This is a genomic window from Legionella parisiensis, from assembly GCF_001467945.1.
Taxonomy (GTDB): Bacteria; Pseudomonadota; Gammaproteobacteria; order Legionellales; family Legionellaceae; genus Legionella; species Legionella parisiensis.
The window spans coordinates 681628-733358 of the sequence record NZ_LNYQ01000012.1 but is presented as its reverse complement, the minus strand read 5'-3'; the positions used below and the strand labels follow the sequence as shown (position 1 = coordinate 733358).

The window sequence follows — 51731 nt, the reverse complement described above, 5'->3', positions numbered from 1 at the left end:
CCCTGCCCTGACTTGCTCCTGAGCCCCCCCCCCACAAAATTTAAACAAGAGTTCTACCGACTGTAGTGATGTCAAAAAACAGAGCATGGAGACAGAGCATTCATTTCTCAGGTTGCACGGATTCAAGTAACAAACAAATTCTTCCGGTTTCCATAGATTAGCGATTCGCACATCAAATAGGATATTGATATATCATCGTTTATTTTTTATAAGGTCATTTTTTACAAATAAAAAACTGTACAATTTAAAATCACATGCAAATATCTTCTATAATAAAAAAAAGCGTCCTTCGCTTTAAGAGGTTTCACGCTATCGAATGATGGAAAGAAGATAAATGATTTCTATATCCGGATATGCATTACGCGAAAAAATGCGCCGTAACCATAATATTGATACCTATTATGCCTTGCGATTAAAAGATAGGTGTAGAGTCCTGCTAAAAACCCCCAATAAATTACATCCGAGTTCTGAAAACTTAGCCATTTTACAACATGAGTTTCATTTACTGAAGATGATTGAAACGCCTAAGATCATTAAAGCTTATGATTTTCTGCAAAATACCTATACACCTGTTTTAATCCTCGAGGATGTAAAAGGGCAGTTGCTTACCTCCTATCTTTTAATGCATCAATTAGGTATTGATGGTTTTTTTAACTTAGCATTGCAACTCGTTGATATTGTGGGGGAATTGCATCAACGACAAATTATTCATAAAGAAATTAATCCATCCAATATAGTTATTGATCCTGAAAATATGGTTCTTAAATTAGTTGACTTAAGCGTTTCAACAAAGCTTGCCGAAGAAACCTTTGATTATCTCAAGCTCAGCGAATTTGAAGAAGGCTTAGCTTATATTTCACCGGAACAAACAGGAAGGATAAACCGGCCTGTTGACTATCGTACTGATTTTTATTCGCTTGGTATTACTTTTTTTGAAATGCTGGCAAATCAATTGCCATTTCAAGCTGTTGATGCACTTGAACTAGTACACTGCCATATTGCGAAAAAACCACCGACCGTATTACACGCTAGGCCAGATACACCCAAAATGCTCGCAGAAATTATCGATAAGTTATTAGGTAAAATGCCGGAAGAACGCTATTCAAGCATTATTGGATTGAAGTCCGATCTTCAGGAGTGTTTCAGACAATGGCAACTTAAAGGATCAATTAGTGAATTTTCACTAGGGGCACATGATATTCGCGATCACTTAATCATTTCTCACAATTTATATGGCCGAGAAAAACAAGTTAATCAGCTAACCAAAGCATTTAACCGCGTTTGTCAAGGCACTAAAGAAATGATCTTTGTTGCGGGCTATTCTGGTATCGGCAAAACTTCTTTAGTTAAAGAGGTCCATAAACCCATTATTCAGTATAAAGGCTATTATATCCAAGGTAAATTTGACCAGTTACAGCGAAGTATTCCTTATAGTGCGATTGTTACTGCCTTTAAAAATCTGGTAAAACAAGTACTTTCCGAAAGTGAAGAGCGTTTAGAAAAAATAAAAAAACTTCTTATTTATTCATTAGGTAATGTAGGACAGGTTGTTATCGATGTTATTCCAGACATTGAGTTAATTATAGGAAAGCAAGCTTCGGTATGCCCCTTAAATCCTGCTAAGGCCCGAATTCGCTTTGATCTCGTATTTCAAAATTTTGTTCGCGTATTTGCACAATTGGAGCATCCACTCGTTCTGTTTTTGGATGATTTACAATGGGCAGATAATTCCTCGCTTCATTTTATAGAAAATTTATTACAAGATCGGGAAACAAATTATTTACTCATTATCGGAGCTTATCGAAATAATGAAATTAATGAGAATCATCCATTGCAATTAAGCATAAATAATTTAAAAGAAAATAAGGTAAATCTCAGTACTCTCACTCTAAAACCCTTGCGATTAAATAACATCCAAGAGCTTATTCACGACACATTATCCGGCTCACAAAGAAAAATCCAAGGACTTGTTCAATGTATTTATGATAAAACACAGGGAAATCCTTTTTTTATTAACGCATTTCTTCGAAACATTTATGAGCAAAAAATACTCAATTTTTCTTATAAACGAGGTGCATGGGAATGGGATTTAGCCAAAGCCCAACAACAAAGCGCTACAGATAATGTAATTGATTTGTTAACTGCCAGAATTCATTTACTTCCCAATACTACCCAGGAAATTTTAAAACTTGGTTCATGCTTCGGTCATCAATTTGATTTTAATACCTTAAAAGTCATTAGTCGTGAATCTACAAGTCAAATTGCAGAACAGCTGTGTCAGGCGATTAAAGCAAATCTTATTTATCCGCTTGAAGAGAGCTATAAAACATTAGGCCTAATGGGACTTGATGAACATGTTGCCACCCTCGATACGAACTCCCTGCATTATAATTTTTCTCATGACCGCATTCAGCAAGCGGCTTACGAACTTATTAATATACAAGCCAGACCAGGTATCCATTTAAAAATTGGCCGCTTATTATTAAAAAACAAACCACTAATAGAAAATGATGAGCGATTATTTGATGTACTCGAGCACTTTAATCAAAGTATTGCTTTAATCCGTAGCTCCAAAGAAAGACTAAAACTGGCTCAATACAATTTATGGGCAGGTCAAAAAGCAAAACTCGCATCTGCTTATTATGCGGCTAATGAATATTTATCAGTAGGCATTGAATTATTAAAACCTAATCATTGGGAAAAAAATTATAATTTGACATTCCAGCTTCACAAGGAATTAGCTGTTTGCAGATATTTAATTAGTGATTTCGAAACTGCAGATAAATATTTTTCTGAACTATTAAAACACGCAAAAAACCCACTTGATGAAATTGAAATTTATCGTTTAAAAATAGAGATTCTATCCACCTTGGGGAAACATTCCGAAGCATTAGAAATGGGATTGAATACATTGCGAAATTTTGGCATTAAACTGCCTAGAAAGCCTAAGTTAGTGCATGTATTAATTGCCATTTATAAAGTCAAATTCCAACTAAAAAATACTGAGGTAGAATCTATAAATTTACCGTTAATGAACGATGCAAAACAAATTGCGCTTGTGGATTTAATTACGCAATTATTCAATAGTGCATTTATCACGAATCAACAGCTGTTTGTTATTCTCACCTGCAAAAATATTAGTTTAAGTTTAAAGTATGGTTATACCGAAAGCACCTCAATGTCTATTCCTGTTTATGCATTTATAATAATGCACTCATTAAATCTTTATCATGAAGCCCTTTCATTTGTAACACTTTATAACAACCTAAAGCAAAAATACGGGGCATCAAGTTTCGAAGGTAAAAACCAATTTGTATTAGGCTCTTTTATCGAACCCTATCAAACGTCGATACATCTATGTAATGCCACTGTTACTAAAGCATTTAGAATGTGTAGTGAGATCGGAGATTTAGTATACAGTAATTACAGTAACTTACTTTTGGTTCTTCATTCGCTTTCAGCAGGAAAAAAACTCGATGAGGTAAAAAAGAATGTACAGACCACACTGTCCTTTATGTCACGCGTTAAAATTTCTGATTTTATTGAAGTGGCAAAGTTTTGGGACTATTTATGCCAATGTTTGGAAAAACCAGGCTCCACAAAGATGAAACAAATATCTTTATTTGAAGAAAATATTATTAAAGGAAGAAATAAAACCGAATTAAGCTTCTTCTATAGCTCTCTGACATTATTACATTTTCTACTGGGAAATTTTTCTGAAGCAATTAAAGCGGGAAAGAATCATGAGCTTCACTCTGAATACGATAAAGGTTTAATAAGTCATTTAGATGGTAAGTTCTTCTTTGCTTTAGCTCTATTTTGTCAATTGCCTTATTTATCAAAATCTATGTACCGTCTTTCTTTAAAAAAACTAAAACAACTGGATCTTTTTATTAAAAAATATGCCTCCTGGTGTCCTGAAAACTTTAAAGTCTACACCATGCTTCTTGCGGCTGAATTCTCCCGTTTAAACGGACAGCATGAGAAAGCTCTTGCACTTTATGAACAAACGATAGAAACAGCATTGGCAGGAGGGATCATTTTAATTGCGGCCATTGCAAATGAACGAGCGGCATATTATTGTCTTAATCTTAACTTAAATCAAATTGCAAAAATTTATTTGCATAATGCGCATTGTTATTTTAAAGATTGGGGGGCAAATACAAAAGTGAGGCTGTTAGAGCCAATGAATCACAACGCAGCAGATGCTTCCCTTGCTTCGCTTATGCTTCCACCAACTCAAGCTAAAGCAAAAAATCAGACGATTGATATGCTGACCATTTTAAAATTTACTCAACTTATCTCCAGTGAAATTCGTTTAGATAAATTACTGCAGAACCTTTTAGTCATTGTATTAGAACATGCCGGAGCACAGCGAAGTATAATTTTAACTAAGAATAGTGAGAATTGGGTTGTCGAAGCAGAAGGTGATTTAGAACAACAAAGTATTCATCTTATTGGGTCCGAAAATATAGAAAGGGAAATAAAATATCCGCTTTCTATTTTAAATTATGTTCAGCGAACTCAAAAACCCATCATTTTAAATAATGCCAGACAGTCAGAATTAACGTTTCAAGACGTATATGTTCAGGGAGAAAATCCACGCTCGCTTTTAATGATGCCGCTGTTTTATAAAGGAAATTTGTGTCGAATGTTGTATTTAGAGAACAATAGTACAAGTCATACATTTACAGCAAACCATTTGGACAGCCTTCAATTACTTGCCTCGCAAGCAATGATTTCGCTTGAAAATGCCAAACTCTATTATCAGGCAACTCACGATCCTTTAACCGGATTAGCCAATCGAAATATGCTTTATGAATTTTTTCAACAAATGACCAAACAAATAAAGCATTTTCATGAGAAAGTCGCCTTATTATTCTTAGATATCGATTATTTCAAAGTAATAAATGATACTTTGGGGCATGATAATGGCGATAAGTTATTGATTCATATTGCAAAAACAATTAATTCATGCTTGCGTGAATGTGATTTTGCCGCACGCCTAGGCGGAGATGAATTTACAATCATATTATCCAATATTAATTCTAAAGAACAAATCACTATGATTGTAAAAAAATTATTAAGTGAAATTTCGAAACCAGTTCCAATTGATGCGCATTTAATTCAAATTGCATCCAGTATGGGAATCAGTATCTTCCCTAATGATGGCCAAGATATTGAAACGCTTCTTAAGTTAGCTGATACCGCTCTTTATCAAGCAAAAGAAAAGGGCAGGAATCAATTTCATTATTACTCAACAGAGTTGTATGAGGAATATCAGCAAACCCATGGTTTGGGTAAAGAGTTACAACAGGCTTATGACAAGGAAGAATTCTTCTTAATGTATCAACCATTTTACACCACTGATGGACACATCATAGGGCTTGAATCCTTATTGCGGTGGAATCACCCTGAAAAAGGAATTATAGAAGCTTCAAAATTCATTCGTAGCTTAGAAAAAAGCTCATTAATGATTCCTGTTAGCGAATGGATTATTAAAAAGACCTGTCATCAAGCAAAAATATGGCAGGATCAAAAAATACTTCCAGGCCCCATTGCAATCAACATCTCAGCAATACAATTTATTCGCCATTCACTGAGCAAAATTGTCGGTGAGGCTTTGGCTGAAAATCGGTTGAATGGATCGTGCATTGAATTAGAAATTACGGAATCCGTTTTCATTGAATACAATGATGCGCTGTATAAAGAAATTGAGACATTAAAAGGAATGGGTGTTCATTTAGTGATTGATGATTTTGGAACAGGTTACTCAAGTTTGTCGTACTTAAAAAACTTACCTATTCAGAAAATTAAAATAGATAAAGCCTTTATTAATAATTGCCATAAGGATTATTTAGATCAAACGATTATTAAAGCAATTGCCACGATTGCTCATAAATTAAATATTAATGTTGTGGCCGAGGGTGTTGAAAATAAATCACAACTTCAATTCTTACGCAAACATAGTATTGATTGCATCCAGGGATATTATTATTCTCACCCGCTAACGGTTCAAGCGTGTGAAACTCTTTTAAAAAACATGCCATTAAAAAAGCATAGGTAGAACCTCTTTTTACGAAAAGGCCAAAAGCCTTTTTTCAAATTGAATTCTTTTTCTGCTAATGATAAATTCTTTCTCTTAATTTATTAGAGATAAAATATAATGACAAGGACGCTTTTTACTCTATCACTCATTCTATTCAGTTTCATTGCTTCTGCCCAAGATAAGGTGATTCAACATTTTTTTAAAGATGTAGATCCAGCGGAAATTTCTTCTACGATAAAAAATAACATCCAGGCAAGTCATTTTCGCCTTATTGAGATTGACCTGAGCCAACTGTATGCTGAGCTGGAGAATGCTCCCCATCGAGATGAATTGAAATCAGGGGAATCAATACAAATTGAGCTTCCTCTGCCAGATAAAACGACGAACCTATATCAGGTTACAGAAAATAGTACGCTGCACCCGGAACTCAGCGCAAAATTTCCTGAAATTAAAACCTATGATGCTTATGGAGTCACTGAACCAGGCGAACTTGTCAAACTGGATCTCACCCCACAGGGTTTCCATGCAATGATTTTCAGACCAGGACAAAGTGACGTTTTTATTGATCCTTTAAAAAAAGGGGATACTCAATATTACATTGTTTATTATAAAAAAGATTTCATTACCTCAAAACGCTTAAAATGTGGGGTGCACAGTCAAAGTCCATTAGCAACCTCTCCTGTAAGCTCAAAGCATTTTGCTAATTTTAATCCGTGCCGACTCAAAAAATACCGCTTGGCTATGGCGGCAACAGCTCAATACACACAATACTTTGGTGGAACAGTAGCCGCAGCATTGGCTGCTGAAGCAACCACAATCAACAGAGTGAATGGTATTTATGAAATCGATATGGCGATAACCATGCAGATTATTGCCAATAACAATCTCATTATCTATACCAATCCGAATAATCAACCGTATACACATGGCGATCCTGATAGGATGATCAATCAAAATCAAAGGAATATTAACCAAGTAATTGGCCCTCTCAATTATGACATTGGCCATGTTGTTGATTCGGCTGGAAGCGGTCTTGCAACATTAGCCAGTGTTTGTAACAACAATGTAAAAGCCCGCGGGGTTACTGGTCAAAAAAATCCTCTAGGAGATCCTTTTGATATTGATTATGTAGCCCATGAAATGGGCCACCAATTTGGAGCGAATCACGTACAAAACAATAATTGCAACAGACATGGGCCAACCGCTGTAGAACCTGGAAGCGGTAGTACAATTATGGGCTATGCAGGGATTTGTTCCCCTAATGTGCAAAATAATTCAAATGCTTATTTTAATGGTATCAGCCTTCAGGAAATGGGAAATTTTGTCTCCAGCCCTTCGCATACCTGCCCCGTAACCACACCCATTGCCAGTGCGCCTGTAATTAATAGCGTCAACGGAGGATTTATTCCTGCTCAAACTCCTTTTGCTTTGATTGCATCAGCAACTAAAAGTGGAGGTGGAGTATTAACTTATACATGGGAACAGATGGACAATGAAATCTCTCCCCAGCCGCCAGTAAGTACCGCAACTGGTGGTCCGAATTTTAGGAGTTTTTCGCCTCAAACTGTGGGTACGCGTTTTCTCCCTAATCTCAATGCTCTGAACAATGGAGGCCCTTTTACCTGGGAAGTGTTATCGTCCGTTTCTCGCATTATGAAATTTAGAGTTTCCGTGCGGAGAAATACCCCGGGAGGCTCCTGTAATGCATATACCGATACTGGGATAACCATTCTAAGCAGTGCCGGCCCCTTTATAGTAACATCCCCCACAACCTCAGGTATCGTTTGGACAGGTCTGTCACCACAAACAGTCACTTGGGATGTTGCTAATACCAATATTTATCCAATTAATGCTTTTTCTGTAAGCGTTTTTTTATCGATTGATGGAGGAAAAACATTTCCCTATCCTCTCATGCTAAATTCACCAAATAATGGATACGGACAAATTTGTGTTCCTAATCTAAACTCAACTACAGCTCGAATTATGGTACAGGCAAATAATGGAAGCTTTTTTAATGTTTCAAAAAATAATTTTTCGATCGTTGCGGTTCCGCCCAGAGCACCTGTATTGACGACAGCCGAACGCAATCCAATGAATACTAATGAAGCATTTGTCTTATATGCGGGTTGTGCCCCCCTATCCGGTGAAGTCTATACAGTGAATGGCTTGCCTGGGGCAACTGTAACATTGGACAACAAAAACCGCCGTTTCGTCATAGGAAACATTGTGACACCGACGAGAGTACATAATGTCACAATTACTGCAACTGGCGGAAATAAGACTCGTGTAACCTCAAACCCAATTACTATTCCCAGTATTTTATAGACAAGGCTTAATTATGTATAAACATTACATAGCAACAATTATCATGTATATGCTGTCATTTAGTGCCTATACAGGTGTTTACTCGGGTATTAATTTAGGTATTAATACAGTCACTGTACATAAAGACCTGCGCTACCCGCTTGAGGAAGTAATCCCCACATCTTCCAGTTTTAACAATGCATATACTAATTTTCATGGCCAATTGCTCGCCGGATATGAATATCCCTTTAGTGCAAAATTTACCACTGCCATAGAGGGAGATGCGGATTTATTCACTGGCAAGTCACACTATAAAGTCAACGAATGGTTTTTTAATGAAAATGTGAACGCCCAAGAGAAGTTAGAATATGGATTCTCTCTTTTTTTACTGCCTGCATATCAATGCAATGAATCAGTTCGTTTCTTTGCAGGACCAGGAATTTCATGGGGTCGTTTTGTGGTTAAAATGGACAACACGGCAGGCGATGTGGGAATCAGCACGGACTTTAAACAATGGCTAACCGGCGGAGGATTAAAGGCAGGAGCAATCACTAAACTAAACAACAACCTGGACCTACTATTAACGTATCAGTTCACCCAATATAACAGCACGGGACGGACTCAAATTGAACCCATATCAGGGGATACATTGCAAGGAGATTATAAACCAAATATAAATACGGTATTAATTGGACTTCGGGTCAATATGCCGCAGAATCCCTATCTCAACCATAACAAAATGAAATACCAAAAAATGGTTATCTCTTGATTTTGGTGTTAACAATGCCAGGAACAATGCACTCAGTCCGAGTAGTGTCGATTTATTCTACCTAAAAACTTTAGTGACTTGCCGCTCATTATATATTCTTCAATTAATGCGCTAGTGACTTTTGCCTACACTGTACTGATAGAATATATACTAAAGCAAAATTCACAGGTTATGCTAGAACTAATTAAATCGGATGTCCGAACAGAGACTTGCACTTCAGCAAAACATTCAATATAGTGAAATATCAAGTTGGTATGTAGTTCCACATTTAGACTATGGATTTAGCTTTATAAGGAATTTTACATGACAAGACTAGAAGAACTACTTTATTCTTTGACTGCTGTAGTAATTCGCTATCACGACAGTCAGCCAAAAGTGAAAAAATTGGTTGTTGCAACGGATGAGAATCTCCTCAGAGAAAAATCACTATCATGTGCTAAAGAAATAATTCAGAATCAAGACATCCATTTTAAAATACGTTTGAATGATCTCATTAAACAGTGCTCAGATAGCGGTCGCAGGCCTTTGTTATATTATATCTTGCATGAAATAATCTCCCTAAAAGCTCTATGCGACCAAAAAATTTCATTTGAACCCGAAAAATTAGAAGAGTTCAAAAAGCAAATTACTCAATTATTAATCGATCTTAAACTCCTTTTAGATACCCCCAAACATAAAACTTATAGAATTACTTACAGCCAAACCGAAGACACCAAAAAGACAGCCCTTGATTTATCAGGTTTAAAAAATGATGGCTATATTGGAGGTGATCTCTGTAACTCTGGGGAAATTTTAAACGATGAAGTATTAAGACGATTTAATATATACAGCTACACGTCTAATGAGCGGATTAGAGATATTGCCGAACAAATTTGCATGGAATATCAACATGTGCTTTTAGTGCCTGAACTCATGGCACAAAACGAAGTGCAAAAAAAGATAAATTCAGAGCAAAAGCAGGAACTGAATTCATTAACAAGCAAACAGGAAGAAAATCAAAAGAAATCACAAACTACCTCTTCTAAACACTATGCTGCTCTTTATATGTTTTACATTCTCTTTAAAAGGCTGCAAACGAAAGAGCACAAGCAAAAAACACTCATTGAGGAACAAGAACTGACCATTGGTGAGCTGAGACAAAAAATCAGTGAGTTAACCCATGCAGTGGAGGCAAAACCGGCGAGTTATAGGTTTTATCCTTCTTATTAAGGGGCTTTTTACAATAGAACTCTAATCTCAGTTAGCACAACAAGATCAGGGTAAGGATAATGGATAGCGATTCTCTCTGGAATCGCGTAATCATCTACTTATACTACTTATTACGGCTCACTCCTTGAAGAGGGGCTTATTTTTCTTAGTCCTTAATTGAATCAACATATAGCCACCAACGACGGCAATAATTAATAAGCTAATAGAAAAGAGCGGTCTTGTCGCAAACCAGGCAATTGCAGTGACAATGAGCCACACACAAAAACCCAAGAGAAATGCTATAAATCCAGTGCCAAATCCTACAATAGATCCTAAAAAGGGTACTACATCAGCTAAAATAACCAATGGTTTCATGATTAGAGAGAATCCACCAATCAATATTAGCAAAGAAAATAAACGCAAAACCCATGCGAGCAGAGTATTTTCCGATTGCGCGTGTGCAATCATTTCATCAGATGAATGTTGCCCTGTTGATAAGAGCATAATACTTTGCCCCGCAGGAGCAAAATAAGGCTGAAAGGTTTCTCCTGTTTGTTGTCCGATAATACTCACTGTTTGTGGCTTAATAACTGTTAGATTAATACGCAGATCACCCAGCTGGGGATTTTGAGAATCTTCCCCCAAGTATAATTCATTATTGATTAGAGTGACTGGCTTATTCAATTTGCTCTTTAGAGTTTCTTTATTAACCTGGGCTAAACTGACTGGTTCGCTGATATCAATTTGTTTAATTAAAGCATTGGGTAGCAAAAAATCACCTACGGTTACTGTTTTCGCATACTCTGTTTGTGACTGAACAGGCATCGCTGGATTTTGATGTCCGACAGGACTTTTAAAATTAGAGCTGTCGATTGCACTTTCCGACCAGACTTTATCATAGGTGTAGGTTGTTACGTGTTTTTCCGAACCGCCTAATTGTGATTCGGTTCTCGTTTCAGTTTTTTGTTTCCATTGATACATTTCAACTTTGCGCTCGAGATTGATAGCATTTACTGTTACTCCTAACAAGGAGTCGGTTATATTATCTTTAGTCGTCGCAAAGCCGCTAATATAGACCACTTTAAGATTATTTTGCTTATTTACAGGAGCATTTGGCACAGAAATTAGAACGCTCCTGGTTTGCTCCAAAGATTGAGCCATATGCAAACTGTGGCCTTCATTCCAAAACACAAGAACAATAGCACCAATAACCAAGGCAATTCCAATAAAAATACCAAGAAAAGCATCTTTTAATCGAGAAAACCATGAAGTTGTTGTAATTTCTTCGTCTGCCATGCTTAGTGTACTCCCTCGATTACTAATTACTTATTACTTATAATAATAGTATTGATGAGTAAAATTGACAGAAATGAATTATCTGGGAGATTCTTGGTTTTATATTGCTGTAATTTTTATTGCGTAATCCTAATTTTTCACATGGGTCAGCTGACAACGGGCACATAGGCCTTTAATTTCTACAGTACAATTTATAATTGAAAATTGAATCGAATTCGCAAATTCGGTTATGGAGGAGAAATCCACAACGCATTCTAATTCTTTGACAAAACCACATTGACTGCAAATGAGGAATTGGGCCTGCCCCATATGATGTCCATGCAAACAAGCAACATAGGATTTAAGGCTATCGATACAATGAATAAATCCTTCTTGATGCCAAAACTGAATGGCACGATAAACTGTAGGCGGCTTGGGATTCTCAGTTTGTTCTGATAATTTTTGTAAGATTTCATAAGCCCCAAGCGGCTTTCTCTCTTCCACTAAAATTTTGAGGACACGCTCTCTCGGTTCCGTAAATCGATACCCATGGTTTATGCAATGCTTATAAGCCTTGTCCAACAAATTGTATTTCATCAATCATTTTAAGTTTAATAGATCAAATACTATTGTATCACAGTCATTATTTTACCGAAAAATAATTAAACAAATGACGCAAAATACTTAACGGAAACCCTATTGGCATAAAAATTACTAAATGTGGCTTGTTCTTTGGCAATAGAATGTTACAATGTAACACTTTCGAAAGGTTGGTTTGCAATACAATTAATTTTCACTTCCTATCGGTTTTTAAGGACAGGAAAATCTTTTTTGCTTACTGGATCTTATCTAATTTTAAGGTTTAAAGAGTTGCTGTAATTGTTAATGACTTATCTGAAATTAATATTGATGAACAACTGATAAAGTCAGGAAAGTCCCCCCTTTAAAGTGGACTTTTGCAAAAAGCGAGCACTTATGTCCTTTAAATGGAGGAAACCAATGTATTTTTATAACTATAGATTCCGCCTTCCAGATGACATCCAGTTTTACGACCCTGAGCAAACTTCAAGGCGAATTGAGGCGAAGTTAACTACCTTAAGTAACTTGGGACTAGTACGTATAGCAATGAATTTGACTAGTCCCAATAAAAGTATCAGTTTGTTATGTAAATCCAAAAATGCTCATGCCATAGAATCAGCAGTAAGCCAAATTTTGTTGACCGAAGAAATTACGTTGTGCAGCGAAATGGAGGAAGAAGCACTGTGGTTTGAAGAGGAAAGACCGCATAACGGCCAGGTATTTCAAATGGAGTCTATACCTACCGATGGCATTAAAAAGAAAAGAAAAAGAATACCGCATAAATTCTCACACGGACACCCTTACGCTCAGTTCCGCAACCACTCTCACGCTCGCCCCCATGACCATTCTCATGGGCACTCTCATGACCACTCTCATGACCACTCTCACGGGCACTCTCACGGGCATTCTCACGGGCATTCTCATAGTCATGAAAATCATTGGGTGAAAGCAGCATTAGGTTTGATTTGGGGAGTAGCTCTGCTTGTTCTTGCTATAGGGAGTTTTAATATTCCTCTTCTTGCCTATTATGCCATAACTGGCCTTACTACGTTGATGACCCTGTATTTGGGATATACCGTTTATCAATCAGCATGGTATGCTTTGCTTGAAAAAAAATGGGATACCACCACTTTATATGCGATCAGTACCTTAACCATCGTTGCCGTATCCATTGCAAGCCTGTTTATTCCTGGACTACCCATGATGTTTGAGGCCGCCCCTTTGGTCCTAGGCTTTTGGCATTTAGGCGAAGGCATTGAACATACTTTAATCGATAAGATCACTAAAAAATTAGATGTTCGTGATTGTGTGGATCCTTTAGTCCTATTAAAGGGTAAACCGGACATAGAAATTTCAGTGAAACACTTAATTCCTAACGATATAATTCTCGTTAAAAAAGGATGTGTTATTCCTGTCGATGGGGTATTAACAACAGAAGCATCACTTTACACCACACGAATCGATGGTTCACCTGAGCTCAAAAGGTTTAAGCCAGGCGATGAAGTCAAAGCCGGAATGCGTTTGGCCGATCATATTCCTTCATTGGAAATGAAGGTCACAAAGACTTATCAAAACTCGTACCTTTCATTATTGGCAAAAAATATTGAACAAGCGAATGAGGAAAAAGCACCTATCGAGCATTTTGCAGAGAAGGTATTGAAATATTTTATTCCGGGTCTGCTTGGAATAGCCTTGCTCTCAGGCATTATTATAGGTTCCGTGTTCAATCCAGCGCTTGCAATTCAATGTGTCATATCGGTTCTAGTGAGCGCATGCCCATGCGCTTTAAGCTTGATTACTCCCCTAGCAGTTAAAATCGGGATGCAAAAAGCATCTGAGAATGGAATTATTTTTAAGAACGGCAAAGCATTACAAGCAGCAGCTGATATTAACACCGTTGTTTTTGATTTAAATGGCACGCTGACTCAAGGCAACGTTCAAGTAGTGAAGTGTACGATTGATGATGAAAAGCTCTGGAGTCGTGTCGCATTGTTAGAAAGTAAATCTGAGCATCCAATAGCAGAAATTATTAAGAATCATATAGAATCTCGAGGCTTCATCGCAGATGATCAATTAGACATAACTGTTGATAAAGAGAACCATCATCATTCAGGCATTAAAGCTGTAATTAAGGGTAAAAGAGAGATAAATGGTGAAACATTCATTATCGGCAATAAAGACATGCTTGCTGCGAATCATATCACAGATTTTGGACACTATAACAACCCTGAAGACGGTTCCATCTATATTGTTCGAGAAAGGAAAGTAGTAGGACAAATCGCCCTAATGGATCCATTGCGTGAAGATGCCATTGCAACAGTAAACGAATTAAAGCGTTTGGGTAAAACGGTACATATTTGTACTGGTGCAGACCGGGAAACTGCAGAAAAATATGCAAAATTATTAGGTATTTCTAAAAAGAATATTTTTGCGAATACAGTAGGTGTTGTCACGCGAACAGGCGAAATATCTAAAGAAAGTTATATTGAACAGTTAAAGCATGATGGCTATAAAGTGGCTATGGTAGGTGACGCAGCAAATGATCTCACAGCCATTAGGCATTCCAATCTCGGTATTGCTGTTCAATCGAAAATTGGTGATGACATTACACAGCAATATGCAGGCATAGTAGTTCAGCAAGGAAGACTATTTTCTATTGCAACTGCATTTGATATCGCTGCAAAAACAACACAAAATATTGCTCAAAATTTCTGCGTGAGTTTAACCTATAATTCAACAATTACTTTAGTGGCGGCAGGATTATTCGTTGCTTTGGGTTTTGCCCTTAACCCTGCAGTTGGAGTGGCATTAATGGTGCTTGAATCAGCGATTGTGTTATTGAATCTCTATCGTTTTAAAGAACAGGAAGTTGTAACTTCCTCATCAAATAGTAACAGTGCCGTAGTGGATGAGGTTTCTGAAGATACCACTTTCGATTTATTGAATGGTTTGGGTTATCGCCCCCAACCTAAATCAGATCTTGATAGTGCAGGAGCCGAACCTTTCACAAAAGGCTTTCAAACGCTGCCTTTATTTACACCTCGGTCTAAAGAGAAAAGCTATTCTTTTCCCCCATCTGAAGTCACTTCATACGATGAAACATGTCGGATTTTTTGATCACATTTCTCTCTAAACTGAAATCGATTAAAATAAGAATATTTAAAAAATTGAAGCAGCCAAAAAATTTTAAAGATGAGGCAATAAGCTCATAATAGAGCTGACTTCTAAGACATACTTGGCTTCGCATTCCCATTGTCAGGCAACAAAGAGTCTTTTTCAACCTTAGACTGAGTTGGCGTCATTTGGGCTTGCCAAAAAAGGACGCCACAGTTTATAAGATCGGAGCCGAGATGAGTTGCAGGATGACGCTCAGTGAACTCTTCCCATGTCAAATAACAGGGATCCTCAAGTTGGTAATCAGCTAAATGAGTTCCAGGAAGCAATTTATTTTTAAAGCGTTCCCCATATAAAAGACATTCATATAGTGAAATAAATTTTTGATACTCATTAAAAGAAAAACGCTCGTAAAACTTACCCCTATAACCATAAAGAATCAACAACAACTCATGAACACCCGTTGTTGCATCAAGATACAGAGTGATTAACTCCGAACTATTTTTTTTATTAATTATAAGTTTCATGAGCGACCATTAATTAAAAATGAGCCATAACTTATTAATATATTTAAAATAGCAAGAAATCAATACAGTTATCTGACTTTAACAAGTTCATCGTTGTATTCTCAGAACCTGAACTTGGTTACAAGTCGTTTTATTTCGGGAACGTGTGCACCCCATCCATATTGTTCAACATGTTTCGCAAATAGTATTCAGCGTTTTTAAATGTATTGGCTCGGATAGATAATTTTCTGTTGGAGTGCATATCATAAAAGCTTTGTCTGAATTTTATTTGAAAGAATCAACCTGGGCGTATTTTGAACATTCTGAATAACAGCCAGAATGGACTAAATATGCAGAAAAACCTGTTTCGGGCAATCAGGTATTTTTTCTAAATGGTTTTCTTTCCAAATTGTATGATATGTTTCTGGTGCAATATTTCCACCAGAGATTATTACCAATATTTTCTGTGGCTCTGTTTGCTCCATAATCCATTTATAAGCTGCACCCATTGCTAATGCTGACGTTGGTTCCACTGCTACTTTAAGGAGATGTATCAGCCATTGCGTCCAATATAATATTTCTGATTCTGTCACTTCATAGAAACCATTAATTTTTTTTAAGTAATGGAAAGTCCGCTCTGATATTGCAAGTGCTCGTGCACCATCTGCAATTGTATCGGGGGAATCTTTATAGCGAATAATTTTTCCCTGACGATATGACAATGTTGCATCATTGGCTTGAGATGGCTCTCCCGCATAGATCAATGATGCAGGTGACAATAATTGTGCAGCGAGATAAGTTCCGGATAATAATCCGCCGCCACCACAGGGGGCAAATATTGCGTTGGGTTTAAATTCTTCCTGTAGTGCTTCTAAACAGGCAGTACCTTGTCCTGCTATTACCATGTCATCATCATATGGATGGATAAGATATGCACTTTTATTTCCCATCTCCGCAGCGCGTTCTTCCGCTTCAGAACGACTCGCTGTATAGATAACTTTTGCGCCATAGCTTATAGTAGCTTGCTGCTTGATTTTTGATGTAAAAAATGGGAGAAAAATTGTTGTTTTTATGCCGAATTTCCGCCCAACCCAAGCTACTGCTTGTGCATGATTTCCCGAACTAAAAGTAACTATCTCTTTAGGAAGACAATGCTGTTCTTCGAGTGAAAGAAGTGTATTAAGTGCCCCTCTTATTTTAAATGCACCGGTACTTTGTAATCCTTCTATTTTAAATCTGATTTCATGTTTGAGAAAGCTGTTGAGTAAATCGGAGTGCAAATTTGGCGTTCTTCTAATGTGAGGAAAAATTCGGTTATAAGCGTCTTGCACTGCTTTTGGCGGAAGAGGTTTATAGGTCATTCTTCTATCTCGAAACTAGCATCTACTTCTACTGTTGCTGGTGAAGACCAACTATGAGCACCTAGCACTTCTGGATGATTGATGCCAAGTGATTCCATCTTTTCTCCAATACTATTTGCCATAAAGACTCTATATTTTTTGAATTAGATTATAGATATTAACTCATTGAACTTCAATTATCTCAAATTTTGTTCCCGTGTAATACAAGAAACAAGTATTTTCTAACTTTCGAGTTTGAGATTTTTAACTCTTTTAAATTTACGCCAAATCTCGCGTATTAAAAAACGAGGATAGGCAGGAACCATTTTTTGCCAAAGCAAAGCATGCCACCAAATATTTACTGATATTGTTGGTTCAAGGCTATAAACCTGATGCCACCAATAGGGCGGAATATAGAGAGTTTCCCCTGGCTTGAGCAGGACTTCAATTGAGTTGGTTTGCTTAAAGCGGGGGTAGCGTATTAAGTCGGGTTGTTCGATATTCTCGATACGACTAATATGATGGGCATCAGATAATATGTTGAAAGGATATAACTTAAAACATTGCAGAGGATCATATAACACTACTTTTTTTAAACCAGCAAGTTGAATCAAAAAATTATTACTTCGATCATAATGCAAGACTGAAACCCCACCTTCGGGTCCAATCCAAAGATTGACAGCTTTTAATTGCTTCGACGAGATGCAAGATGGCAAAGTCCAATCCGATTTTAATTCATCATAATCGGTTAATAATGAGCCCTGTTGAAGATAGTAAAAACCATTCTCTTTATTCGAAGCGAGAACACGATCAATAAAATCCGTAAAAGGAAGACTCATCAGTTTATCCTGACTCTCCGCGCTGAGTCGACACGGATCGGCACCAAAACGTCCATCAATAGAATAGCAACTTTTGACGTCGCAAGAGTGTAATTTATGACTCAGTGTGTTAAAGGACCATGATTCAATATTACCTAGTTTACTTAGTAAATTAGTAATTATGAAAGGAACTGGTTTTACAAAGGACTGTTTGGAGCTTATAGGATAATTTTCATAATCAATAACGGCTACTTCAGATATGCTCTTCATATTAATTCCTTTAAACCAAATTCTGTAACTGTTTCATCAATTCGTTGTGCTATTGTGAATATGTGCTCGCCAGTCAATAAATTCATATGATGGCAGTCAATCATTTGGATTTCTAATTGTTTCACCCATGGACTCCAGCCATTGTCAGCGAGATCATGCAATTGATGAATGGTCTCTACATAGGAGGTGGGAAAATAATTTTTGTTGAATGGTTCCTTTTGAGTGGCTTTAAATAAAATAACCTTGCCAGCATAATATTTAGGTGAGTATTGCTGAATCATTTTACAATTATTCATTATTAGATTGATTAACTTTTGCTGGTGATGCACAGGTAGACCTGTTTGCCCCAAGAGATCTAATAGTAAAGCCTGATTATTCATATTGGTTTCATAAAACTGAGCTATCCTGGTTGCAAAAGCCGTGTCATACATAAAACTGTCAAATAAATAGATAGAAACAATTTCACCCCTCATTTTTTGTAGTCTGTGCGCCACTTCAAAAGCAATCAAGCCTCCCAATGACCAGCCGGCCAAGTAGTAAGGACCTGTTTTTTGTTGTGCCTGGATGAGTTGGACATAATATTCAGCAAGAGCAGAAATATTATCTATCATAGTATCTGGATGGTAAAAATTATAAGGCTCTATACCATAGATTGAGAAATTTTGTATTGCTGAGGCAAGTAAAGAATAAACTTCTGCCCCCCCTGTCCCAGAATGCATTATAAATAAGTTTTGATTATTGCTTACTGATTTAAGTTGGGTAATAGGTGTATAGCTAAGATCATATCCAAGCTGTAAAATTTCTGCTTGATTCATTAACTTACTATGTGTAAACGCCCACGTTATTGCTAAAGAGCTATTAAATCGTTCATTGATCTGGTGTATTAAATGAACAGCAAGAATCGAATCACCACCTACTAAGAAAAAATCATCATGGGTTGTAAACTGATGATGACCCAAAACCTTAGCCCATATCAATTTTAATTGTTTCATTACCAGATCATCTTTATGATCAGAAGATTCAGGTATTTCGCTAAAATAAGTTTTAATTATATCATTTAGCTGTTGCTCATCCGTTTTACCATTAGCTGTATAAGGAATGCTGTCAATAGAAAAATAATAAGATGGCTGCATGTATTCGGGTATATAGTCTTCTAAATACTGTTTCCAAAAACCAGTGGATAAATTAATGTCTTCACTACTTATAAGGAAAGCTATTAGATATTGTTTATCATGATGTCCGTAATATAAAACGCGGCAGCCCTCTATCTTCTGATGGAGTTCTAAATAATATTCAATTTCTCTTAAATCAATTCTAATCCCATGAAACTTTATTTGTCGGTCTTTGCGGCAAATAAATTCAATATTGTTCTCTTGATTCATTCTAACTAAATCACCACTGAGATAAAGTTTGGAGTAAGCATGAGGTTCATTGGATTGATAAAAAGGGTTTTTAATGAATTTCTCGGCAGTTAATTCAGGATTATTTAAATAACCGTCCCCAACAGCATAACCACTGATAGCCAGTTCTCCTATACACCCTTTGGGTACCAGATTTAATCCCTCATCTACAATATAGAGACTAACATTGCTAATCGGTATGCCAATTGGCAAATGTGTTTTTATCTGATGAGTGCGCGCATGATAGTAAGAAACGTCAATGGTTGCTTCTGCGGGGCCATATAAATTATATAGGTTATTTTTATATACGGCCCTGCATTTTTTGTAAAGTTGGCGGCTTAAAATCTCTCCGCCGAGGCAGAGGTGATGTAATTGCGAGAGATAATGAGCATAGTGCGACTGCAAAACCAATTCAAGCATAGATGGAGCAAACTGAGCAATCGTAATTTTTTCTGACTTTATTGTTTGAAGCAAACAATCTGGCTGTTTGTAATTTTTACTATCGACAATAATAGAACGAGCACCCAGTACCAAGGGAAGAAAAAACTCCCAAATCGAGGCGTCAAAAGAACTGTTTGTTTTTTGCAGAAAAATATCTTTATTTGATAGTTTGAATAAAGATTGTCGCCAAAATAAATGATTAATCAAATTAATATGGGTTATTTTTATTGCTTTTGATTGATGAGTAGTCCCTGAAGTAAAAATAATATAAGCAAGTTTATCAATTTTATTGTTTGGGAATTTTCGATCATAGGATTCAATTACATTATTCTGATTGAAATCATCAAGCTCGACTATAGTATAAGATTTTGCATTAAACTTTTTAAGGATTTCCCTGTGTTTAGCAGATGAGATTATAGTCCTAATGTCACTTTGCTTGATGAACATCTGAATGCGTTTTGTAGGTGTAATCTCTGGATCGATTAATAAAAAAGCATTCTCTGAAGCTAGAATAGCGAGCATGCTGGTTATCATATTGATCCCCCGCTCAAGAATTACAGCAATGATTTCTCCTTTTCCCGGAAAACAAGATGATAGTCTCATACTTTGCTGGTAGAGTTCTTGATAGCTTATTAAGTTCTCCCCGTGTTTTATTGCGATTTTTTTTGGAAATCTGTTTACCTGCTTATAAAATAAATCAAAAAGATCATAGGTCGGTGGATGAAACTCAGAAGCGATAGTATTCGTCGCCATTAATTTTTGCTGTTGTTTCTTAGTTAACAGACTTATTGTTGACAGTTTAATCTCCCCATTATCAATAACTGTAGTCAACACGTTTTGAAAGCCCGTTTTCATTTGCTGCATCAAGTGTTTGGTAAACAAATTTTTATTATATTCCAAGGAAACTAACAGCTTGTTTGCTGTTTCAGTGAACGTAAAAACTAAATCAAATTTTGCTAAATTGAGGGGTATTTCATAGGATTTAACCGTAACCTCATTTAAGCAAAGATTGATTGACTCATCTTGGGTATGCCAATTTAGAAGAACCTGAAATAAAGGATTTCTGAGGGGATCTCGTTTTACTTCAACGGCTTGAATAATCTGCTCAAAAGGAATTAATTGATTCTCATAAGACTCAAGACACAAGGCCTTTGAAGAATGTAATAATGAAGTAAAACTGTCATCACTGGAAAATTGATTACGTAATACAAGAGTGTTTAATAAACAACCCATTATTGTTTCTGAGTTTGGCAAATGTCTTTGCGAGATAGGTAAACCCAAAATAATGTCAGTTTGTAACGTAAATTTGTAGAGCAATACGTTAAGAAGAGTATAAATAAACATAAAGGGCGTACACGATTCCTTTTCACAAATCAGTTTAATTTGATTCAGACGGGTTTTATCAATAATGAATTCAAGTTGATGACTGTCATAATTTATTTGGTTAAGTTGACTGGTCTTATAAGGCAAAGCGATTGGTTCATAATGAGCAAGCTTATTTTTCCAATATTGTAATTGTTTTTTTGCCTCTGAAGTTGCTAAAAATTGCATTTGCCAAGCTACATAGTGACTGTATTGATACATTTTAGCGGGAACATTTTGAGTAGGATGGTTATATCTGTGATTTAATTCTTCCATCATTAATTTTAGAGATAGACCATCTCCAATAATGTGATGCATAATAAGTAGAAATAAATGCTTTTTATTAGAAATTTTTAAAAGAAAAGCATTCCAACATCTATGTTTTAAATCAAAAGGCTGAGTAACAGCTTGTTTAATAAATTGATCTAAGTGCAACTCATTTTTAATCGATACGAAATCTAAAGTAAAATAGATATTTTCGGCAATTTCTTGAACAACTTGATTATTATCAATATTATATTTTGCTCTGAGTATTTCATTGTTTTGTACCACCTGGTTTAAACTTTTTTCAAACAGCAGCCTGTTTAAATCACCCTCTAATGTAAAGGATAAAACCATGTTATAGCTTTGATTTATTTTACTGTTTACCTGACTTAAAAACCAAATCCTTTTTTGTTCTGCAGATAATTGCTGAGAATTAATTTTGCCAGGTAAAAACTCACTAATATTTTGCTGCTTTAATTTTTGCCTGCTTAGATAATGAACTAAATCAGAAAACTGGGGATGATTAAAAATGACAGTAATAGGACAGCTAATTTGAAGATAATTTTCAATCTGAAGTACCAATTGCATTGCTTTTAATGAATGGCCGCCTAATTCATAAAAATTGGAGTTATGGTTAATTACGTTTAGTTTAAAAATACGTTTCCAAATCGAACTCAAACTATCAGCGATAATGGAATTTTTTGCATAATAATGTTCCTGTTTGTTTGATTCAATTGAGCTGCGATAAATTGTTTTTAATACCTCATAATCAATTTTATCATTGGAGTTAAGAGGAAATTGTTCGAGAGCAATTGAAGCTACAGGAATCATATAATGGGGTAATGATTGGCTCAATTTTTCTTTAACATAGTCATTAAGCGGTTGCTTGTATTTTTTGTATCCTTTACAAAAAGCAATTATTTTTTGTTCTTCTTCAATAAAAAGCAACACAACTTGCTTAATTCTTTTAAGATTCAATAAGTGTTCTTTAATTTCACTTAATTCAATGCGATTACCTCTAATTTTTACTTGCTTATCTTTACGTCCCAAGTATTGGATATCACCTTGTGGTAACCAACAAGCTAAGTCGCCTGTTTTATAGAGAAATTTTTGATGGAATTGTTTTTTCTCTGCAAAGGGGTTATTTATAAATGAATGTTCTGTTAATTCTTTATTTTGAAAATAACCTCTAGCCAACCCTATACCACTCACACAAAGTTCACCTGGAACCCCCACAGGCGTCAATTGATTGTATTGATCAAGGATAAGGACTTGAGTATTCAACAAAGGCCTACCAATAGGAATAGGGTTACACTTCGCGATATTATTACGATTTATCCGTTTAAATGTTGCGTCAATGGTAACTTCAGTGGGTCCATAAAGATTAACAATTTCTACATTTTTTCTTTCTAATATTAATTTTACCAGGTTGTAAGCTAACTCTTCGCCACCTGCACAAAGATACCGAAGATCTGATGCCTGTTCAAAGTCAGCTGTTTCCATTAATAAAGGAAGTAAAGAAGGTACGAATTGCGCGATAGAAATTTTTTCAAGTTTCATCCATTTTACCAGGCTGGAAAAATCTTTTTGTTCTTTACTTCCAGGTATGCATAGTTGAGCCCCGGTTAAAAGTGGTACGAATATTTCCCATATTGAAGCATCAAAACCATAACTTGATGATTGCATAAAACGATCGGTTTTTTTAAGGTCAAGCTCCTGAGTCATCCACTTAACGTAGTTTATGACACTCTTATGCTCGATCATAATGCCTTTGGGCTTTCCAGTAGTACCTGAGGTAAAAATCATATAGGCGAGATTATTGTGATGCAGTTTTGGAAAAAATACCGCAGGAGTTGATTGAGTCCCCCGGTTATCATCGACACTAATTAAAATACAAGGGAGGTTATTTAATTTATTTCGATTAACATTATCGCTAATTACCAACTGACAATTTGTTTCGGCAATAATTGTTTTAATACGCTCTTGAGGTAAGGCCGGATCGATTGGCACATACATCCCTCCCAACTTAATAACCGACATAATAGCCAGAATTTGATTTATTCCTTTTTCCATTAGAAGAGGAATAGCTGTTTCCATTTTAAATTCTTGTTTGCTATGAAATTGGTATTGATGAAGAATATAAGTAGAAAATGTATTAATCATTTGCTGAAACTCTACATAACTAATCTTGTGTTTCTCATAGCTAAGAGCAGTATTATTAGGGTAGTTCAAACAAATTTGCTCAAAAGCAGCGATAATGTTCATTGCAGGTGGCAAATCCACTGCAAATGGACTATTAAAACGCTTTAATAATGTTGTTTTTTCCTGTGTGGATAAAATTTCAATCTCTTTGATGGGGCTTTCCGCGGAATTGATCATGTTTTTAAGACAATAACTAATATGACTCAGCATTGATTTGATGAGTGTGTGGGCAAAACAATGCACATCATAAATAGCAGTCAGCGTTAATTTTTTTTGATGACTAAAAACAAAGGAAAGTGGGTAATGAGTTTCTTCATTAATTTTGCTTTTTGATAGCAGGCCTTCTTGATGCTGCGGATAATTTTCAAAAACTGAAATGTATTGAAATAACCCCGCATTACCTTTCCAGCCGATAGCTTCTTTAATTTCTGATAGGCTAATAAGTCCATGTTGTTGAGAATCACGTATTTGCTGATGCAAATTTTGGATTAAATCAATAACCAGGTCATCTCTTTTTAATTGTATTCTTACAGGCAATGTATTGATTAATAAGCCCACTATATTTTCCACACCGTTGAGCTCAATATTTCTACCAGAGACGGTCATTCCAAATAACAAATCTTCATCATTGCTGTATTTAGCCATCACTAAACTCCAGGCGCTATGAATAAGTGTATTGAGTGTGATGGTATGTTGTTGGCAAAATAATTCGCATTTACTCAGTAATTCATCAGGTAAATGCAAAGATACATGGCTACTTTTTCTAACCAACCGAGTTGTTTTGTGAATGAGTAATTGTGTGGGTTTATTAAAATTTTTTAACCTGTTTTTCCAATAATAAAACACATTCTCTCTCGGTTGTTGCATGAACCATGTGATATAGTTCCCAAATGGAAGAGTGGCATGTTGAAAACGTTTTTGCTCCATATGCCTATACAAAAAATCGAGTTGTTTCAGTAATAAATTAATACTCCAACCATCTAAAATAATATGATGATGACTCCATATAAATAAATGACTCCCCCTGTCCAGGTATATGAAATAAAAACGCATACAACCAGGTTTTTGCAAGTCAAAATTATGCGCTTTATCCTGGGCAAATAGGTTGTCTAATTTATTCTTAACATGATCTTCTGAGAGATTTGTCCAGTTATGTTCATGCCAATTAAGAGGAGCTGTCTTATGTACCATTTGTACTGGACAGTCAAGTTGATGAAAAGATGTACGCAGTATGGCATTTCTTTGTATCAGTTCACTCCAAGCATTTTTGAAATTAATTACATTAATCGGAGTATCTATGGTCCAATGTAGTTGAGCAATGTAGGGATCATTTTTTTCTGTGGCATGAAATAGGAGGCCTTGTTGCAAATGAGTTAAAGGATATATTACTTCAATATCTTTATCTTTAGTTAATTGGGTTAAGACATCCTGGGCTAAATTAATTAATGGAAAATCAGAGATTGTGTAAACCGGAGATTTTATTGAGGTGCAAAAACCTAATATTCGTTCAAACTCTTGAGTAATTTTTCGCTGTAGCGCATGCATAGAGGCTTGGTGGAAATGCTTACTACTGTAACTTAACTGCAATTTAAATTGCTGATTGATAAAATAGCAATTTATTGCTAAAGGATAATCGGATTGATTAATGGCACTTACCCATTGAGTGGTATCTGTTTCAATGAAACTAAATTGTCCTTGCGCTTGATTATCCAGTACTCCCATATAGTTAAAACTTAAAGAGGGGTGAATGTATTGTTTCAATTTTTTTGTGTGTTGATTCTTTAGTAAATAACAAAGAGCTCCATATCCAATGCCTTTATCAGGGATCTTGCGGAGATAATTTTTTATATAAAGGATAAGGTTTTGTAGTTGGGTAAAATCAGCATGGTCAAAATGAACAGGGTAAAGGCTTGTAAACCAACCTGTAATTTGATTCCCCTCGTTATTTTCAGCAATTGGTTCTCGACCATGCCCCTCCATTTCAATAGAAAGTTCATTTAACCCTCTCCATTGATTAAAAGCGCTGAGTAACGAAGCTAAAATTAATTCTACTGGAGAAGTTCTTAGGTTTTCATGAGCGGTGGTAAGTAATGCTTTGCTTTGATTGGCGGTTAAAAAAACGTCTAAGTGATGCATATCAGCTTGCGTAAAAGAGGAAGGCTGCAGATCAAAAGGCAGCATTTTGATTTTTTCACTGACCTTAAGCCAATAATGGACTTGTTGCGAAAAGACTTTATTTGCATAATGTTGCAATTGTTGAAGCCAAATAAAGAAATTAACATTTTTCTTTATTTTAGGTACTAATGCTTCATTATTTTGTTCAAGAGAAGTATAGATTTTTTTAAAGTCAGAAATTAACAAGTACCAAGATACATTATCGCATATTAAATGATGACACACCCAGAATAATTGGTTTTGAGGCGCATCCAATCCAGAGAAACAAGCAATTGCATGCATAGGTCCTTTTTCAATATTTAAAGATGCATGCAGCGTCTTGCAGTGTTGGGCAATTATTTCTGTTTTTTCTGAGGGATTAACTCCACTTAGATCATAGAATTTAATGGGTACAGAGCAAGATTTTTTATCAGTTGCATAGTACTGCTTCCATCCATTTTTTTGCTGTTTAAAACGTAAATGCAAACTGTCATGTCGTTTCAGCAATTCAGCCATAGTTTGCTTCAATAAACGTTCATCGTAGGGCTCCGTACGACCAAGCATAATCGCTTGGTTATAATGGTGTGGGTTTGCTAATAGACGTTCAAAAAACCATTGTTGAACAGGAGAAAGATTAAAGGGTCGATTGGGCAATATCTCACTTACTGCACGTTCATCTGATTTTTTAATGTGCTTGGCCAATTCATTAATAGTAGGATATTTGTCAACCAAATAAGGGGAAAAACGGTAACCTCTTTGATGCATTAAGGCAGTTAAATGAATGGCATTAATTGAATCCCCTCCCACAGCATAAAAATTAGATTCTGCACTAATCCTATGCGAGCCAAGAATCTGTGAATATACTTCAATCAGCACCGCTTCCTCTGTGTTAGGCGGTTTCATTGTATGTTGAGACGTTGGTGTTTTAACTAACGTTGCCAAAGCTTTTTTATCCACTTTAGAATTAGGCAAAAGCGGTATGGTTTCGACTAGAATGTAATCATTTGGAACCATAAAAGGAGGTAATTTTTTCTGTAAGTAGTTACGGTAATCATTCGCATTAAATAATCCCTGTTTGTCTTCCTCAATAAAGACAGTTAATTTTTGCTGGTTATTTTTATCTGCAATAACGACACTGTGTTTCACATTATCATGATTTAATAAACTATTTTCTATCTCGTTTGGTTCGATACGATAACCACGTACTTTCAGTTGTCCATCATTGCGCCCCAAATAGATCAATTCACCTTGTTCTGTCCATTGGACCAAATCCCCGGTTTTATATAAATAATTGAAAGCAGTTTCATTAGCCTCCTTTCCGAACGCCACTGAGGAGGCGAATTGCTGGGTCGATGCGGTGCTCGAATCCCCATGTACTCGCGTGTATATCCCGGTTCTCTGCTCCGCGTCTCCTCGCACGTCACTCATCTCAGCGAGTTTGGAAAGAGGTCTATTGCTGGATTGAAAGGGGTTAGCAATAAAACGTTGTTGCATCAGTTCAGGACGGTTTAAGTAGCCTCTTGCTAATCCCACGCCACTTACGAAGAGTTCACCTACAGCTCCAATTGGGGCTAGTGCTCCATACTGGTTCAGAACGTATAATTTAGTATTGGGATGAGGTTTCCCAATCGTTGGTTTTACGCCAGGTTTGCAGATGGTCATTGAAACACAAATGGTCGCTTCAGTAGGTCCATAGTCATTAATGAAATGGTAATTTAAGGCCCAGCGATCGACCAAGGCTTGATGACAGACATCGCCGCCGCTAATAATCACTTCAAGAGACGGGAAATTCTGCAATTTAATATTTTCAAGTACATAAGGCGGTGCATCAAGATGGCTAATAGCCTTTTCTGAAATTAACTGTCCAATCTCTTTATAAGGCGGCAACTCATCTGGTGTTGGTACGATCAAAGTAGCACCATTGAGTAAAGCCAAAGACCACTCTTGAACGGAAGTATCAAAGCATGGTGAATTTAATTGTAATAGCCGGCTTTTAGATGAAACTTTTAGAGCCTTCGCGGTATTCAAAGCCAGATTTACAACGCCTTGGTGCTCAATAAGAACACCATTGGGTATCCCCGTTGAGCCTGAAGTATAAATAATATAGGCTAATTGTTTAGGATGGTGTTTTATAGGGGGTAGCTTTAGGTCAACGCTTTCTTCTGGAATATAAATTAGGCGACTTTTATAATGAGTTAATTCTTTTGATAATTGAGAATTCGTAATAATAAACGTCGGATTGGCATCCTCAACTATAAAATCATTTCTTTGCTTTGGATAAGATGGATCAAGAGGGACATAGCATCCTCCCGCCTTTAGGATACCTAAGATGCTAACAAATAAATCAATACCGCGAGGTAAATAAATTGCAATAACCGTTTCAAGCGGAAAATCATGTTGATATTCTTGCACGTAGCTTGTATGAAGGTGATGAGCTAACTGAGTAGATTGTTTATTCAGACTTTCATAAGTCAGTGTTTTTTCCCCTTGGCACAGAGCAACTTTATTGGGATGTTGATTCACTTGCCTTTCAAATACCTGGTGAATGGTTAAAGGCGGCAAAGCGGTTGCAGTATTATTCCACTGCTCCAAAAGTCGTAACTCGGTTTCTGGCACAATAGTTAAATCACTTATCCTTTTATGAGAATGATGGGTAATCTCAAAGAGCACTTGTTTGAGATGCTGCATCATTCTGGCTATTGTTTCCGCGGCAAAATATTCTGCGGCGTAAGTGAGATCAATGCACAATTTCTCTGATAAGGAGAAACTGATGGTCAATGGAAAATTCGTTTTTTCAACAAAATATAATTTATTCTTTAACGTTGATGGATAATTTTCAAAGAGCGTTAATGAGTAAAAAAGAGGTAAAGCCTGGTTCCAATCCACCACTTTCTTAATTTCATGTAAACCGACATAACTGTAAGATTGGGCTTGCTGAATATCTCGTTGAAATTCGTGCATACTACTTAAAACATGATTATTGTCATCAAGTTGTATATGCAGAGGGATAGTATTAATCAATAGACCAGGAATTTTATCTATATTATTTACATTAACCGTTCTTCCAGAAACCGTAGTTCCGAAAACAACATTTTTTTGTGCACTATAATTTGCTAATAAGATGGCCCAAGCCATTTGTAACACCGTATTGATTGTAATAGCGTGTTCTTGAGAGAACTGTTTCAGGTGCTGCGTTAAATTTTCAGAGAGGAAATCCGTCAATGAAAGATAGGTGCTGTTGATGTCATACTTAACCAGTGATTTTTTTGTTACATTGAAATGAGTTGGATAACAGACCCCCTGTAGCTTCTGTTTCCAAAATGAGAGCGCAATATCTTTATCCTGCTTGTCTAACCATTCAATATATTGGCTAAATTGATATGGATTAGGTAAAGGTTTGCTCTTTTTTTCTTCAAGATATTCATAAAACAAATCAAGTTTATTTAAAAGTAGAGGCAAACTCCAACCGTCCAGCATAATATGATGATGTGTCCATAATATAATATGTTCATCTGGGTTTAATTTGATGAACGTCACTCGCATGGGGGAAGGGCTATCTAAATTAAAATGTTCTTCTCTATCCTTGACAAGGTAGGATTTTAATTTAGTTTGTTGTTTTTGTTTGGAAAATGCTGACCAGTCTATGACTTGCCACTTCAGATTGATTTGTTTGTGAATTAATTGTTGAGGCTCCTCTCCTGTTTTCCATACAAAACTGACACGTAATATTTCGGTATCTGCAATTAATAGTTCCCATGCTTTCTTATAATTATCCTGATTAATGCCTCTCGTGTACCAATACACTTGATTGAGATATAAATCGCTATTTGGATAGGCTAAATGGATGGACAGCATATTTTTTTGGATGGAACTAAGTCGATAATTGGTTAAATTGACTTCGCTTTTTATTAGATCCACGGTAGGTTTACGTGCTTCATTAATCCGTTCTTTTTGTCGATTCTTAGCTAAATTAGCTGCCATGCATTGTGCAAGAGTAGCAATGCTTGGAAACGTGTAGAGCTCCTGAACCGTAACGGGGAGACCTTCGTTTTGAATTTCAGATACTACTTGAATTGCCTGAATTGAATCGCCGCCCAAATGGAAAAAATTATCATTACGGTCTATTTCTGTGAATGAAATAAATTTAGACCAAATAGCGGCAAGCTTGATTTCCAAGTCGTTTTGCGGTTTTTCTTTAATTGCGCCAGGAGTTTTTTTGTGCTCATTTAGCTCTTTTAATTTGGGAAAATCAATTTTACCATGGTGATTAAGAGGTAATTTCTCTACAAAAATATAACTCTTGGGTACCATGTAAGGCGGAAGCTGATACGACAATTGCTGCTTTATAAATTGAATGTATTCCCCTTCGGTGAAGATTGGGCTAAACGTGATATTTTTATTCTTAAATAAACGATTATAAAAAGGATTGGATTGCTTAATTGAATGAAAATGAAATGAATTATAGTTAAATGTATGCAGTAAGTTATTTTCCCGCCAAATTTCTGCTCGAATAAAATAATCTGGATTGAGCTCATTTTTACATAAACGATACTCACAACCGAGACGAATTATATCTCCCTTTTTAACCCTAAGCTTATTATTTAAAGCGGGAAAATAAACAGGAACCCAACAATGGTTATCCTCTAAAATATCAAGATAATTTCCTTCCTGATCATATAAATTCAGCCAAGCCATGAAGCCAGAAAATTGCGTATTACGGTTTATGGTAATGGTGGTATTTTCTTTATTTTCAGTGTTTGTATCCCCATTGAACGATAAATTTTCCAAAACCGCAGAATTTGAAATCAAATAATCATGATTGATATTCTTGATACATATTCGGGGTAGAAATTGATAATCAAGATTGGCATATATTTTTTCCGCATAAAGCGCAGCCAATGGTCCAAATCCCGCATACTCAAAAAACTCATCAGGAAGAGAGACTGCGGCTATTTTTGTTATTGCTTGCTCAGGAATCAAAACCCCATCTGGTTTTAAATGCCTTTTTTTAGCATCATTGAGTATAACTGCCGCACCTTCCGAGCCTCCAATGGCGCCAACTATTTCCGAAACAATAAGATCGACTTGTTCTGGTAAATTGACTTTACGCGAATCCCCATGGATCAAAATAATTCGATCGGCTAAATTAAGCTTTTCTAAAGTATTTTTAGCATCAAGGTAACTTTTCTCGACATATTCAATGGCATAGACTTTTTTTGCCCCTGCGTTAATTGCCAATCGCGCTAGAATTGCATCTTTGCCCGTACCTATATCTAAGACAATTTTATTATAAGCTAACTTATTAAGGGATTTTTGATAAAAAAAGTTACGCTTCGAATCATTAGACATTATATTGTAAATAAATTCATCATACACATAAAATTCTGCCAAGGATGGCCATAACTCCAGCTCATTTGATTTGGTAAAATGATTTGCTTCTAAAGCAATAAAAGAAACCAATTGATCATGGCTTTCCAGTGTGACCACATTTTCCCGCACAAAGGGAAGAGTCGATATTTTTTGCTCAATCTCTTGCGGTTCAATGCGAATGCCATGATATTTAATTTGTCTATCTACTCGACCAATGAATTCCAAATCGCCATTTATTAGCCAGCGTACCCTATCCCCCGTCTGATAAACTCGTTGTTGCGAATCAAGTAAAGAAATACTATGAAATTTTGCTTCTGCATCAGGACAGTTTATATAACCGTCAGTGAGCTGTTCTCCTCCTATGTAAAGTTCTCCCTCGGCTCCCTGCGGTAAAAGTCTTTGCTGCTCATCAAGAACATATAAGTCAACATTGGGCAAGGGTTTGCCTATATTATTAGGAAGAGTATCTTGGGTGACATATTTATAGGAGGCACAGATTGTGGCTTCTGTTGGGCCATAGGCATTGATGAATAATCTATCTTTAGCCCAAAAATAGAAATGGTCTGGATCACATTGCTCGCCAGCGATGATCAATGTCTCTAAAGCCAGGTGCCTGTCTTTAGGTATTGACGCAAGAAAGGATGGCGGAAGTGTTGCAACATTAATTCCATAGAAATTGATATAGTCTGATAGAGCTAGTGCATCTTTACGTAAGTGTTCTGGTATAAGATATAAGCTCGCACCACTTAGAAAAGCGGTGGTAATTTCGGAAAGTGACGCATCAAAGGAACAAGGAGCAAATTGTAACACCCTACTTTCAGGTTGAATTTTAAATCCTTCAATTTGGGAATAAGCTAGATTTAACAAGGCATGTTCACGGATAGGGACGGGTTTTGGAAAGCCAGTTGAGCCCGAAGTGAATATAATGTAGGAATAAGGATTATTCTTTTTGTAGCCCTTGTTTTTGTAATCTATATCGTTAGATTGCCAGTTTATTTCATCAAGACAAAAGATTATATTCCGTTCCTCTTCTAAACCAAGTTCCTTTGCTTTATATGAATAAGTAATAATTAAATCTGCCTGGATATATTTAATTAAAGAACCAAGGCGTTCCCGTGGCTGCTCTGGATTGAGTGGTACATAACAGGCATTTAATTTCCATATGGTTAATAAACTAATAATCCAGTCAGTATTTCCTGGTAAATAAGTGGCAATTTTTAGAGGTTTATTGCCTAAATCTAATTTGGTTTTTAAAGAGTTAGCTAATTGATTGATTTTTTTTGATAAATCACCATAATGAAGCACTTCAGCACCCTGATGAATGGCAATATTAGAGGGTGTATCCTCAGCCTTCTTTTCAATGGCCGCAATTAACGATAAACTCTGCTTTTTATCTGATTTTATTCCTTGTCCTAAACTAAAAATCAAAGCCTCTTCTTTTTTAGACAACCATTGAATAGGCGCAGAGATGGATTCTGTCTCGATAATCTGACTGATTAACGCTTTGTATTTAAGTGCCAAATTTTCTATATATTCTGACGTATATAGATCTTTTTTATATTCAAACAGGAGAACAAGACCTTTCACTTTTTCATTCGCAAACAGGGTAAGATCACATTGCGCTGTATCTAAATAAAAATAATCAATATCACAGAACAGTTTTTCAAGGTTTATCTTGTATTGCTGTGGTTCACTAATAAAATCAAACCCAATTTGGTAAGGTAGGCCAAGATTTAAACTTTCCATCAGGTGTTCTAAAGGAATATCTTGATTTTTTAAGGCATTAATATAACTTATTTTTACAGCGCTTAAAGCTTCAGAAAAACACCCATCAGCATTGATAGGAGTTCTGACAGCCACCGTATTGATAAAAGAACCTAATATCTCTTCCAAACCAGACAAATGTCGATTAGCAACAGGCATACCTATAACGATATCTTCTTTATTCGTGTACTTAGCGACTACTAATTTAAAAGCAGTAAGGAGTACCATGCTCAGAGTGACATGATTGTTATGAGAAAACTGGTGTAATTTTTGGGTATCTCTTTTTGAAAGATTGAGTTTAAATCGCGCACCGCAACCCTCGCTGTTAGCCGACAAAGAAAGATGGTCCCGTCGTAAGGCGGTATTGGGATTATTTTTTAGTTGCTTTTCCCAATAGTTAAGCTGTTCCTCAAAACTTTGTTTCATTAATAATTGATTCTGCCAAGTTGAATAATCAATATAATCAATTTTAGAGGCGCCTAATTCAGAACAGTCGATGCCATTATTATTTATTGATAGGCGATAATAATGACTCAGCTTTTCCAAAAATACATTTAAAGACCAAGCATCAGTAATAATGTGATGATGATTAATCAACAATTTAAATTGAGATTTAGCTAGTTGAAATAAGGTGACATCGATTAATAGATCTTTTTCTAAATTAAAAACTCGCTTCGCGTATTTTTTTATCTGATTAAATGGATTTTTATTTTTTAGTTGAATTACATTTACTTTTAGTTGTTTTTCTGAAAATTTTTGATACAACTTTCCTTTGCTAAATTCAAAATTAATCGTGTAAACTTCATTTTCTTTAATGATCTGATTAATCGATTTTTCTAGAGCACTAATATTTAAATCACCTTGGATACTGATAACAATTGGCACGTTAAATGACCAAGGAAATTCTTCTTGCATTTTAGCAGCATACCAGATTCTTTTTTGGGAGCTGGAAGCTAAAAAGATTTGTTCCTCACGTGAACATTTTGCAATAGAGGGTAAAAACTCTGTTTTAAAGTGTTGGTTTTCTATTTTTTTGGCTAACTCATAAATTGTGGGGTTATTGAAAATATCTGCAATATCAAATTTTGTTTTAAAAAGAGCATTGAGCTTGTAAGTCAATGACATAGCCGATAATGAATTTCCACCAAGATCAAAGAAACTCTGGTTGATGTCTGCACTAGATAGATTTAAAGTTTTTTTACACAGCTCAAGAATCATTGATTCAATTTCATTTAAATTATTATTTTGTTCCACATTCATTTCTAACAGCGAATGGTGGTGTTGCATTAATTCAATGCGATTAATTTTTCCCGATATAGTTTTAGGAAACTGTTCATAAATATAGATAAAAGAAGGAATAAATAATTTGGGTAAGTAAGCATTAAGATATTTATTTATCTCTAACTTGGTTAAGGATTTGTTACTGCTTTGGATAAAAGCTATAAGCTGTTGCTGTTCTTGCTCTACAGATAAAACCACTGCATTTTGAATTAAAGAATGCTTATGCAACAAATACTCTATTTCTGTGAGATCTATTCTGATGCCATTAATTTTAATCTGAGAGTCATTACGCCCAGCAAGTATGAGACTCCCATTCTCTTGCCGAAAAGCCAAATCACCTGTTTTAAATAAACGGACAGGCTTTTCAATTAAAGTTTCCGTAATGAATTTTTTTTGCGTTAATTGATTATCGATATACCCTTGTGCCAGTCCGTCTCCGGCAATACACAACTCACCAATCACACCCATTGGCAGGGGTTGATTAAACTGATCGAGGACATAGGCTTGCATATTATCGATAGGTTGCCCTATTGGGATAGATAGAGTGTGACTATTCTCTATATTTATTTCAAAAAAGCAGGCATCTGCAGCAACCTCAGTGGATCCATATAAATTAAGCAGTCTCGCTTGGGGAAAACATGATTTAAAATGGGGTAATAAATGGCTGTGAATTGTTTCACCGCTTGTAACGCATATCCTCAGCTTATTTAGTTTAAGCTGATGGGCTTGCATATAGTCAAGCATTATTTTCAGCCAGGACGGTGTTAAGATAAGCCAACTAATGTGGTTCGTTACTAGTGAATTCGTTAATTGCTCAATGGAAAGGCGCTGCTCCTGGCTGATAATATATAAAGGAATTCCTTTAAGTATTGGGCCAAATATTTCCCATAATGAATCTACGAAACTCAGAGCAGTTTTTTGGCTGCACCGGTCATCGTTTTGAAAGGGAAACTTTTCCCACATCCACTCCAGTCGATTAACAATAGATCTGTGGGTACTTTTGACACCTTTGGGCTGGCCGGTTGATCCTGAGGTATATAAAACGAAAGCAAGATCATCAATTGAATTTTGGTTATTGATAAGAGGGCTGTTTTTAGTTTCAAGAAGATTTTCAATAACCACTGCTTTTATATTTTTATTTGCCAGCTTTGAAAATACAGATTGATGTTGTTTTTCAGTAAGTACAATTTTGACTTGACTGTCTTGCAGCATATATTGCAGACGCTTTTGCGGGTGCCTTACATCCAATGGTAAAAATGCCGCTTTGGCTTTTAAAATACCAAATAGACCAATAATCATATTAATACCTGGATCAATAGCTATTCCTATTAAATCATTAATTTCATTGGACAGGTTTATTAATTGTGCAGCAAGCTGATCGGACTTTTGATGAATAAAAGAATAACTGTATGGTTGATTGTCATGATCAATAACAGCAACATCGTCTGCTTGAATTAAAGCACGCTCAACGAGCAATTGATTTAACGTTTTATATTGCCTGCTCACGTGGGTATTATTCCAAAGATGAATAAGCTTATTCTTCTCATCTTTGGTTAGAATATCGAATGCATATAATGTTTTTTGAGGGCAGTTGAAGACATTTTCCGCTAAAGAAATAAAATGGGCAGCCATATTTTCTATTTTGCTTTTTTTAAATAACAGAGTTGAAAACTCAAAATAGCAATTTAGGTAGTCGCTGTATTCCTCAATATGAAGGGTTAACTCGGACTTACTTAATTGAACATGATGCGCTAACAGTTCACATTGTGCGGTGCCTAGTTTGAGAGTGGGTAATTCATGCATTTTTTCAAAAATAAAAAAGGTATTTAGATTCCCTTCCGCATTTAATTGCAACTGACTCAGTTCCGTATCCGAATGAATATTAAATTCACTCATAGCATAAAGATTGTAAAATTGATCTGATATATTTTTTACCAATTTCAAGTAATCATCTTGCCAATTAAAATCAATAGATAATGGAAGAGTATTTATTGCACACCCCATTTCCTCTTGATCACGTATGGAAATAACGGTGCCTAAACTAAGGTGATTTTTTTGACAGTATCTTCCTAAAAGCAAGCTAAAAATCGATAACAATGTCAAATATATAGTGCTTTTATTCGTTTTTGTTAATTCTTTAATTAAAGCCAGTTGTTGATGGGAAATGATGAAATAATGACGCGATCCCGCTCCCTCGATAAGGGAAGTGTTTGCTTTGCTCATAGAGTCTGCGTTTTCGATAACTCCTTTATGAGGGGAAAAATCATAGGGAAGAGGAAGGGGTTCTATAGCTGCCAATTGCTGTTTAAATGAATTTATCAATTGTTTTGAAGGCGCGGTAATGTGCTTCTTATTAAAAGGTATTTTATTTACTTGCTGGAGAGCATTATATTTTTGAAAAATTAAGCGCGTAAATTGTTGCTGGGACCAACCGTCAAAAATAATATGGTGGATAACAAGACTAAGAATATACTGTTTTGGTTTTATTCTAAAAATATGTCCTCTTATTAAAAAATCTTTCTCAAGATCAAATCGTTGATGCAGGTTTAAAGAAATTAATTGGTCAATGTCCTTTTCCTGCGCCATAACATGTTGTAATTCCCAATCTAAATGATGATTAATTAAATTTATTTTTTTATCCAGGACTTTAAAATGACTGGATAGAGCGGGATTTTCTTTTATTATTTCCTTTAAGCAGTGATTTAATTTTTTCAAAGATAAAGAACCACTTATCTTGATTAAAATAGGAAGATGATAAGGGCTTTGGGTGCCTATAATTTTTTTTTCAAGGAACCAAAAACGTTTCTGCGATATATTTATTTCACCGGGAGTAGGAGCAGGAAAGCTGACGCTTTTTGAATCCTTTATCAGTTTGCGTTTTATGAAATTACTCAGTTTGGTAATAGAATTATTTTTATATAAATCAGTTATGGTACAAGGAGTTTTGAACCTATTTTGTATACTAATGGCCAAGCTCATTAACATTAAAGAATTAAAGCCCAATTCAAAAAAACTATGCTGGGCATTGAAATCACTCGTAGGAAGCAACATGTTACATTGGTTGATTACAAAAGAAGAGATTTCATCTTTACCCAAATGAGTTTCTTCCTGTCGCACCTGGCCTGTTGAAGCAAGAATTTTCCGGTCGATTTTTCCATTGGAAAGCAAGGGAAAACTATCCAGTTTAATCAGTGCATTAGGTATCATATAGGAAGGAAGTTCGTCGTGTAAAAACTGTCTAATCTCCGAAAGCTGTAAATCAGAATTAGAAGAGCGTATATAAGCAGTTAAGAATTGAAATGAATCAGATGAAGATAATAGAACTACTGATTGCTTTATATCTGGATGTTTGTTGAGATAACTTTCTACTTCCGCCAATTCAAAACGATTTCCATACAAGCTGACCTGATAGTCCGCCCGTCCCTTATGCTCGAGATCATTATCTTTATTTAAACAGACTAGATCGCCTGTATTGTAAATTTTTTCATAGCACGGTTCATCAGTTTGTTTATTAAAAAAAGGATTTGGCCGAAACTTTTGTTCACTTAATTCCGCATTATTTAGATAACCAGGTGAAATTCCTAATCCACTCATCCATAAAGTTCCTGTCTCACCGGCTTTAACAGGCGATAGATTCTCATCTAAAATATAGGTTTTCGTATAGTGAATTGGCTTTCCAATTGGTACCCACGAATCCTTTGCCTTGAGTTCATTAATCTCAAAAAAAATCGCTGAAGTATATTCGCTTGAACCATAACGATTTAATAGTTTCACATTTGGTAATGCTTGTTTTAAATGTAAAGCGAGCTTAGTTGATAACGGTTCACCACTAATTTCAAGATGATTTAAACTTGGAATTACTGCTGCTAAATTCGGATAAATATCCAGAATGAGCTGCAATTGTGATGGTACCAGGACAAGGCGAGTGACCTTATGCTTGTCTAAATATTGAATAAATTGCTGACTATCAAACTCCATTTTGGGGGGTAAAATAACAAGGGGAACTCCTTTTAATAAAGGAAGGAACATTTCACCAACTGCATCAACAAAATGGACAGGAGCCTTTAAACAACAAATGTCATTTTTTTTAAAGGGATGGTGTTTCCATATCCATTCAAACCGATTAATCATTGCGGAATGCGTAGCTAGTACTCCTTTCGGTTCACCAGTTGAACCTGAAGTGTAGATTACATAAGCCTCAGCTTTGTTTGTAACCAATAAATTATTAATTTTAGTGGCTGTTAATTCGATACTGTCGATATTTAATATTGAAATGTCATCCGTTTTATTTTTTTTATATAGTTTTTTATTGGTGATTAATAAAGAGGAATTACTTTTTTTTAAAATATTGCTTAAGTAACGTTCACTGTAATGCGCATTAATAGGTATGTATATGGCTCCAACTTTTAATATTGCCAAGCAAGCAACAACAAACTCAGCAGAACGCTCCAATAAGATTGAGACAAATTGTCCTGCTTCCACGCCATGTTCAACTAAGTAATTTGCTAATTGCGTCACTTGTTCATTAAGTTCAGCGTAACTTATGGTTCCTTGTTCAGTAATTAGAGCGACTTTATGAGGAGAAGAATTAGTTTGATCTTCAAAATAATGGATAATTGATAAAGGACGTTGGTTTTTTTTTTTATTGTACATCATAAATACCTTTTATTGATTACAATTGGTGCATATGGCTATATCAATCATATCTTGATAAAAATATAACTTGGTTATTACTATACACAAACTCATTTTTACTAATTAACATTTAAGAAAATAAAATTTTTCAAATTTTTTTTTCTTTTTAAAACTAGCATTTTTTTAAGTGCCCTTGAAAATCATAGATACTATATGCACAAAGAGCACCATTAAGAGGCATCAAACAATATATAAGTTAATTGATGCTAAAAACAGGTTTATCTAATGGAATATTACCTTGTTGCAAGCTCATAATAATATTTAACAGTGCGAAAGTTTCCTTTGATTTAAAATCATTATCAGCAATATAGTACCAATAACCCTTAAATTTAATAGACAGATCTGCGTCAGGTTTATGTTTGCAACTTCTGATAATAATATTGTCCCTAGTTACATTTTGCCAATTAAAAAATTTTCCATTCCCTAAATAAGTCATAGGAGCTTTTCCAGACTTAATAAGCTCAGCGGGCACCTCAACACTTTTCGCAAGATAATTGAGGAAACCGAGGATTGTTCGTGTCTCGAGATAAAAGTGATCGGGGTGGGTATCATGCACGCCCACTAACCATATCGAAGGCGAGCTAGGGGTAATTCCCATTCGATTGATTAACTTTCTCCAGGAAGGCTTGAGCAACTCTAAATGGGTTAAAGTAAATTTGATAGCAAATTGCCCATGGATTTTTGTAGGATTAATTTCTACATTATGCTGATATTGTAAAAAATCCAAAGCATTAACTAACTCAAAAAATTCACGATAGCGAGGAACATGATTAGAGATACTACTCGAAGCAATAACTGCATTATCCAGAGGCCCTATACGTTGAGCAGTTAACATGAGTACATGGCGTATGTCCCATCCTGAACGAAAAAGAGAATAGACAACAGGTAGACTCAGAGGCGTTAATAGTCTCTTAACATAGGCCTCCCCTTGTAGAGGGGTATAGGTAATTGTAGGAGTTTCCGTGTACGCTAATTGGCCATTCGCAGTTCCAGTTAAGGGACCCGCTTCCGCTTTTAAAACATTCAAAGAGGCACTGCTTTCCAATGCTATCTGAGCAATAATATTATTTACCGTTAATAGAGACGGGTGTTCATCATATCTTAAACGGACTACATTTAATAAATATTGTTGGCTATCGCTATATTGTAGGGAGCGATTATAATCAAGTCGATCATGGGTTAACTGTCTTGGACCGATACCGCATCCACACAGTAGCAAAAAAACAGTATAAATAAAAAATCTCATGATCCCTTGAGTCCTTTAATGAAACTCAAACATTAAATCATTATTTGTAATCAAGATACAATCCTCTGCAAAAAACTTCATAACATGGGCTTTGTGCCTACGGTTGAATATTCAACAAGGTTTGCACGTTCGTAACGAACTCATTGCCACGATGTTTATAGTTAGTAAACATATCATAACTGGCACAAGCAGGTGCCAAAAGAACACTGTCTCCTGTTTCAGCTAATGACTCAGCTAAAACTACCGCTTCCTGCATGGATTTTACAAAGGAAACTTCTGTTTCATTAATTAAAGCATCAGCTATATGGGCGGCACTGGCACCCAATAAAATTAAATGTTTCACATATTGGTTTACACTCGTTTGCAATAACTTAAAATCAGTCGGGCGATAAAATCCACCAGCAATTAAAATTATTTTTCCCTGTGTTTGAGCTCCAACATAATTTAAGGCATTCAAGCAAGCCGCTACATTTACTGCTTTCGAGTCGTTATACCAACTGATTTGCTTATGTTTTAGTATCAGCTCGCACGCAAAGGGTAAGCTTTTGTAATTTCTTAAACAACCAAGCATGATCTCAAAAGGTATATCGAGAGCATAACCTAAAGCCAATGCGGCGAGCATATTTTCATAATGGTGTTTTCCATTTACAGGTAATTCATCGAAACAAATAAGCCGCTGTTTGCCAAACGCTAAATAACATTTTTTGTTATGCTGCATAATTCCAAACTCGCCTGTTTGGGGTGTCTTTAAACTAAATTTGATAACATGAGCATTTTTATTAATATTTGCAGAATCAATGAGTGTTTCCTCATTTACTATGGCATGTTCACAAAAACGGTAGATATTTTGTTTGGCCTTGCTATAGGCTGTTATGCTAGCATACCTATCCATATGATCAGCTGTAATATTAAGTATCGCTGCTGCTTTTAAAGGAAGTTCTGAGAGTGATTCAAGTTGGAAACTAGACAACTCCAATAAATAAAGCTCAGGCTCTTCAACCGAAATTAAGTCCATTGCTAACGTTTTGAAATTACCGCCAGTAGCTATTTTTTTACCTGCTGCGGTTAACATGTCCGATAGAAGCGTTGTGACACTGCTTTTTCCATTGGTTCCTGTAATTCCCACTATTGGTGCCTGGCTATATTGCCGGAATAAAGCAACTTCGCCGACAATAGGCACCCCTTTATTTTTATAATTATCTAATATTGGATCCCAGTAAGAAATACCTGGACTCAGAATAATTTGATCGGCTTTATTTAAAATCCTTTCATCAAAAAATTGAGCATTTATTTCTGATTCTGGCCATCGTTGCGTAAGTTCTGCGATTGTTTGCACAAGTTCCTGATATAAAACTGGGCTTATTCTAGTTTTAATATGGTTAAGATTATAAGTACCACAAACAGAGACTCCCCGCTTTGCCAAAAACTCAAAACAGCTTAAACCAAAACCGTCCAAACCAAGCACGACTGAGGTAGGGGAATTCACAGACAAAAAATCCATATCAATAAAACTCCTTAAAAATAAATTGCAATAAATATATTGCCCTTAGGTCTGGTTTACAATTCTACTTTCTTGGCCAAAATGCTGTGATTTTGTGCGCTCCGCTACTTACATACTTCGTGTATGCTTCCTTTCGGTGCGCTTAAATCGCAGTATTTTGGCTTAAGATAATGAATTGCAAACAGTCCCTGATTTAATGTTAAAAAATCAAACCCTTTTAATAAAATCTTTCATGCGATTGTAAAAACGATAGGTGACTATTCTGGCAAATGAAGGATTAATGCATTGCTTTTTATACAAGCGCCACCAAAAATTAACTGAAATGGTCATATCTAAATTAAATACCTGGTGCCACCAGAAAGGCGGAATATACATTATATCAGTAGGATGCAAAATAACTTCATATGGCTTGGCAGAAGCAAATTTAGGGTAAGTTTTAAAGTCAGGCTGGTCAGCCCTAATGGGGCTTACATAAGGTGCTTTGGTAAAACAGCTATAAGGATATAATAGTTTTCCTTGCTGGGGAGGATAGAGAATTATTTTTTTTCTCCCAAAAACTTCACAGAGAATGTTATTATTCGTGTCGAAATGAAGCGGAGAAATATTTCCCTTTTGCCCAACCCACAGATTAATATGGCGAAGTCTTTTTTGGTCGACATAATGAGGAATAGTCATCTGCGGCATCAATTCAGGAAAATTTATCGGTATGGAACTATGTATTAAATAGAGACGTAATGCCTCCTCAGTAGGATTAGAAATTTTTTCCAAAAAGTCGGTAAAAGACATTTCAAGCATTTCATCTATAAATGCGCCCCCTTTAGGATTGACTCTAAATAATCCATCAGTTGATTTATCGACTAAAACTTTTTTTCTCCCAATATCAGAACGTAAAGATTCTGGTGACCAATTTAGAAAAGCAGGTTGGTTATTCAAAGCGTGTTTAATTACAACAGGCACATCGGAAGTAAAGTTTTGTGGAAGATGATGAGAAGCAAGGATATTAAAAGGAGGGTTCATAATCAATTCCAGTGATCTGCTTAAGAAAATTCTTTACTTTGCTTTAGTATAGTATATATAGTTCTATAAGCATTTGTAATCAATAGATTATAAGGTTGGATTCATCGTGATGAAGGAACATAAGGAAATAAATAAGCTCGTATTAAATGAATCTTCAGTCCTCATTGTTATAGTGCTAGGTACTTTTTTGCAATTTGTTGCTAACATTCAATTTGCACGTATTTTAGAACCTAGCGTATTTGGGGATTTTATTCTTGCTTTGCAGATATTAAATTTCTTAAGACCACTTAATCAAATAGGTTTGCTGTACTCAATTACTTATTATGTTCCCCATTATATCGAGAACAGCGCTTTCGGGTATCTACGGGGATTTCTCAAATGGATGTGGAAACGTTATTTAATTCTATCTATTATTATCATCTCGCTAGGTATTATTGTAGCTATTGGGGCTTATCATTTCTTTGCAAATAACGTTAACATGCAACAACATAATTCTTTAGTGTTTTATTTAATTTGGTTAGTTCCCCTAAGAACCTTAGCCGCATTCCAAAAGAATTTACTCGATGCGAATTATAATTACATTTGGGGGACTTTACCTAGCCAGATTATTGCCTATCTAATGCTTAATACTTTTCTGGCGGTTATTTATCATACAATCACTAAACAACCAATTTATTGGGTGATAGGTGCTTATACAGCTTCTGTTCTTATTGCTATCATTATTCAGTATATGGGTTTACTAAGAAATTTATATAAAAAATTTAGTGAGTATGCCCCTGTGTACTCTATTAAAGAGTGGAAAAGCAAAGGTAATCGCATGTTCCTGATGGGGTCCGTTCTTTCATCCATAAATATGATGGATATGCTGATGCTAAAAATTCTGGGAGATGACCCCAATGAGTTAGGAACTCTCGCCGTTATATTTGCTCTTTTACTTCCTTTAGTTATTCTAAATCAAGCAATAAAAGTCGTTATAACTCCCTTAATTAGCGCACTTATTAAAGAAAAAAATTACACCAAATTACAGAAAATTTTGAATGTTACCAATTTATACAAGCTCGTTTATTTGGTAATAACCACCTTCATTCTACTGTATTATGGTAAAAACCTTTTAGAGTTATTTGGCACAGGGTACAGTAAATTTTATTCTCCGTTAATTATTGCAATTCTTGGTGCACTTTTTTATGCTGTATTCGATTTTTCTTCTTTCTTGTTGCTCTATGGAGACACCGAAGTAATTGCTAATAAAATAGTAATTTTCCAATTAATTGCCGTTATAGTTTTAGATATCGCTTTAATCCCAACCTATCAATTAATCGGGGCGGTTTGGGGTATTACTCTGAGTACAATACTCTCGACTTGTGCAAGTATCTATTATGCCCGTAAAAGTTTTCCTGTAAAAACTTTATTTATTATTTAAAAAATAACCAGGGTTTGTTTTATTTAAAAATTGCACTCCTTCTTTATAGAAAAGATACGATTTATTAGGGAGTATTTATGGGATTATTAGAATCAGAGTTAGAAAATTTCAATGAGAAAGGATATATCATCATTCCTCAATTCTTAGGAACGGAGCTCATTGATATTTTTAAGGCTGATTTTGAAAAGGCAATTCAGGCAAATAACTTTTACCCAATAATTGACGTAAGTGTGGCGTTAAAAGAGTTAATCCGAAAAGAAGTAAAACCAATTATGGATATTATGCATCTGAAAACGGATTTGAAAGCTATGGATATGATCCGGGGTGCAGCTTATTTTTCAACCAGACGCAATATCGATTTTCCTTGGCATCAGGACAGTAAATCCTATTATTTATTGCAAGATGCATACAATTATTTAAATTTGTATATTCCAATAATTAAACCCAAGGCAGATAAATCCAATTTACAAATTATCCCCTTTGATACATTGAAAACCCGCGCTCCGCATATTTATAATAAGTTGCATAAACGAGGTTCAACATCTGCGGTGGTAAAGCAAGATAACAGCACCCTATTTATTGATAATATTAACGACTTGCCTTTAGGGCATATGGATGAAAATATCAATCATTTTTCATTTACTCCACATCTTGAAGCAGGGGATTTGTTAATGATGCGAGGTGATATGTTGCATTGCACACAAGATACAGAAACCGATAGAGTGGCTATTTCTATTAGATTAATTCATTCAAAAAGTATCATTATAAAACAGAAATTAATAGAGTGTGGCTTCTATAAGTTACGAATGTTACTTAAAAACTCAGAGTTATTTTTAGCATTATTGGATTGTTTTGAGGAAAGAGGAAGAAATGAGCTTACCGCTTCAGAGGTAATGGACTATTTAGCACGACATGGTTTTGGTGGATTTCGGGAATAATCTTGCAAAAGTAAGCACTCGAAGTTGTTCGCAAATCCAAAAACTGCGTCTTGAGCTTTCGGCAACTGGATTTTATGACACAGTGTTACCGACCCCCACGTATTCTTACCACATAAAATCAGCTACAGTATCCAATACTTCTTTAGCTTGCTTTGCTGAATGTATAGATGTTTGAGCAACCATACTGGCAGTTTTTACGTCAAGATAGCTGCCTATTTGTTCTGTTAATTCATAAGGTAGTTTTTTTTTGTGTGCAACCAAACCTCTTAAAGACGCTTTAGAATATAATTGCCCATCTGCTAATTAACTCTTTTTTATTTCCCTGAGGGAGTTTTTTTGAAGGCTAGAATTCCCAGGAAATAAAGCACATAAGGCAGGCAAGTTTTCTTCAGTTACTATATAGTCAATTCGTGATTTATCGGTTAAATAAAAAAATAATTTTTTCTACCTATGGGATTATCATTCATTAAATAGAGTGGGTTTAAAAATTACTGCCCGAAAAGTTCTGGAAAGCATTCAAAATATATTCGTTGAATGATGAGGTTCAAGATTAGGAGGATCCCAGTGTTGATTTCCTTCTATTATTACAGGTTTTGTTGGAGTTAAAGCAATATCCCAACCAATGGTTCTAAGAGGTAGAAATTGTTTTGCCGCATGAACAGCAAGTTCACAAGCCTCGTTCCACATAGGTAATTGAAAGTTGGTTAATTTAATTCTTGTGGTGGGATGTTGATGTACGCTTTGGCGCTCTTTATGTTCCGCTGTAGTAACTACAGTTTTTACTATAGTGCCATCTTTAATATTTACGTGAGAAAGTAAGTTTCCATATTGACCATTGTTATGGTTATCAATAATTCCATTGCCTACAATAGGTTTAAAGCAAGCATGTTCAATATGACAGTGCCCTTGAGGATCTATAAAAGTTGTAATTCTTACCGTTTGCAATCCATCCGCATCACTAAGTTCCCGCAAGGAAGGATGGTTTAACAAGGCTTCTTGTATAATAAAACTGTAGTAGGCGGGATGATTTTGCAATAATTCATACAGGTCCTCACTTTCAAAATATTGTAGTTTGTGATTAACAAATCCATTTTTTTGCCGAATATATAAGGCAACTTCATCTCCATGTGAACCTGTAGCTGGTTTAATTATAAATTTTTCTGGTAAGTTCTGGTTAAAAAAGTCGCACCAATTATTTTTGGAAATTAATATATGATTCGAGTTATTCCAACCTGATGCACCTTGAAAAAATAGGGCGTATAAGTTTGGAATTGGTAATTGAAGTGCTTGGCAATAACGATAAAAAATACTTTTATCTTTGATTATTTGGCACCAACTCGCTGGATTTATATCGTGCTGCCTTTCAAGAACGGCTGCTTTACTTATGAACCCCAAACTTTCATTTTTTTTGTTGGTGGGATTGAGTAAGCCTAATGGATAGGCTTCTTGAGGGGAAAATCCATAACGGCGTAGTAAGAGATATGCTCTATTTGCGGTCTTGAGCAAGCTGTGTTGGTAAAAGCGTGCTGCATGTCTCAGGGTATTAAAAGTATGAAGAAAAGTACTTGGTTCGGTGAGAAGATATCTTATAAATCGTTTATAATAATTATTCGTTTTTAATTTCATGATCTTCATTCCTTGCGATTTCAATCCAAGCTAAAATTGTAAGTTTCCATCTTAAGTAAAAGACCACCTATATGTTTATCTATCCCGCATTATTGCATTATTTGACTTGCTAATAAACTCCAGGTATCGCAAGCTTTAGGTTAAATAGGGCAGTTATGAAAATCTTCTTGATACCCGATGAAAGTGAATTATGATACTTTTTTTATATAGGATTAACTGACTTTTGTTCGCATTTTGCGTTCAGCGCAGGCGAGAATATTTGGTTGGTTAAGATCATCTCTTGTCAGTATGTTCATACGCCAAAACACTCCAGGCACTAAGATTGAAGAGAGCAATATTATTAAAGGGACATTAGGGTAAGGATAGAGTAGATTTAAAAGACATATTATATCACTATTTAATAAACTGGATATTAACATGAAAAAACTGTTTTACAGTGTGCTGGTAGTTTTGGTGGGCATTGGACTATTGTACCTATTTCAACCATTTCTGGGGTTTAATATTTCAATTTCTGAGGTATTAGGCCGCTCTTTTCCATTTCTAAAACCTCAAGTTCCCCAACTTATTGATTTAAAAAATGATTTTATACTTAAACCTTATGTTCGGAATTTGGATAGCCCCCGATTTATGTACGTTACGGAATCTGGAGATTTACTTGTAACTGAACCTCCAAAAGGAAACGTACTTCTCATACCTTATAAAAAACCGGACCAGAAACGAGTGCTGCTTTCGGGTTTGAACAACCCTCACAGTATAGACGTTTATCAAAACTACTTATATGTTGCAGAAGAAAATGCTATTGGCCGCATCCAATATAATGCAAAAGAGGAACACTCCATCGGTCGTTATCAACGAGTAATTAAAAATATCCCAGATGATGGCGGTCATTGGACCAGAACCATTAAGTTTGGTCCTGATGGATATGGCTACGTATCTATTGGTTCTTCTTGCAATGTTTGTATTGAAAAAAATCCTTTAAGAGCATCTATCTCTCGATTTAAACCAGGAGATGAGCATCTAACAATTTATGCCAAAGGGCTTAGAAATGCCGTTGGATTTGATTGGTCACCCACAGATGGAGTCCTTTATGTAACCGAAAATAGTCGTGACTATTTGGGCGACCATTTTCCACCCGACGAATTAAATCTGATTCAAGAGAATCAATTTTATGGGTGGCCGTATGCAAACGGCGATCGCGTTCCCGATCCAAAATTTGGCATTGGGCAAGAACAAATGATTAATCAATCACAAACTCCTGTTTTCAAATTTGCCGCCCATCAGGCACCACTGGGTATCACTTTTATAAAAAATCCCCAATCCCCATTGTATAAAAAGGCACTGGTTGCATTTCATGGCTCCTGGAACAGATCAATTAAGGTTGGTTATAAAGTCGTTAGTTTAACTTTTGAAAATGGAGTAATAACTCAAAATGATTTTATTACTGGGTTTCTCAAAAACGGTAAAGTAATTGGCAGACCTGTGCATGTCGTAGAGGGTACAGACGGTGAATTGTATCTATCTGATGATTTTAATGGAGTGATCTATTTGATCCAACATAAATAAAGTCTGGTGATCTCAGGTATGCCTCTTGACCCGAATGTTATTTTTAATGTTTTCAATGCATTATATGAAATTGTGATTAAAAAAGATGCATACCAACTATTTTTGTGTTAAATTAGCACTCATTTTGTATTTATTGGATAGATAATATGTTTTTTGCTCGTTTAGATGTATTGTTGATCGCCTGTTTTTTAATGCTTTTTCAAAACACAGCACACAGTCACGGACTTATAGAAAAGCCAATGTCCCGCGAGTATTTTTGCGGCAAAGTGACTCAGCCCCATCATATTGAGCCTGGTAATAAACTTCCTTATACAGAATGCCGTCCCATTTTAACGAAGGGTGATGGAAGCTATAATCATGATATCTACCAGTTTATGAGCGTATTAAGCCATACCCGGGGATATTATCAAAATGACAATTTACCAAAACACGTTTGCGGCTTTGATAGCGAGACATTTAAAGGGAAAGCTTCTCCTTGGGATGCTGCCATCAATTGGCCAACCAATAAAATAACCGCAAACACACAAGAATTTGTCTGGGATGTCTCTTATGGCCCCCACTTTAGTGATACGGAGCATTTTCGGTATTGGATTACCAAAGCGGATTATCAATTTAATAAAAATCAACCCTTAAAATGGAGCGATTTTGAAGCAGAACCCTTTTGTGAGCTCGCATGGGATGACAAAAATCCACCTCAAGATAAGAATACCATTTGGGCTGATAAGAAAAACAATAAATTTCACATGACCTGTAATGTACCGGCTCGTGCAGGACGTCATGTCATCTATGCGGAATGGGGAAGAGATCAAAGTACCAATGAACGGTTCCACTCATGTATTGATATTGCCTATTAATTGTTCAAAAAATATACACCAACCAACTAATTGACTATAATTTAATCATAACTATCCCTTCTTTAGTGGTTATTATGGGTGCAAAAGAAATTTTTGAAGCAATTAATACCGGTGAGCCATTATTGGCAATTCAGTACCTAAAGGACAACCCCTCTTTAGTTCAAGTAAAAGATGAGAAATATGGATCAAACGTATTGATGGCTGCCATTTTCAATCTGGCAAATACCAAAGATGATAAAAAACGTGAACAATTCATTCAATTAATTCATCACATTATTGATAATCCTCAACTCGATCTAAGTGCAAGCAATAAAGGCGGTAATACGGCACTACATCAGATTTTTTGGTATGCCATTAAAAAACCATATAATGATCCGGTGTTTCGAGATCAACTTATCAATGTAGGATTAAAACTAATAGAACGTATCAAGGGCTCCAGTAATTTTCTTGCTATTATGAGCCAAGTAAATAACAACAACGAAACTTTTCTAGACAATATTGATGTGGCTCCTTATTTGATTGAATATGATTGGCAACAACAAAATATGGCAGAAGTGCAGAAAGCAGTGTATCCGCTACTGCAAAAATATGCGGTACAGGATGTAAAGAACGCCGAAAATAATTTTGATTTTACGCAAAACACTTTTTTAGAACATCTCGAAGAAATCCTTGCAGATATTAGCACCTATGAAGTAATGGAAGATCCTGTGCTTTTAACTAACTCTGGCCATAGTGTGTCAAAAAGCACGTGGGATGAACTGACTAAGAAAGGTGGTAAAAATCCTTTTAACCAAGCACCCACAGCACCGCACGAAGTACATCCCAATACGGCCTTAAAGAAAGTGATTGGGATATATAACTATTATAAAGCAGAGGGTGAAGAAAAAGTATTTGCGGAGCTGAGTAGATATCTTAAAAAATATGAAGGGCCTGCAAAAGCTCTTGTATATAATGACTTAGCTTTAAGAGGCGTTATTTCATTAGTATCCCAATACAAAAATTATAAAGAGCAAGAATTGCTAAAGAAACAACAACCGGAAAAACAACAAGAAAAAGCAGTGGTCAAAATGCCCGAACATAAATCGATTAATTGGATGGCGCCTTCGTTACCTGATGCGGTGACTCACCACCCCCTTTGGGCTTTTCACCAGGCTATTAGCCAGAGTCAATCTACTGATAAAAACTTTGACCAAAAAAAATTATGGGCTTTAGCATCAATCAAATCACTTATCGAAATCGATATAAATCGACAATTTGTCATTGAGGCAGGTCTTGCTTACGAGCGAGATGTGGATAATGGAGTTTATATTGAAGAGCCGCCAAACTCAGGTATGTACAAGAAAAAAGCGGGTGCCACAGCGCAATTTGATGCATTCAGATCAGCCACCGGTGTTAATGCACAACACGGCGACTCTGCAAAAGCCGACACCCTGCGAACGTCGGAGATGCACGTTGCGCACGGAAAAACAGAGTTTGTTTCCTACCACCCAAGCATCAGTTATCCCACTGGAGATCTCCCTCAAGACAAACGAAGAGCGAGCAAAGAGCAACAAATGGACTATTTTTATAATGGATTATTACACATTTGGCATCGTATTGAAGCATTACCGAACCCTGCCGATAGGCAGAAGTGTATCCAAGTATTTTGCTCTCATGTGAAAATTGATGGAATCGGCTGCGCCAATGAACGACTTGTTGATGCCATTGATAGAATGGCTCAAACACTGATACAGTTTGAATCTAAAAAACTTCCGCCAAAGAATTTTGCTGATCTGGTGAATGAAGTGACTGAGGCACTAAATAATCCAGTGGGCGAACCTAATTTGGTATTTGATAAAATCTTCAAGCAATACTCAGGATTTACTATCGAAGGAGAGAATTGGGTTATTGGTGTCGATACAAAAGAACGATTTGCACAAAAAATTATTGACGAAGGCATTGCTTGGATGCTTTTGGATAATGACAAAAGTGAATCCTACAAATCCAATCTTTTAAATCCTCCTAAAAAAGAAGGGCAACAACACATAGTAAAACAACCTGAACCGCCTCCACCGGTTCCCTTAGTAGCGCAAAAAGAAAAGAAAGAACTCATTGATAAAGCAAAATCCTTCTTATCTTCTCCTGGAGCCAATATTGTAAAAGTTATACCTTTTGTAAGAGATTATCGAAAGGGGGATGAAGCACATAATCAGCAACAAGATATAGATAAATTTAGGATTTTGTTTAAAGATCATCAATCTCTTGACCAGTTTATGAAAAAATATGATATTACCGGATTACAATTAGGGAATGGCATAGGGAAGACCTCTAATTTATGGTTTATAGAATTACCTCCTGATAAAATTGCTCCAATTGCGACGCAGATAAAAAATGAATTAATTGAGCAAGCCAAATCCTTCAAGCATTATCTTGGAGTAGTGA

21 protein-coding genes are annotated in these 51731 nt (G+C 35.8%); 10 read left to right on the top strand and 11 right to left on the bottom strand.

Going from position 1 to position 51731, the window contains the following annotated elements:
- The first annotated feature begins 334 nt into the window (after nucleotides 1-334).
- The 4 genes from Lpar_RS05715 to Lpar_RS05700 all read left to right on the top strand — a co-directional run bounded on the left by Lpar_RS05715 (nucleotide 335) and on the right by Lpar_RS05700 (nucleotide 10331).
- Complete coding sequence (locus tag Lpar_RS05715) at nucleotides 335-6067, top strand: EAL domain-containing protein (protein ID WP_058517016.1); 5733 nt, start codon at nucleotides 335-337, stop codon at nucleotides 6065-6067.
- A 99-nt stretch (nucleotides 6068-6166) separates the two neighbouring features.
- Nucleotides 6167-8374, top strand: coding sequence for a reprolysin-like metallopeptidase (locus Lpar_RS05710; RefSeq protein WP_058517015.1), 2208 nt, complete (start codon nucleotides 6167-6169; stop codon nucleotides 8372-8374).
- Between the two features lie 13 nt (nucleotides 8375-8387).
- Nucleotides 8388-9122 carry an outer membrane beta-barrel protein gene (locus tag Lpar_RS05705; RefSeq protein ID WP_058517014.1) on the top strand — a complete coding sequence of 245 codons (735 nt, stop codon included), beginning with the start codon at nucleotides 8388-8390 and terminating at the stop codon, nucleotides 9120-9122.
- Between the two features lie 303 nt (nucleotides 9123-9425).
- Nucleotides 9426-10331 carry a hypothetical protein gene (locus tag Lpar_RS05700; RefSeq protein WP_058517013.1) on the top strand — a complete coding sequence of 302 codons (906 nt, stop codon included), beginning with the start codon at nucleotides 9426-9428 and terminating at the stop codon, nucleotides 10329-10331.
- A gap of 117 nt (nucleotides 10332-10448) precedes the next feature.
- Here Lpar_RS05700 and Lpar_RS05695 read toward each other — a convergent pair whose 3' ends face one another.
- Nucleotides 10449-11606, bottom strand: coding sequence for a TMEM43 family protein (locus Lpar_RS05695; protein ID WP_058517012.1), 1158 nt, complete (start codon nucleotides 11604-11606; stop codon nucleotides 10449-10451).
- 129 nt (nucleotides 11607-11735) lie between these two features.
- The gene (locus tag Lpar_RS05690) at nucleotides 11736-12182 is read right to left on the bottom strand and encodes a Fur family transcriptional regulator (RefSeq protein WP_058517011.1); all 447 of its coding nucleotides are present in this window, start codon (nucleotides 12180-12182) and stop codon (nucleotides 11736-11738) included.
- A gap of 402 nt (nucleotides 12183-12584) precedes the next feature.
- Between Lpar_RS05690 and Lpar_RS05685 the strand changes: the two genes are divergently transcribed.
- Nucleotides 12585-15281: a heavy metal translocating P-type ATPase gene (locus Lpar_RS05685; RefSeq protein ID WP_058517010.1), complete on the top strand. Its 2697-nt coding sequence runs from the start codon at nucleotides 12585-12587 to the stop codon at nucleotides 15279-15281.
- A gap of 107 nt (nucleotides 15282-15388) precedes the next feature.
- On the opposite strand, the gene Lpar_RS05680 is transcribed toward Lpar_RS05685, so the two are convergent.
- The 7 genes from Lpar_RS05680 to Lpar_RS05650 all read right to left on the bottom strand — a co-directional run bounded on the left by Lpar_RS05680 (nucleotide 15389) and on the right by Lpar_RS05650 (nucleotide 42909).
- Entirely contained in the window at nucleotides 15389-15805 is a 417-nt protein-coding gene (locus Lpar_RS05680; protein ID WP_058517009.1) for a hypothetical protein, read from the bottom strand.
- 323 nt (nucleotides 15806-16128) lie between these two features.
- On the bottom strand, nucleotides 16129-17145 hold the full coding sequence (locus Lpar_RS05675) for a serine/threonine dehydratase (RefSeq protein ID WP_058517008.1): 1017 nt from the start codon (nucleotides 17143-17145) through the stop codon (nucleotides 16129-16131).
- 221 nt (nucleotides 17146-17366) lie between these two features.
- Nucleotides 17367-18212, bottom strand: coding sequence for a cupin-like domain-containing protein (locus Lpar_RS05670; RefSeq protein WP_058517007.1), 846 nt, complete (start codon nucleotides 18210-18212; stop codon nucleotides 17367-17369).
- Nucleotides 18209-39106, bottom strand: coding sequence for a non-ribosomal peptide synthetase (locus Lpar_RS05665; RefSeq protein WP_082650338.1), 20898 nt, complete (start codon nucleotides 39104-39106; stop codon nucleotides 18209-18211). The genes Lpar_RS05670 and Lpar_RS05665 overlap by 4 nt, the downstream gene beginning before the upstream one ends.
- Nucleotides 39107-39341: 235 nt before the next feature.
- Nucleotides 39342-40391, bottom strand: coding sequence for a hypothetical protein (locus tag Lpar_RS05660; RefSeq protein WP_058517005.1), 1050 nt, complete (start codon nucleotides 40389-40391; stop codon nucleotides 39342-39344).
- A 97-nt stretch (nucleotides 40392-40488) separates the two neighbouring features.
- Entirely contained in the window at nucleotides 40489-41892 is a 1404-nt protein-coding gene (murD, locus tag Lpar_RS05655; RefSeq protein ID WP_058517004.1) for a UDP-N-acetylmuramoyl-L-alanine--D-glutamate ligase, read from the bottom strand.
- A gap of 207 nt (nucleotides 41893-42099) precedes the next feature.
- On the bottom strand, nucleotides 42100-42909 hold the full coding sequence (locus Lpar_RS05650; protein ID WP_058517003.1) for a cupin-like domain-containing protein: 810 nt from the start codon (nucleotides 42907-42909) through the stop codon (nucleotides 42100-42102).
- A 109-nt stretch (nucleotides 42910-43018) separates the two neighbouring features.
- On the opposite strand from Lpar_RS05650, the gene Lpar_RS05645 reads away from it, so the two are divergent.
- Both Lpar_RS05645 and Lpar_RS05640 read left to right on the top strand, forming a co-directional pair.
- Entirely contained in the window at nucleotides 43019-44329 is a 1311-nt protein-coding gene (locus Lpar_RS05645) for a lipopolysaccharide biosynthesis protein (RefSeq protein WP_058517002.1), read from the top strand.
- A gap of 77 nt (nucleotides 44330-44406) precedes the next feature.
- Nucleotides 44407-45267, top strand: coding sequence for a phytanoyl-CoA dioxygenase family protein (locus Lpar_RS05640; protein ID WP_058517001.1), 861 nt, complete (start codon nucleotides 44407-44409; stop codon nucleotides 45265-45267).
- 105 nt (nucleotides 45268-45372) lie between these two features.
- Here Lpar_RS05640 and Lpar_RS19305 read toward each other — a convergent pair whose 3' ends face one another.
- Nucleotides 45373-45528 carry an F-box protein gene (locus Lpar_RS19305; protein WP_237759347.1) on the bottom strand — a complete coding sequence of 52 codons (156 nt, stop codon included), beginning with the start codon at nucleotides 45526-45528 and terminating at the stop codon, nucleotides 45373-45375.
- A gap of 255 nt (nucleotides 45529-45783) precedes the next feature.
- Nucleotides 45784-46893 (bottom strand): sugar-transfer associated ATP-grasp domain-containing protein, encoded by a 1110-nt coding sequence (locus tag Lpar_RS05630; RefSeq protein WP_058517000.1) that lies wholly within the window; start codon nucleotides 46891-46893, stop codon nucleotides 45784-45786.
- A 417-nt stretch (nucleotides 46894-47310) separates the two neighbouring features.
- Here Lpar_RS05630 and Lpar_RS05625 point away from each other — a divergent pair, with 417 nt between their 5' ends.
- The 3 genes from Lpar_RS05625 to Lpar_RS19200 form a co-directional block, all read left to right on the top strand.
- A complete protein-coding gene (locus Lpar_RS05625; protein ID WP_058516999.1) occupies nucleotides 47311-48456 on the top strand; it encodes a PQQ-dependent sugar dehydrogenase in 1146 nt (381 codons plus the stop codon).
- A gap of 146 nt (nucleotides 48457-48602) precedes the next feature.
- A complete protein-coding gene (locus Lpar_RS05620; RefSeq protein ID WP_058516998.1) occupies nucleotides 48603-49310 on the top strand; it encodes a lytic polysaccharide monooxygenase in 708 nt (235 codons plus the stop codon).
- 74 nt (nucleotides 49311-49384) lie between these two features.
- A partial coding sequence (locus tag Lpar_RS19200) for a U-box domain-containing protein (RefSeq protein WP_193392447.1) occupies nucleotides 49385-51731 on the top strand: 2347 nt, incomplete at its 3' end.

Coding starts and splice junctions, on each gene's coding strand:
- Lpar_RS05715 (WP_058517016.1), top strand. CDS start 335: ATGATTTCTATATCCGGATATGCATTACGCGAAAAAATGCGCCGTAAC.
- Lpar_RS05710 (WP_058517015.1), top strand. CDS start 6,167: ATGACAAGGACGCTTTTTACTCTATCACTCATTCTATTCAGTTTCATT.
- Lpar_RS05705 (WP_058517014.1), top strand. CDS start 8,388: ATGTATAAACATTACATAGCAACAATTATCATGTATATGCTGTCATTT.
- Lpar_RS05700 (WP_058517013.1), top strand. CDS start 9,426: ATGACAAGACTAGAAGAACTACTTTATTCTTTGACTGCTGTAGTAATT.
- Lpar_RS05695 (WP_058517012.1), bottom strand. CDS start 11,606: ATGGCAGACGAAGAAATTACAACAACTTCATGGTTTTCTCGATTAAAA.
- Lpar_RS05690 (WP_058517011.1), bottom strand. CDS start 12,182: ATGAAATACAATTTGTTGGACAAGGCTTATAAGCATTGCATAAACCAT.
- Lpar_RS05685 (WP_058517010.1), top strand. CDS start 12,585: ATGTATTTTTATAACTATAGATTCCGCCTTCCAGATGACATCCAGTTT.
- Lpar_RS05680 (WP_058517009.1), bottom strand. CDS start 15,805: ATGAAACTTATAATTAATAAAAAAAATAGTTCGGAGTTAATCACTCTG.
- Lpar_RS05675 (WP_058517008.1), bottom strand. CDS start 17,145: ATGACCTATAAACCTCTTCCGCCAAAAGCAGTGCAAGACGCTTATAAC.
- Lpar_RS05670 (WP_058517007.1), bottom strand. CDS start 18,212: ATGAAGAGCATATCTGAAGTAGCCGTTATTGATTATGAAAATTATCCT.
- Lpar_RS05665 (WP_082650338.1), bottom strand. CDS start 39,106: ATGATGTACAATAAAAAAAAAAACCAACGTCCTTTATCAATTATCCAT.
- Lpar_RS05660 (WP_058517005.1), bottom strand. CDS start 40,391: ATGAGATTTTTTATTTATACTGTTTTTTTGCTACTGTGTGGATGCGGT.
- murD (WP_058517004.1), bottom strand. CDS start 41,892: ATGGATTTTTTGTCTGTGAATTCCCCTACCTCAGTCGTGCTTGGTTTG.
- Lpar_RS05650 (WP_058517003.1), bottom strand. CDS start 42,909: ATGAACCCTCCTTTTAATATCCTTGCTTCTCATCATCTTCCACAAAAC.
- Lpar_RS05645 (WP_058517002.1), top strand. CDS start 43,019: ATGAAGGAACATAAGGAAATAAATAAGCTCGTATTAAATGAATCTTCA.
- Lpar_RS05640 (WP_058517001.1), top strand. CDS start 44,407: ATGGGATTATTAGAATCAGAGTTAGAAAATTTCAATGAGAAAGGATAT.
- Lpar_RS05630 (WP_058517000.1), bottom strand. CDS start 46,893: ATGAAATTAAAAACGAATAATTATTATAAACGATTTATAAGATATCTT.
- Lpar_RS05625 (WP_058516999.1), top strand. CDS start 47,311: ATGAAAAAACTGTTTTACAGTGTGCTGGTAGTTTTGGTGGGCATTGGA.
- Lpar_RS05620 (WP_058516998.1), top strand. CDS start 48,603: ATGTTTTTTGCTCGTTTAGATGTATTGTTGATCGCCTGTTTTTTAATG.